The organism is Rhizobium metallidurans (assembly GCF_014196505.1).
Taxonomy (GTDB): domain Bacteria; phylum Pseudomonadota; class Alphaproteobacteria; order Rhizobiales; family Rhizobiaceae; genus Rhizobium; species Rhizobium metallidurans.
Genome location: NZ_JACIDW010000001.1, coordinates 340258 through 397928, shown reverse-complemented (window position 1 = coordinate 397928; position 57671 = coordinate 340258). Strand labels below are relative to the sequence as shown.

General features: G+C 61.9%; 51 protein-coding genes (1 of these 51 running past the window's edge). 21 read left to right on the top strand and 30 right to left on the bottom strand.

Translation table 11 applies throughout. The annotated features are described in order from the left end of the window. The 12 genes from GGQ67_RS01805 to GGQ67_RS01750 form a co-directional block, all read right to left on the bottom strand. Positions 1 to 180 carry the beginning of a GMC family oxidoreductase gene (locus tag GGQ67_RS01805; protein WP_183898463.1) on the bottom strand. The gene continues 1476 nt to the left of window position 1, outside the view, so 180 of the gene's 1656 nt are visible here — the first part of the coding sequence; the start codon lies at positions 178 to 180; its stop codon lies off the left edge, out of view. Positions 181 to 193: 13 nt separating this feature from the next. Continuing rightward, on the bottom strand, positions 194 to 973 hold the full coding sequence (locus GGQ67_RS01800) for a 3-ketoacyl-ACP reductase (RefSeq protein WP_183898461.1): 780 nt from the start codon (positions 971 to 973) through the stop codon (positions 194 to 196). Continuing rightward, positions 970 to 2475 (bottom strand): FAD-dependent oxidoreductase, encoded by a 1506-nt coding sequence (locus GGQ67_RS01795; protein WP_183898460.1) that lies wholly within the window; start codon positions 2473 to 2475, stop codon positions 970 to 972. Before GGQ67_RS01795 ends, GGQ67_RS01800 begins: the two co-directional genes overlap by 4 nt. Before the next feature lie 20 nt (positions 2476 to 2495). Continuing rightward, entirely contained in the window at positions 2496 to 3611 is a 1116-nt protein-coding gene (locus tag GGQ67_RS01790; protein WP_183898459.1) for an ABC transporter ATP-binding protein, read from the bottom strand. Positions 3612 to 3615: 4 nt separating this feature from the next. Continuing rightward, a complete protein-coding gene (locus tag GGQ67_RS01785) occupies positions 3616 to 4551 on the bottom strand; it encodes a carbohydrate ABC transporter permease (RefSeq protein WP_183898458.1) in 936 nt (311 codons plus the stop codon). Beyond that, positions 4548 to 5501, bottom strand: a complete 954-nt coding sequence (locus GGQ67_RS01780) for a carbohydrate ABC transporter permease (protein WP_183898457.1) — start codon at positions 5499 to 5501, stop codon at positions 4548 to 4550. Before GGQ67_RS01780 ends, GGQ67_RS01785 begins: the two co-directional genes overlap by 4 nt. A gap of 85 nt (positions 5502 to 5586) precedes the next feature. Next, a complete protein-coding gene (locus GGQ67_RS01775) occupies positions 5587 to 6849 on the bottom strand; it encodes an ABC transporter substrate-binding protein (RefSeq protein WP_183898456.1) in 1263 nt (420 codons plus the stop codon). 104 nt (positions 6850 to 6953) lie between these two features. Next, positions 6954 to 8468 (bottom strand): aldehyde dehydrogenase family protein, encoded by a 1515-nt coding sequence (locus GGQ67_RS01770; RefSeq protein WP_183898455.1) that lies wholly within the window; start codon positions 8466 to 8468, stop codon positions 6954 to 6956. Further along, entirely contained in the window at positions 8462 to 9241 is a 780-nt protein-coding gene (locus GGQ67_RS01765; protein ID WP_183898454.1) for an enoyl-CoA hydratase/isomerase family protein, read from the bottom strand. The genes GGQ67_RS01770 and GGQ67_RS01765 overlap by 7 nt, the downstream gene beginning before the upstream one ends. Continuing rightward, positions 9234 to 10847, bottom strand: coding sequence for an acyl CoA:acetate/3-ketoacid CoA transferase (locus GGQ67_RS01760; RefSeq protein WP_183898453.1), 1614 nt, complete (start codon positions 10845 to 10847; stop codon positions 9234 to 9236). The genes GGQ67_RS01765 and GGQ67_RS01760 overlap by 8 nt, the downstream gene beginning before the upstream one ends. Positions 10848 to 10850: 3 nt before the next feature. Further along, on the bottom strand, positions 10851 to 11855 hold the full coding sequence (locus GGQ67_RS01755; protein ID WP_183898452.1) for a Gfo/Idh/MocA family protein: 1005 nt from the start codon (positions 11853 to 11855) through the stop codon (positions 10851 to 10853). Next, positions 11852 to 12898 carry a LacI family DNA-binding transcriptional regulator gene (locus tag GGQ67_RS01750; RefSeq protein ID WP_183898451.1) on the bottom strand — a complete coding sequence of 349 codons (1047 nt, stop codon included), beginning with the start codon at positions 12896 to 12898 and terminating at the stop codon, positions 11852 to 11854. The genes GGQ67_RS01755 and GGQ67_RS01750 overlap by 4 nt, the downstream gene beginning before the upstream one ends. A gap of 272 nt (positions 12899 to 13170) precedes the next feature. Between GGQ67_RS01750 and GGQ67_RS01745 the strand changes: the two genes are divergently transcribed. Next, positions 13171 to 14337: a dihydrodipicolinate synthase family protein gene (locus GGQ67_RS01745; RefSeq protein ID WP_183898450.1), complete on the top strand. Its 1167-nt coding sequence runs from the start codon at positions 13171 to 13173 to the stop codon at positions 14335 to 14337. A gap of 78 nt (positions 14338 to 14415) precedes the next feature. Here GGQ67_RS01745 and GGQ67_RS01740 read toward each other — a convergent pair whose 3' ends face one another. Continuing rightward, positions 14416 to 15909, bottom strand: coding sequence for a DegQ family serine endoprotease (locus GGQ67_RS01740; RefSeq protein WP_183898449.1), 1494 nt, complete (start codon positions 15907 to 15909; stop codon positions 14416 to 14418). Positions 15910 to 16422: 513 nt separating this feature from the next. On the opposite strand from GGQ67_RS01740, the gene GGQ67_RS01735 reads away from it, so the two are divergent. From GGQ67_RS01735 to GGQ67_RS01725, 3 genes are all read left to right on the top strand, one after another. After that, positions 16423 to 17208, top strand: a complete 786-nt coding sequence (locus GGQ67_RS01735) for a DeoR/GlpR family DNA-binding transcription regulator (RefSeq protein WP_183898448.1) — start codon at positions 16423 to 16425, stop codon at positions 17206 to 17208. Between the two features lie 40 nt (positions 17209 to 17248). Then, positions 17249 to 17707, top strand: coding sequence for a YbaK/EbsC family protein (locus tag GGQ67_RS01730; protein WP_183898447.1), 459 nt, complete (start codon positions 17249 to 17251; stop codon positions 17705 to 17707). A gap of 108 nt (positions 17708 to 17815) precedes the next feature. Further along, positions 17816 to 18841: a Tim44 domain-containing protein gene (locus tag GGQ67_RS01725; RefSeq protein ID WP_183898446.1), complete on the top strand. Its 1026-nt coding sequence runs from the start codon at positions 17816 to 17818 to the stop codon at positions 18839 to 18841. Positions 18842 to 18865: 24 nt separating this feature from the next. Here GGQ67_RS01725 and GGQ67_RS01720 read toward each other — a convergent pair whose 3' ends face one another. Beyond that, the gene (locus tag GGQ67_RS01720) at positions 18866 to 19537 is read right to left on the bottom strand and encodes a J domain-containing protein (protein WP_183898445.1); all 672 of its coding nucleotides are present in this window, start codon (positions 19535 to 19537) and stop codon (positions 18866 to 18868) included. Positions 19538 to 19886: 349 nt separating this feature from the next. Between GGQ67_RS01720 and panC the strand changes: the two genes are divergently transcribed. From panC to GGQ67_RS01695, 5 genes are all read left to right on the top strand, one after another. Beyond that, on the top strand, positions 19887 to 20762 hold the full coding sequence (panC, locus tag GGQ67_RS01715; protein WP_183898444.1) for a pantoate--beta-alanine ligase: 876 nt from the start codon (positions 19887 to 19889) through the stop codon (positions 20760 to 20762). Next, positions 20762 to 21583: a 3-methyl-2-oxobutanoate hydroxymethyltransferase gene (panB, locus tag GGQ67_RS01710; RefSeq protein ID WP_183898858.1), complete on the top strand. Its 822-nt coding sequence runs from the start codon at positions 20762 to 20764 to the stop codon at positions 21581 to 21583. Before panC ends, panB begins: the two co-directional genes overlap by 1 nt. 306 nt (positions 21584 to 21889) lie before the next feature. Next, positions 21890 to 22963 (top strand): efflux RND transporter periplasmic adaptor subunit, encoded by a 1074-nt coding sequence (locus GGQ67_RS01705; protein WP_183898443.1) that lies wholly within the window; start codon positions 21890 to 21892, stop codon positions 22961 to 22963. Continuing rightward, positions 22963 to 24039, top strand: a complete 1077-nt coding sequence (locus tag GGQ67_RS01700; protein ID WP_183898442.1) for an efflux RND transporter periplasmic adaptor subunit — start codon at positions 22963 to 22965, stop codon at positions 24037 to 24039. The genes GGQ67_RS01705 and GGQ67_RS01700 overlap by 1 nt, the downstream gene beginning before the upstream one ends. After that, positions 24036 to 27119, top strand: coding sequence for an efflux RND transporter permease subunit (locus tag GGQ67_RS01695; RefSeq protein WP_183898441.1), 3084 nt, complete (start codon positions 24036 to 24038; stop codon positions 27117 to 27119). The genes GGQ67_RS01700 and GGQ67_RS01695 overlap by 4 nt, the downstream gene beginning before the upstream one ends. Here GGQ67_RS01695 and GGQ67_RS01690 read toward each other — a convergent pair whose 3' ends face one another. Both GGQ67_RS01690 and GGQ67_RS01685 read right to left on the bottom strand, forming a co-directional pair. Beyond that, entirely contained in the window at positions 27120 to 28328 is a 1209-nt protein-coding gene (locus GGQ67_RS01690; protein ID WP_183898440.1) for a TIGR03862 family flavoprotein, read from the bottom strand. It abuts the gene before it with no gap. Between the two features lie 139 nt (positions 28329 to 28467). Then, the gene (locus GGQ67_RS01685) at positions 28468 to 28671 is read right to left on the bottom strand and encodes a DUF2735 domain-containing protein (protein ID WP_183898439.1); all 204 of its coding nucleotides are present in this window, start codon (positions 28669 to 28671) and stop codon (positions 28468 to 28470) included. Between the two features lie 480 nt (positions 28672 to 29151). Between GGQ67_RS01685 and GGQ67_RS01680 the strand changes: the two genes are divergently transcribed. The 6 genes from GGQ67_RS01680 to GGQ67_RS01660 all read left to right on the top strand — a co-directional run bounded on the left by GGQ67_RS01680 (position 29152) and on the right by GGQ67_RS01660 (position 35002). Then, entirely contained in the window at positions 29152 to 30192 is a 1041-nt protein-coding gene (locus tag GGQ67_RS01680; protein ID WP_183898438.1) for a glutamine synthetase beta-grasp domain-containing protein, read from the top strand. A 261-nt stretch (positions 30193 to 30453) separates the two neighbouring features. After that, a complete protein-coding gene (locus tag GGQ67_RS01675) occupies positions 30454 to 32403 on the top strand; it encodes an AfsR/SARP family transcriptional regulator (protein ID WP_343056462.1) in 1950 nt (649 codons plus the stop codon). A gap of 120 nt (positions 32404 to 32523) precedes the next feature. Beyond that, on the top strand, positions 32524 to 32649 hold the full coding sequence (locus GGQ67_RS25455) for a hypothetical protein (RefSeq protein WP_280637067.1): 126 nt from the start codon (positions 32524 to 32526) through the stop codon (positions 32647 to 32649). A gap of 11 nt (positions 32650 to 32660) precedes the next feature. Then, positions 32661 to 33917 carry a YcaO-like family protein gene (locus GGQ67_RS01670; protein WP_183898437.1) on the top strand — a complete coding sequence of 419 codons (1257 nt, stop codon included), beginning with the start codon at positions 32661 to 32663 and terminating at the stop codon, positions 33915 to 33917. After that, positions 33914 to 34657: a TfuA-like protein gene (locus GGQ67_RS01665; RefSeq protein WP_183898436.1), complete on the top strand. Its 744-nt coding sequence runs from the start codon at positions 33914 to 33916 to the stop codon at positions 34655 to 34657. The genes GGQ67_RS01670 and GGQ67_RS01665 overlap by 4 nt, the downstream gene beginning before the upstream one ends. A 75-nt stretch (positions 34658 to 34732) precedes the next feature. After that, positions 34733 to 35002, top strand: coding sequence for a hypothetical protein (locus tag GGQ67_RS01660; protein ID WP_183898435.1), 270 nt, complete (start codon positions 34733 to 34735; stop codon positions 35000 to 35002). Positions 35003 to 35029: 27 nt separating this feature from the next. Here the strand turns inward: GGQ67_RS01660 and GGQ67_RS01655 are convergent, their stop codons facing one another. The 5 genes from GGQ67_RS01655 to GGQ67_RS01635 form a co-directional block, all read right to left on the bottom strand. Next, a complete protein-coding gene (locus tag GGQ67_RS01655) occupies positions 35030 to 35428 on the bottom strand; it encodes a helix-turn-helix domain-containing protein (protein ID WP_018896782.1) in 399 nt (132 codons plus the stop codon). A gap of 601 nt (positions 35429 to 36029) precedes the next feature. Beyond that, entirely contained in the window at positions 36030 to 36524 is a 495-nt protein-coding gene (locus tag GGQ67_RS01650) for a cupin domain-containing protein (RefSeq protein ID WP_183898434.1), read from the bottom strand. 47 nt (positions 36525 to 36571) lie between these two features. Next, on the bottom strand, positions 36572 to 36904 hold the full coding sequence (locus GGQ67_RS01645) for a chaperone modulator CbpM (RefSeq protein ID WP_183898433.1): 333 nt from the start codon (positions 36902 to 36904) through the stop codon (positions 36572 to 36574). 2 nt (positions 36905 to 36906) lie between these two features. Further along, positions 36907 to 37824: a DnaJ C-terminal domain-containing protein gene (locus tag GGQ67_RS01640; RefSeq protein ID WP_183898432.1), complete on the bottom strand. Its 918-nt coding sequence runs from the start codon at positions 37822 to 37824 to the stop codon at positions 36907 to 36909. Between the two features lie 123 nt (positions 37825 to 37947). Next, on the bottom strand, positions 37948 to 38748 hold the full coding sequence (locus tag GGQ67_RS01635) for an inositol monophosphatase family protein (RefSeq protein ID WP_183898431.1): 801 nt from the start codon (positions 38746 to 38748) through the stop codon (positions 37948 to 37950). 233 nt (positions 38749 to 38981) lie between these two features. Here GGQ67_RS01635 and GGQ67_RS01630 point away from each other — a divergent pair, with 233 nt between their 5' ends. The 3 genes from GGQ67_RS01630 (at position 38982) to GGQ67_RS01620 (ending at position 43374) form a co-directional block, all read left to right on the top strand. Next, a complete protein-coding gene (locus GGQ67_RS01630; RefSeq protein ID WP_183898430.1) occupies positions 38982 to 39992 on the top strand; it encodes a LacI family DNA-binding transcriptional regulator in 1011 nt (336 codons plus the stop codon). Between the two features lie 131 nt (positions 39993 to 40123). Beyond that, entirely contained in the window at positions 40124 to 41008 is an 885-nt protein-coding gene (locus GGQ67_RS01625; protein ID WP_183898429.1) for a helix-turn-helix domain-containing protein, read from the top strand. Between the two features lie 170 nt (positions 41009 to 41178). Then, a complete protein-coding gene (locus GGQ67_RS01620) occupies positions 41179 to 43374 on the top strand; it encodes a TonB-dependent siderophore receptor (protein WP_183898428.1) in 2196 nt (731 codons plus the stop codon). A 105-nt stretch (positions 43375 to 43479) separates the two neighbouring features. Here the strand turns inward: GGQ67_RS01620 and GGQ67_RS01615 are convergent, their stop codons facing one another. Further along, positions 43480 to 43626 (bottom strand): hypothetical protein, encoded by a 147-nt coding sequence (locus tag GGQ67_RS01615; RefSeq protein ID WP_183898427.1) that lies wholly within the window; start codon positions 43624 to 43626, stop codon positions 43480 to 43482. 249 nt (positions 43627 to 43875) lie between these two features. Between GGQ67_RS01615 and GGQ67_RS01610 the strand changes: the two genes are divergently transcribed. Beyond that, a complete protein-coding gene (locus GGQ67_RS01610) occupies positions 43876 to 46812 on the top strand; it encodes a hybrid sensor histidine kinase/response regulator (RefSeq protein ID WP_183898426.1) in 2937 nt (978 codons plus the stop codon). 99 nt (positions 46813 to 46911) lie between these two features. Further along, complete coding sequence (locus GGQ67_RS01605) at positions 46912 to 47526, top strand: biliverdin-producing heme oxygenase (protein ID WP_183898425.1); 615 nt, start codon at positions 46912 to 46914, stop codon at positions 47524 to 47526. A 46-nt stretch (positions 47527 to 47572) separates the two neighbouring features. On the opposite strand, the gene GGQ67_RS01600 is transcribed toward GGQ67_RS01605, so the two are convergent. Continuing rightward, positions 47573 to 47800, bottom strand: coding sequence for a hypothetical protein (locus GGQ67_RS01600; protein ID WP_183898424.1), 228 nt, complete (start codon positions 47798 to 47800; stop codon positions 47573 to 47575). Positions 47801 to 48145: 345 nt separating this feature from the next. Between GGQ67_RS01600 and GGQ67_RS01595 the strand changes: the two genes are divergently transcribed. Continuing rightward, positions 48146 to 50155, top strand: a complete 2010-nt coding sequence (locus tag GGQ67_RS01595; protein ID WP_246400062.1) for a N,N-dimethylformamidase beta subunit family domain-containing protein — start codon at positions 48146 to 48148, stop codon at positions 50153 to 50155. Here GGQ67_RS01595 and GGQ67_RS01590 read toward each other — a convergent pair. From GGQ67_RS01590 to hisD, 7 genes are all read right to left on the bottom strand, one after another. Continuing rightward, positions 50152 to 50934, bottom strand: coding sequence for an ABC transporter ATP-binding protein (locus GGQ67_RS01590; protein WP_183898423.1), 783 nt, complete (start codon positions 50932 to 50934; stop codon positions 50152 to 50154). The two genes, GGQ67_RS01595 and GGQ67_RS01590, sit on opposite strands and share 4 nt — an antisense overlap. Position 50935: 1 nt before the next feature. Beyond that, positions 50936 to 51793, bottom strand: a complete 858-nt coding sequence (locus GGQ67_RS01585; protein WP_183898422.1) for an ABC transporter permease — start codon at positions 51791 to 51793, stop codon at positions 50936 to 50938. A 24-nt stretch (positions 51794 to 51817) separates the two neighbouring features. Then, a complete protein-coding gene (locus tag GGQ67_RS01580) occupies positions 51818 to 52834 on the bottom strand; it encodes an ABC transporter substrate-binding protein (protein WP_183898421.1) in 1017 nt (338 codons plus the stop codon). Between the two features lie 276 nt (positions 52835 to 53110). After that, positions 53111 to 54403 carry a hypothetical protein gene (locus tag GGQ67_RS01575; RefSeq protein ID WP_183898420.1) on the bottom strand — a complete coding sequence of 431 codons (1293 nt, stop codon included), beginning with the start codon at positions 54401 to 54403 and terminating at the stop codon, positions 53111 to 53113. Between the two features lie 42 nt (positions 54404 to 54445). Beyond that, positions 54446 to 55183, bottom strand: a complete 738-nt coding sequence (hutC, locus tag GGQ67_RS01570; protein ID WP_183898419.1) for a histidine utilization transcriptional repressor HutC — start codon at positions 55181 to 55183, stop codon at positions 54446 to 54448. Positions 55184 to 55232: 49 nt separating this feature from the next. After that, on the bottom strand, positions 55233 to 56246 hold the full coding sequence (locus GGQ67_RS01565; RefSeq protein WP_183898418.1) for a zinc-dependent alcohol dehydrogenase: 1014 nt from the start codon (positions 56244 to 56246) through the stop codon (positions 55233 to 55235). Positions 56247 to 56250: 4 nt separating this feature from the next. Beyond that, positions 56251 to 57579 carry a histidinol dehydrogenase gene (gene hisD / locus GGQ67_RS01560; RefSeq protein ID WP_183898417.1) on the bottom strand — a complete coding sequence of 443 codons (1329 nt, stop codon included), beginning with the start codon at positions 57577 to 57579 and terminating at the stop codon, positions 56251 to 56253. Positions 57580 to 57671 lie beyond the last annotated feature (92 nt).

Sequence of the window (57671 nt, the reverse complement as noted above, 5' to 3'; positions counted from 1 at the left end):
TCCCCAGCTCGCCACGCCCTTGGTCATCTTGGCAAAGCCGGCCGGCATGTGGAACAGCGGGTTCCAGTCGCCGCCACCGGCTTCCAGAAGCAGCACGCTGACTTCTGGATCTTCGCTCAGCCGGCTGGCAAGCACGCAGCCGGCGGGACCCGCGCCCGTTATGATATAGTCAAAGCCCATTGGTTCTATCCTGTCACAAGCGGGGAATGGAAAGGCCGCCATCGGCGTCGATGACGGTGCCGGTCGCAAAGGCGAAGGCGCCGGAGGCAAGGGCCGAGCAAATCCGGCCGATATCGTCGGCCTCGCCCCAGCGCTTCATCGGCACGAGCCCGCCTTCGATCAGCGCGTCGTATTTCGAGGTCACGCCCGCCGTCATGTCGGTGCGGATGATGCCAGGCCGGAGTTCGAAAACGGAAATGCCGGATTCCGCCAGACGCAGCGCGAGCCCTTGCGAGAAGGCGGCAAGACCCGCCTTGCTGATGCAATAGTCCAGGCGCTCCGGCGAACTCGCCTCGGCCGATACCGAGGTGATGTTGATGATCGAACGCGGGTGCGGCTTGTCGCCGGAAACGAGCATCGCCTTTACCACCGCCTGCGTGAAGAACACCGTGCCGCGCAGGTTGGTGGCCATGATCACGTCGAAATTATCAGGCGTCAGGCCGAGGAAATCGCCCCTGACCACCGCAGCCATGCCGGCATTGTTGACCAGGCAATCGATGCGCCCGAAGGCCTGCAGGATCGCGTGAACCGTTTCCTCGTGCTTCTCGACGGCGGAGATATCCGCCTGCAGGTAGATCGCATCGCCACCATGTTGCTTCAACTGCGCGACGGTGTCGTCCGCGGTTTCCGCCGCGCCGACGCCTGTTATCACGACATTGAAGCCTGCTTTCGCCAGCGCGCCGGCAATCCCGAGCCCGATGCCGCGACGGCCGCCGGTGACCACGGCGACGGGCTTGTCTGAATGCGTCGTCATGCTCTCAAATCCTTTGATGCGATGTGGTCGGCGACGCGCAATGCCTGGCTCGCCACCGTCAGGGCCGGATTGACGGCCGCCGAGGTCGGCAGGAAGCTTGCATCGACGACGAAGAGGTTCTGGTGATCGAAGGCACGGCAGTAGATGTCGAGCGGAGCCGACGCCGGGTCGCGGCCGATCCTGATGGTCCCGCACTGATGCGAGGGTGTGCGCTTGTCGAATGGCCGGCTGAGCACCAGCGGAAAGCCGATCGAGCGCAGAATATCTTTGAGCTTGAAGACGAGCGACAGATGGGCATCCCAGTTGGTGCGATGCCATTTCAAGACGATGCGGTCGCCATCCACCATGACCCGGCTTTCCGGATTGGGAACGTCTTCGCTCATGGCGTAGAAATCGATCGCATGGCCGGTGATCCGATTGAGCAGCCATTCCGGGACATTCGGCAGCGAGCCCTTCAATACCTTGCCGGAGATGCGGCCGAGCAGTTGGACATTGCCGAGCGGCGGTCCACCATTGCCGTCGGAAAGGTAGAAATCGTTGAAGGCGAATGTCTTCTGGTAGATCGAGGTGTTTCGATATCGCGGCGAGACGCCGATCACGGCCGAGGAGTTGTGGTTCATGAAGTTGCGCCCGACCTGGCCCGACGAATTGGCGAGCCCCTCGGGAAACCGGTCACTTGCCGAGCGCAGCAACAGCACCGCTGACTGGACGGCGCCGGCGCTCAGGATCACGAGCTTTGGATGAAGCGTGCGGGTTTCGCCCGCTTGGCGGTAGGTAACGCCGGAGATGCGTCCGTCCGCATCCGCTTCCAGCTTGATGACGGGAGATCCCGTCTGAAGGCGGACATTGTCGTGCTGCAGGGCCTGCGAAAGTGCCGCCGTTTCCGCATCCATCTTGCCGTCATCGGAATTCGGATGCGCGTCCCAGGGGGTTGGCGCCTTGGCCAGCCATTTGTCGATGTCGACACCCAAGGGGAGCGAAAAAGGGTGCAGCCCCTTCGCCTTCAGCCGTGCCCTGACGTCGGCGATGGCGGGTTCCTCGCGCACCGGTGGATAATCGTAAGGTGTCGAGTGAGACGGCTCCGTCGGGTCATCGCCGAGCGCGCCGCGCACGCGGTACAGTTTTTCGGCACGGCCATACCACGGCTCCAGTTCCTCATAGGGGAACGGCCATGCGGGCGACACGCCTTCGCGATGATGGATTTCCTCGAAATCCTCGCGGCGGTAGCGTGAGAGCACGGCCCCGAAGAATTTCGAGTTGCCGCCGACATTGTAGTAATTGCCGGGATTGAAGCCGGTTCCGTCTGCCTCGTACCAGGTCTCCTTCGGCCGGAAATGGCCGCGCTGGAAGATCGCCCGCTGGTCGCGGTTGACCGGGTGGTCGGCGATCCGTTCGCCGGCTTCGAGAATGAGGGTCTCGGCGCCGGTGGCAGCCAGCCCGGCAGCGACGGTCGCGCCACCGATGCCCGAGCCGATGATGACGATATCAGGTGTTCTGTTCATATTGCTGTCCCGCCGTCGGATCACGCGATCCGCGCCTGGCTCTGCGGGTCGAAGAAGACCACCTTGTCGAGGTTGAATGCCAGTCTGGCGTTCTGGCCGGGCTGAATGCGGGCATCGGCACGCAGCCGCGCAACGACCTCCTTGCCGCCGAGCTTTGTCACCGCGAAGGTGTCTGACCCGGCCGGCTCGACGACGTCGATCAGGCAATCGCCCTCGGCAAGCATCCGCGCGTTGCGGTCGGCCCCGTCAGGATCGGTCAGCGCTTCCGGCCGGATGCCGAAGACGATTTGCCGACCGGCATGCGCCTGCAGCGCGTCGCGGCCCGGCGCGATCGGCAAGCGGATCGGCTCGCCGCTGGGGCGGGCGAGCGACACGGAGAGGCCCGCAGCACCCTGTTCGATGGTGCCGGACAAGAGGTTCATGGCCGGAGAGCCCATGAAGTCGGCGACGAACATGTTGGCGGGGTTGTTGTAGATCTCGGCCGGCGTGCCGAACTGCTGCACCTCGCCGTCCTTCATCACGGCGATCTTGGTCGCCAGCGTCATCGCCTCGATCTGGTCGTGCGTGACATAGACGATCGTCTTGCCGGTCGCCTGGTGCAGGCGCTTGATCTCGATGCGCATGTCGACGCGCAACTTGGCGTCGAGATTTGAGAGCGGCTCGTCGAACAGGAAGAGCTTGGGATCGCGCACCAGCGCGCGGCCCATGGCGACACGCTGTCGCTGGCCGCCGGAAAGCTGGCTCGGCTTGCGGTCCAGCAGATGGCCGATCTGCAGCACCTTGGCGACCTTGTCGATCGCGGCCTTGCGCTCGTCGGCCGGTACGCCGCGCATCTCCATGCCGAAGGAGATGTTTCCTGCAACCGTCATGTTGGGGTAGAGCGCGTAGCTCTGGAACACCATGGCGATGTCACGCTTGGATGGATGCAGGTCGGAGATGCTGCGGCCATCGACGCTGATATCGCCTTCCGTAATGGCTTCCAGCCCGGCGATGGTGTTGAGCAGCGTGGACTTGCCGCAGCCGGACGGGCCGACCAGCACCAGGAAGCCGCCCTTTTCCAGCTCAAGATCGATGCCCTTGAGGATTTCCAGTGCGCCGAAACGCTTTCTGAGGCCTGAGATTTCGAGAAAAGCCATGGGATTATCCTTTGACCGCGCCCGCCATCAGACCGCGAACGAAGTAGCGGCCGGCGAGGATGTAAACGAGAAGCGTGGGCATGGCGGCGATCATCGCGGCGGCCATGTTGACATTGTATTCGACCACACCGGTCGAGGTGTTGACGACGTTGTTCAGCGCCACCGTCATCGGCATGGACTCGCCGGTTCCCGCATAGGCGGATGCGAACAGGAAGTCGTTCCAGATGTTGGTGAACTGGTAGATGACAGTCACGACGATGATCGGCAGCGAGTTCGGCAACATGATGCGGCGGAAGATCTGGAAGAAGCTCGCGCCATCCACCTGTGCCGCGCGCACCAGTTCCGTCGGAAACGCCTCGTAGTAGTTGCGGAAGAACAGCGTGGTGAAGCCGAGACCGTAGACGACGTGGACGATGACGAGGTTGACCGTCGGATTGCCGAAGCCGAGCGACATGCCGATCTCGTTGGTGAGCGTGTTGCCGAACCGGCCGAGACTGCCGAGAATGGTCGCCATCGGCAGCAGCACAGACTGGAACGGAATGAAGCAGGCAAAGAGCATCAGCCCGAACACAAGCGTGTGGCCGGGGAAGCGCCACTTGGTGAGCACGTAGCCGTTCAGCGCGCCGAGGATGGTCGAGATCGCGACGGCGGGGACGACCATCTTGATCGAGTTCCAGAAGTAGCCCTTGATACCGGCGCAGGTGAGGCCGACACAGGCTTCGCCCCACGCCTTGAACCAGGCGTCGAACGACGGCGACTGCGGCAAGGCGAGCATGTTTCCGCCCTGGATCTCGTCCATCGTCTTGAACGAGGTGACCAGCATGACGAAGAGCGGCATCAGATAGATGATCGCGAAGATCGCCAGTATGCCGTAGATGAAGATGCGGTTGAACATCCGCATGCGTGCCATGCTGGAGGCATCCGATGTGACCGTGCTCATCGCGATTTCTCCCGCAGTTCCGAATAGAGATAGGGAATGATGATCGCGGAGATGGTCATCAGCATGATCACGGCGCTGGCCGAGCCGACGGCCATCTCGTTGCGCTTGAATGTGTATTCGTACATGAAGTTGGACGGCAGCCAGGCCGAGCCGCCGGGACCGCCCGAGGTCAGCGCGACCACGAGGTCGTAGGACTTGATCGCCATGTGCGCGAGCACGATGAAGGCGGAGAGGAAGACGGGCCTCAGAAGCGGGATGATGATGCGGCGATAGAGCTGCACCGTTGAGGCGCCATCGATCTGCGCCGCCTTCATGATCTCGCTGTCGATGCCGCGCAGCCCCGCCAGGAACATCGCCATGACGAAACCGGATGCCTGCCAGACGCCGGCGATGACCACGGTGTAGATGACGAAGTCCTTGTTCTTGATCCAGTCGAAGTGAAAGCTCGTCCAGCCGAAATTATGCAGCGTCTGTTCCAGCCCGAGGCCCGGATCGAGGAACCATTTCCAGGCGACGCCGGTCACGATGAAGGACAGCGCCATCGGATAGAGGAAGATCGGCCGCAGGATGCCCTCGCCGCGGATCTTCTGGTCGAGCAGGATGGCGAGCAGCAGCCCGAGCCCCAGGCAGATCGCGATATAGAGAAAGCCGAAGATCCCCATGTTGGTGATCGATGTGTACCAGGACGACGGCGGGTCGCTCTCGAAGGTCCAGCGCCAGAGCCGTTGATAGGCGCGAGGCCCGGTCAGCGCGTAGGACGGAAAGGTCTTGGAATTGGTGAAGGACAGATAGACCGTCCAGAGGATGAAGCCGTAGACGAAGACCAGCGTGATGGCGAAGCTCGGCGCAAGCACGATTTTCGGCAACGCGTCCTGCAGCCAGCCGCGCATGGAAAACGTCGTTCCGCGCCGCGCCGCGACTTCTGGTTTGGTGGTAGCGATAGTGCTCATAACATTCATCCCCCTCCCAAGGGTGACGTTGGCAGTCGATATCTTCCCCGCCATGTGAGGCGGGGAAGACCATGATTGGAGCCGATTACTTGGCGTCGTCGATCGCCTTCACGAGTTCCTCGACGGCCTGGTCGGAGGTCTTGATCTGGCCGTGAACGAACTTCGAGACGACGTCCTTGTAGGCGTTGGCAACGGCCGGAGGCGCGCCATAGCCCTGTGCCAGCGAGCCGAACAGCGTGCCGCCTTCGTTGGCTGCCTTCAGGTCGGCGATGCCCTTCTTGCCGCAGGCGTCGAAGTCGGTGTCCGGCACGTCCGTACGGGCGGGAACCGAACCCTTGACGACGTTGAACGCCGACTGGAAGCTCTTCGACAGCGTGGCCGTTGCAAGTGCCACTTGAGCGGCCTTGCGATCGTCGGGCACGTTGAACATGCCGAACATGTCGGAGTTGTAGATCACGCTGCCGTCGGTGCCGGGGAAGCGGTAGCAAAGGAAGTCGGTGTCGGGCTTCTTCTTGGCGGCGACGAATTCGCCCTTGGCCCAGTCACCCATGACCTGCACCAGCGCATCACCCTTGATGACCATGGCGGTCGCAAGGTTCCAGTCACGGCCGGAGAAGTTCGGATCGACATACTTGATCAGCGTGGCAAGGTTGTCGAAGGACTTCTTCATCGTGTCGGACTTCAGCGACTCCCCGTCGAGTTCGTTGAAGGCCTTCTTGTAGAACTCCGGTCCACCGGTCGACAGCACGACGCTGTCGAACATGGTGGCTTCCTGCCAGTTCTGTCCGCCGAGCGCGAGCGGTGTCACACCTGCGGCCTTTGCCTTGTCGAGCAGGGCAATCAGGTCCTCGAAGGTCTTCGGCTGCGTGCCGCCGATCTTGTCCATCACGGCCTTGTTGATCCACAGCCAGTTGACGGAGTGAACGTTCACCGGTGCCGCGACCCACTTGCCGTCATAGACGGAGAACTTCTGCAGCGCTTCCGGGACCGACTTGTCCCAGCCTTCCTTCTTCGCCGTTTCGGTGAGATCGCCCATCACACCGGCTTGCGCATAGTCGAGAACGGTGTAGCCGAGCATCTGCGAAGCCGTCGGATAGGTCCCGGCCGCCACCATCGCCTTCAGCGCGGTCATCGCGGCGTCGCCACCACCACCGGCGACGGGCACGTCTTTCCACGCGTAGCCTTCCTTCGCCAGGTCGCCCTTCAGCACGTTGAGCGCGGCGGCTTCGCCACCCGACGTCCACCAATGCAGCATCTGCACTTCCTTGACATCGGCAGCGCGCGCCAAACCGCCCACAGCACCAACCGCCAATGCGACCAAGGCGGTCGCCGTTAGAAATCTGCGCATTTGAAAACCTCCCGTTTTCAAGTTCGCGAAACGAGACCCATTCTCGTTCCGTATCCCCCGCCCTCCTCGAGCGTGGTTTCTGCAGACCGGCTCCCCGCCGGCTGTCAGGTCCTGGGCATCCACCAGTTAGTGCGGCTGCCGATATGCATGTTGAGCGTCTTCGTCTCGGTGTAATCCTCCACCGCATGGCGACCGAGTTCGCGTCCGAGGCCGGACTGCTTGTATCCCCCGAACGGCAGCTCCGATGCGCCGTCCATGAACGTGTTCATCCAGACGGTTCCCGCGCGTATTCTACGCCCGATCGTCAGGCATGTATCGAAATCCTTGCTCCAGACGCCGGCCGAGAGGCCGTAATCGATGGAGTTGGCGATCTCGATCGCTTCCTCAGCGGTGTCGAACGTGAGGACGGAAAGAACGGGTCCGAACACCTCCTCGCGCGCGACCGTCATCCCTGGCGTCACCTGGGAGAGAATGGTCGGCGCCATGAACTGACCCATACCAAGATCCAGCGCACCACCGCCATGGGCGACTTCGGCGCCGGCGCTCTTTGCCGCCGCGACGTAGCCGGCGATCTTGTCGAAATGCTGCGGCGTGATGATCGCGCCGACCTGCGTGGTCGGGTCGAGGGGGTCGCCGACCTTCACATGCTTGGCGAGCGCCGCAACGCGCGCCACCACATCGCTCGCGATGGACTTGTGCAGGATCAGCCGCGAGCCTGCATTGCAGCATTCGCCGGCGTTGAAATAGGCGCCGAACACGGCCGCGTCGATGAAGGCGTCGAGGTCCGCATCCGGGAAAACGATCTGCGGGTTCTTGCCGCCGAGCTCCAGCGAGACCTTCTTCAGTGTCTGCGCCGCATTGGTCATCGTCAGCTTACCAACGCCGGTCGAGCCGGTGAATGAAACCATGTCGACGTCGGGGTGAGCCGTCATGATCGCACCGACTTCGGCGCCCGTGCCGGTCACTATGTTGACGACGCCATCGGGAACACCGGCTTCCTGCAGAATTTCACCAAGCACGATCGTCGAGCCCGAAGTCAGTTCCGAGGGCTTGACGACGCAGGTGCAGCCCGCCGCGAGCGCGAAGGGCAGCTTCTGGCCGACGATCAGGAATGGGAAATTCCACGGCGTGATGATCGAGACGACACCGATCGCCTCGCGCAGCACGACACCGAGTGTGCCGTCGCCGAGCGTGTTGTAGCTTTCGCCATGCAGGTCGCGGGCAAGAGCGGCGGCATAGCGCCAGATATCGACCGATCCTGCGATCTCGCCCTTAACCTGGCTGATCGGCTTGCCGGCCTCGATCGCATCGAGATAGGCAAGCTCATCGGCCCTGGCGGCGATGAGATCGGCGGCCTTGAGCAGGATCGCGGAGCGCTCGGATGCCGTCATGCGCGGCCACGGCCCGGTGTCGAACGCCTTGCGGGCGGCGGCAATCGCGCGCAAGGCGTCCGCTTTGCTTCCGGCCTGGAAGCGGCTGACGACGACGCCGTGGCTCGGCGCGACACGCTCGATCGGAGCGGCATTGCCGGAGATCCACTTGCCGTCGATCAGCATCTTGAAGTCGCGAACCGTCTGATTGGCAAGCGCCTTCGGGGTGACCAGTACCGTCATTACCATTCTCCCTTGAACTGTGCCGGGCGTTTCTCGCTGAATGCGGTAACGCCTTCCTTGAGGTCGCCGGTCTTGGCGACCAGGATTGAGCCGAGCGCCTCAACCGCTGTGCCGTTGTCCTCGCCATTGGCCGACGCGATCATCAGCTTGGTGATCTCGAGTGCCGCCGGTCCACGCGTCGCGACGCGGCTGGCATAGTCTCGTGCCGCATCGACAGCGGTGCCGGTAGCCACGACCATATCGACCATGCCGAACTGGCGGGCTTCCTCGGCGGTGAAGATCTCGCCGCCCAGCGCCATGCGGCGGACGATCTGCGCGCCGAACCGCTTGACGAGACGCTGCGTGCCCGACCAGCCGGGGATCATGCCGAGGCCCGTTTCCGGAAGGCCGATCTTGATCTGCTCTTCGGCGATCCTGATATCGGCAAGGCCTGCCAGTTCCAGCCCACCGCCGAGCGCATGACCGTTCAGCGCCGCGATCAGGGGAACGCGAAGCGTGGCGAGCCGCTCGAAGACACGATGGCCGTAGCGAACCCAGGCATGCCCAAACTCCTGCGGCGCCATGTGCCCCCAGGCCTTGATGTCTCCGCCTGCCGAGAAGGCCTTGCCTTCGCCGGTAAGGATGGCGACATGCACATCCGGATTGGCTTCCACCGCGTCGGCTGCTTCCGACAGAGCCTTCAGCATGTCGAGGTCGAGCGCATTCAGCTTCTCGGGCCGCGATACGGTTATGATGGCGAGGGAGCCGTCGATATCGACGCGCACGGTTCCGCTACTCATGGAAGGTGCCCTCCAGAACGCGGGCGCTTTTCACCGGCAGCGATAATCCGATCGGCTCTTCCGCAAACAGCCTGGCGTCCATCACCTTGAGGTCCTTGGCGACCAAGAGCGGGAATTCCGATTGGTCGAGAATATGGGTCTGCAGGTCGATCCCGGGTGCGATTTCGCTGAGCAAGATCCCGTCAGGGGTGAGCTTCATCACGCAACGTTCGGTCACGTAAGTGATGTCCTGCCCCTGTTCGATCGCCCGGCGGCCGGAGAAGGTCACGTGCTCGACCTCGTTGACCAACTTCTTCAGCTTGCCTTCCTTCTCGATAACAAGCTTGCCATCGGCGATGCCGAGCTTGGCGCCGGCATTGAACATGCCGGAGAAGACAATCTTGCGGGCGCGTGCGGTGATATCGACGAAGCCGCCGGCTCCAGCCGTCACATGCGGGCGGAAGGAGAGCTTGGAGACGTTGACCGAGCCATCCCGGCCGATCTCCAGGAAGGACAACAGCGACGCATCGAAACCGCCACCCTGGAAATAGGTGAACTGGTAGGGCGATGGCATGTAGGCATCGGCGTTCGAGGCGCAGCCGAAGGCGAAGTCGAGCAGCGGCACGCCGCCGACCGCGCCCTGCTCGATCACCCAGGTAACCGCCCCATGCTGTCCCTCTTCCATCAGGATGCGCGGAACATTCGCCGAGATGCCGAAGCCGAGGTTGACGCAGCTGTTGGCCTGAAGCTCCTGCGCGACGCGACGCGCGATCACCTTCTGGATGTTGAATTCGGGCACGCGGAACGTATCGAGCGGGCGGAAGATCTCGCCCGAAATCGCTGGGTCGTAGAGCGTTTGCGTCGTCTGCTTCTGTTCGGGATCGACGATGACGTAGTCCACCAGCATGCCCGGCACGCGCACATCGTGCGGTTTCAGCGAACCCTGCTTGGTGATGCGCTTGACCTGCGCGATGACGATGCCGCCATTGTTGCGCGCCGCGAGCGCTTGGTCGAGCCCGCCCAGATAGGCTCCTTCGTGCTCATAGGTCAGGTTGCCGTGCTCGTCGGCGGTCGTCGCCCTGACGATCGTGACATCGGGCGTGATCGCCGGGAAATAGAGCCAGTCGTCGCCCTCGAAGGAGACGCGCTTGACCACGGGCGTTTCCTGAGCGGCGGCGTTCATCGCGCAGCCCTGACGCTTCGGGTCCACGAACGTATCCATCCCCACCTTCGTCAGAACGCCGGGCCGCTTGGCGGCAGCCTCGCGGTGCATGTCGAACATCACACCGGAGGGAATGTTGTAGGCCGGAATTTCGTTGCCTGATATCATCCGCCAGATCAGGGGCGGCTCGGCGGTCGACGGGCCGGAAGGGTAGGAGCCACCGATGATCCGCTTCAGGAGACCCTTGCGCGCGATGTGGTCGATGCCCTTGATACCGCTCATGTCGCCGGCGGCGATCGGGTGCAGCGTGGTGATGTCGCGCGGATGACCGGTGGCCTCGAAGCGCTCGCCGATCGCTTTCAGCATCAGATCTGGGCAGCCGAGACCACTGGACGAGGAAACCGAAACGACAGCGCCATCGGGGATCAGGTCAGCGGCTTGCGATGGGGTGATGTGCTTGCTCATCTCTCACAGTCCTGTTTTGACCGGCACCGCGGCGCCCGTGCGCGCGGCTTGTGCAACCGCGAGACCCGTCGCCAGCGACCAGATGCCATCCTTGGCCGTTGCGGATGGCTTGCCATTGCCGGCGACGGCGGCGTGAAAGGCGGTGAGCGCGGTCTCGTAGAGATTGCCGCCGCTAACCGGCAGCGACTGCTCGCCTTCGGCGGTCCGCAAGGTCACGGTGCCGTCAGGCCGCTGGGTCATGACGTTGCGGCCGATCAGCGAGCCCTCGGTGCCATGCACCTCGAAACCGGTCTCGGCGTATTTCGTGGTGAAGCCGTCGTGGAACTGCGCGATGATATCGTCCTCGAAGCGCATGACGCCCATGACGGCGTCCTCCAGGCCTTCCTTGCCCATGCCGCCGGCTTGCGAAAACGCGATGACCTCGACCGGGTTGCGTCCGAGCACGTAGCGTAGCGTGTCAGTGTCATGCACGGTGATGTCGAGAATGACACCACCGCCGGCCTGCGGCTTGTCGAGCCGCCAGCCCTGCAGACGCGGCGGCAGGTAGACGGCATGAAACACGCGCGCCGAGAGCGGTTTTCCGATCTTGCCGGCCGCGATCGCATCACGCATCGCCGTATGGGTCGAGGCATTGCGCAGGTGGTGGTTGGTGGCGAGAACGACGCCCGCCTCATCGGCGGCCTTCGCCATCGCGTGGGCATCATTGAGAGAGAGAGCCAGCGGCTTTTCGCAGAGGATGTGCTTGCCGGCGCGTGCCGCGGCGATCGCCTGGGCGCAGTGCAACTCATTGGTGGTCGAGATATAGACGGCATCGATCTGCGGATCGGAGACAAGAGCGTCGAGATCGGAGACATGCTTGCCTATGTTATTCTCGGCGGCATAGGAGCGGGCGCGCTCCGGGCTGGTGCTCATGACGGAGACGACTTCGCCGCCAGTGGCGCGAATTGCTCCGATCACCCATTCGCGCGCGATCGTGCTCGCGCCGATGAGACCCCAACGAACCGTCATGCCATTTTCCTCCCAAGCTTGTTCATCGCCGCGCCGCAGCTTTCGCGCACGATCAGGCGCACGGAACTGACAACGGATTCGGCCTCCGGCTTCCCGGCGTTGATCTGCTTCAGCAGCATCTGTGCTGCGCGTTGGCCGATGCCTTGCGGATCAACCGAGATAGTGGTCAGCGCCGGCACCGTGGTCTTCGCCTCGATCACATCGTCGAAGCCGACGACGGCGAAGTCCTTGCCGGGCTCGATGCGGCGTGCCCTCAGCCCGTCGCAAACACCGAAGGCAACAGCGTCGTTGAAGCAGACGGCCGCCGTCGGTGGCTCGGGCATCGCCATGGCGCGGGCAAGCGCACCGACGCCACCGGCGCGCGAGGGCGCGGAAGACACGACCAGCTCGTCTTGGAAGCCGGTGCCGGTTTTCGACATGGCGTCGCGGTAACCGCTCAGGCGCTCGTCGAAGACGGCGGTGTCGGGGAAGCCGCCCACGAAGGCGATACGGCTGTGGCCCAGTGCCGCAAGGTGTTCGACTGCGGCAAAGGTGCCGGCATGATTGTCGGAGACCAGCGACGAGACCTTGGCGCCGGGTATGTTGCGAACGACGAGCACGACAGGAATGCCGGCAACCACCAGCGGCTTCAGGTCTGTCGCTTCGGTGCCGCGCGCCGGTGAGATGATCAGGCCGGACACGCCGTGTTCGCGCATCGACGCTATGACTTCACGCTGGCGATCGATGCTCTCGCTGGTGTTGGACAGGAACTGCACGAAGCCGGCCGACTGCACCACCGTATCGACTCCCACGGCGAGTTCGGCGAAGAAGCTGTTCGTCAGGTCGTTGACGACGATACCGATGATCTTTGAGCGCGCATTCGCCTGGCGCAGGTTCGCCGCGCCGCGATTATACACGTAGCCCAATTCCCGCATCACGGCGTTGACCTTCGTGCGAGTGCTCTCATTCACCAGGGGCGAGGCTTGCAGCACCAGCGAGACTGTCGACTTGGAAACGCCGGCAGCCTTGGCGATGTCGATGACGGTGACCCGTCCCTTGCCCATGAAAGTCCTCCCTTGGTCTGTGCCAATTTTCACTGTTAATAATTGGAACGTTCCAACTTTGTCAAGCGGAGTCGGTCGGCGGAGGACGATGTCCGTGGACGAACTTGCCGAAAGTATTAGCTGCAGTGCAAAATAATATCGAAAAACAATGAATATCATCGTTCGCGCATCGGCAAGAGTGAGATGTTGCGGGCAGCTTTCAGGGCCAAAAACATGCTTGCAATTTGGAACGATCCAAATTATTGCATTGGCCTCGTCTTGAGGAGGACCCCATGAGCTTGACTTTGAATCTGCCTGAAGCCGACGGCGCCGTGAGTGAATACCGCATGGTCGGAACCCCGATCGAGCGCCCGTCCAAACCACCGGTATTCAATCGGATTGCCTATGCGGCGGCCCACGTCGTCTCCGATCCGCGCCGGGATCTGGATCCCTGGGGCAAGCCTGCGATCGATTGGGATACGACGATTGCCTTCAGGCGTCATCTTTGGAGCCTGGGCTTCAAGATCGCCGAAGCCATGGACACCTCGCAGCGCGGGATGGGGCTCGATTGGGCGGGCGCGCAGGAACTTATTCGCCGTTCGCTGGAAGAGGCGCGCCATGTCGAAGGTGCGGATCTCGCCTGTGGCGCCGGCACGGACCATCTCGCGGCTGCCGATGCACGCTCGCTGGATGATGTCATCAAGGCCTATGAGACGCAGATCGAATTCGTGGAAAAGCATGGTGGCCGCGCCATCATGATGGCGAGCCGCGCGCTTGCCCGCGTCGCTAAATCGCCTGACGATTACATCAAGGTCTATAGCCGCATTCTCTCGCAGGCGAAGGACAAGGTTGTGCTGCACTGGCTGGGCGACATGTTCGATCCCAACCTTGCCGGTTACTGGGGAAACGCCGAGTTCGAGCCGGCGCTGGAATGCGCATTGGCGATCATCAAGGAGAACCGGGAGAAGGTCGAGGGGATCAAGATCTCATTGCTCGACAACGCCAAGGAAGTGCAGCTTCGCGACCGACTTCCCGAGGGCGTGATGTGCTTCACCGGTGACGATTTCAACTACGCGGAATTGATAGAGGGCGATGGCAAGCGCTACAGCCATGCGCTTCTCGGCATTTTCGACGCCGTGGCGCCGTCCGCCTCGAAGGCGCTCGCGTCGCTGGCTGCGGGAGACACCACGACGTTCCGATCCGTCATCGAGCCGACGGTGCCGCTGTCGCGCAAGATCTTCGAGGCGCCGACGCAGTATTACAAGGCGGGAGTGGTCTTCCTGGCCTGGCTGAACGGTCACCAGAGCCATTTCAGCCTGCCCGCCGGCATGCAGTCGGCGCGCGGAATCAATCACTACGCGGATATCTTCCGCCTTGCCGACAAGGCAAACGTGCTCGACCGGCCGGAGCTGGCAACCGAGCGCATGAAGAACTTCGTCGGTGTCTTCGGCGTGCGGTAAGCCAGGCGGCTGGTTCGACAATATCCGCTATCAACCAATAAAAGGACCGGTGTGGGGTGACGCCGGTCCTTCCGAACACTAGGCCGCAGCGAAGGGAACGGCCACGAAGGTCTTGTTGCCGCCTCGCTGCACGAGGAGCAGTACCGACTTCTTTGCGGTCTTTGCTGCATCCGCCACAGCGTTCTTAGCTTCACTCGCGTCACGAACGGTCTTGTCGTTCACCGACAGGATGACGTCACCTGTCTGCAGGCCGGCCTTTTCGGCGGGTTTGTCCGGCGCGACATTGGCGACAACGGCGCCTTCCACCTTTTGCGACAGACCAAGCCGCGCGCGAATGTCGGGGGTGAGGTCGGCCAGGGCTACGCCGATCCTGGGTCCGCTCTGCGCCTGCTTTTCGCTGCCGCTGGCGCTAGCGAGCTGCTGTCCGTCATCGCCTCCGCCGATCGCGACCTTCAACTCGACGCTCTTGCCGTCGCGCCAGACGGTGACGGTCTGCTTGTCGCCGGGCGACAGGTCGGCCACGAGACGCGAGAGATCCTTCGGCGATGCGACGCTATCGCTTCCGACATTGATGACCACGTCGCCAGCCTTGAGGCCGGCCTTGGCCGCGGGAGAGCCTTCGGTGACATCGGCCACGAGTGCGCCTTGCGGTTTCGCAAGGCCGATCGCGTCGGCGACATCCTGGTTAACGCCCTGGATCTGGACGCCGAGATAGCCGTGCTCGATGGAGCCGTTCTTCTGCAGCTTGGCGACGATCGTCCTGGCTTGATCGGACGGGATCGCGAAGCCGACGCCAACGCTGCCGCCGTTCGGCGAGTAGATGGCGGTGTTGATGCCGACGACACGACCGTCGCGATCGACGAGCGGGCCGCCCGAATTGCCGTGGTTGATCGGCGCGTCGATCTGGATGAAATCGTCGTAGGGGCCGCTGTTCAGATCCCTTCCGCGCGCCGAGACGATGCCCGCCGTCACGGTGGTGCCGATGCCGAACGGGTTGCCGATCGCAAGAATCTGGTCGCCTAACTTGAGCTTGCCGGAATCGCCCCAGGCGATCGTCGGCAGCGTCTTGTTGGCCTCTATCTTCACCACGGCCAGATCGGCCTTGGCGTCGGCGCCGATCAGCTTGCCCGGTAATTCCGTGCCGTCGTCGAGCGTAACCTTGATGTCGGTGGCATTCGCGATGACGTGGTTGTTGGTGACGATATAGCCATCGGGGCTGACGATGAAGCCTGAGCCGAGGGCCTGCGCGCGTTCGCCGGACCGCGGTGCCTGACGCGGGGCGGGGATGCCCTGCTGTTCGAAGAACTGCTTGAATTGCTCCTGCATCTCGGAATTGTCGGTGCGGCTGTCCGCGCTGGTCGCCTGCGTCGTCGTGACGATGGTCACGACCGCCGGCTTGTCGGCGTCGACGATATCGGCGAATGAACCGCTGCCGTTGGGCGAGGTGGCGACCGCCGCCGGCGACGCAACGGCCGACGACGTTTCGAAGGCATAGGGAAGCGAAGCGGCGCCAACTATGATGGCCGCGCCGAGCAGGGCTGCTGACCGGCGGCGATTGAGGATATTCGACATGATGTCCGTCCTGTGGATGTGTTGCTCGATCGCGTGATGGCTTAACCAGAAGCAAACGCGTGAAATACATATCTTCCGGACGAGATGTATTTTCAAATTAAATATAAATTAGGAAATGGTTACGTTTAATTCATTTATTACAACAATTTAATGCTCGTAATAAAGTATAGTTGGCGGCGGATTGCGCGCGACTGCTTCGGCATCAAACGTGCCGCGCCGCGCTGTATTCGATTGGCTTTTAGGGGAGGTTTCGGCCGCGACCGGCAAGCTTGTCCTGAGGATGAAGCATAGCCGATCGCGGAAGAGCCTTGGGAGGCATTGCGTGGTCCGCCGCAGGGCTGGGACGCGGGGCTTCACTAGCCCGGTGGCATCGGCGCGTCGATACACACTAAAGTGACCCATGCGTTGGATTTTGTTATGAACGAAAGTCGCGGCGGTCATTTTGCGCGCCGGCTTCAGCTCTGTTATGGCTGTCGGGGCAGAAAACGAAACCGAAGCGAAAGCACTCGCACAATGTTCCTGAGCGACCGTCAAACCGAAATCGTCGACATGGCCAAGTCGAAAGGCCGGATTTTCGTCGAGGATCTCGCCGCGCATTTCTCCGTGACGCCGCAGACCATCCGCAAGGACCTCAACGACATCTGCGATGCCCAGATACTGACCCGCGTGCATGGCGGCGCGGTGTTCCCAAGCGGGACGGAGAACGTCAAATACGAGGCGCGGCGCCAGATCGCGTCGAGCGAGAAGCAGGCCATCGGCGTGGCCGCCGCAAGTCTCATTCCCAACAATGCATCGCTGTTCATCAACATCGGCACGACCACCGAGGCGGTCGGCGAAGCTCTCATCAATCATCATGAGCTGATGGTGATCACCAACAACATCAACGTCGCCAACCGGCTGAGGTTGCTGCCGGCCATCGAGGTGGTGATTGCCGGGGGCGTCGTTCGCAGCGCCGATGGCGGCATCGTCGGTGAGGCGGCCGTCGACTTCATCCGGCAATTCAAGGTCGATTACGCCGTGATCGGAGCCTCCGCGATCGATGAGGATGGCGCGCTTCTCGACTATGATTTCCGTGAAGTGAAGGTGGCGCAGGCGATCATCGCCAATGCGCGCCATGTCATCCTGGTGGCCGACTCCACCAAGTTCGAGCGCACCGCGCCGGTCAGAATTGCCCAGCTTTCCCAGGTTCATACCTTCATCACCGATCACTGCCCGGTTCCATCGGTGCGGCAATTCTGTCTTGAAAACGACGTGCGGCTGGTCGAAACGCAAAGGCAGTCGCAGACCGAACTGGCGTGAGACGCTTTCCGTTATTCGCCTTCAAGGATGACCGTTGCCCATGAGCCTAGAGACCGTCCGCGCATTTTTCAGCGCATCCGCTCCCGATATCGAGATCATCGAAACCGAGCTGAGTTCAGCGACCGTTGCTGAGGCGGCTGAAGCGCATGGGGTCGATCCGGCGCAAATCGCCAAGACGATCTGCCTGCGGCTCGGCGACGAACCGATCCTCGTGGTCGCGGGCGGTATGGCGCGGCTCGACAATCGCAAGTTCAAGGATACGTTCGGCACCAAGGCGCGGCTGCTGAATGCCGAGGAGGTCGTCGAGGCGACCAGCCATCCGGTCGGCGGCGTCTGCCCGTTCGGGCTTCCATCGCCGCTGCGCATCTATTGCGATGTGTCCTTGAAGCAGTTCGACGAGGTCGTTCCTGCCGCGGGATCGACGAATTCGGCCGTCAGGATCGCGACGGATCGCCTGGCGGAACTGACCAAGGCCACCTGGATCGACGTCTGCCAGTAGGTCGATGCACGAACAATTGAACGAGATTGAACGCAAGGCTTAAAACACGGAAAAAGAAACCTATATAAGGGGTCGACAATTAACTGTTGCCATGTGGGAGACTTCAGGATGCCTCGTTCCGTTTCACGTTTTGCCAAGGTCGCGGCCATCGCCGCCCTGACAGGCGTTACCGTATTTGCTTCCATCGGGGATGCGGATGCGCGGCGGGCAGGTAGCTCCGGTTTCGGCAGCCGCGGCACACGCACGTTCCAAGCACCGCCGGTCACCAGCACGGCGCCGTCTCCCGCCGCGCCCATGCAGCGTTCTATGACCCAACGTCCTGAAACCAACGCCCCCGCCGCGACGCAGCCGGCCGGCGGGTTTCAGCGTGGCGGTCTCTTCGGTGGCTTCGGCCGGTCGATGATTGGTGGTCTTGTCGCCGGCGGCCTGCTCGGCATGCTGCTCGGCCAGGGGTTCGGCGGCGGCTTCGGCTTCCTCGGCATGCTCCTGCAGGTCGCGCTGATCGGCGGCGCCATCATGCTCGCCGTCCGTTTCTTCGCCAACCGTCGCCGGCAGCCAGCTTATGGCGCAGCCGCTCCAGGCGGCGTCAGCCCGATGGCATCGAACGGCAACTCGTCCTTCCGTATCCCGACCATCGGCTCGGGCGCGGCCGGCTTTGGCCTGGGCGGCTCGCATGCCGCGCCGCAGCCGCCACGCAACAATCAGCCGAGCGATGAAATCGGTATCGAGCAGGACGACCTCGACCGGTTCGAGCAGCTCCTGACCGAGGTTCAGACGGCCTACGGCGTCGAGGATTACGGCACGTTGCGCAAGTTGACCACGCCGGAAGCCATGTCCTATCTCGCCGAGGAACTGGGCGAGAACGCCACGAACGGTGTCCGCAACCAGGTCAGCGACGTCAAGCTCCTGCAGGGCGATGTCGCCGAAGCCTGGCGTGAAGACGGTTCCGATTACGCCACGCTTGCAATGCGCTACCAGTCGATCGACGCGCTCGTCGAGCGCGATGGCGGCCGGGTGGTCAGTGGCGACATGCGTTCGCCCACGCAAAGCACCGAAGTCTGGACCTTCGTGCGCAAGTCCGGTACCGATTGGAAGCTGGCGGCCATTCAGGGCACGGAACAGCGCGCCGCCTGATATCAACTTGGTTAAAGCCCTGCCTCAGCCCTCCTGGGCTGTGGCAGGCACGACCCAGAGCGGTCGATCTTCGCGCCGCGGCGCGGAAATTGTTGGAGCGGCCTCTTCTTCGGTCAGGAGGCCGTCTTCGTTTTCGCTGACATCGACTTCGTAGGCATAGTCGTAAAGCATCTCGCAGGCGCGCTCGCTGGCCTTGATCTTGGCTTCGGTTTCGCTGATCGCCGAGGCGATCGCCTTGACCCGGGCGCGCAGCATGGAGCCGAGAATATCGGTCGAGGGGCGTTTTTCCAGCCGTTCCAGGTGATGCTCGATACGCGCGGCATGGCGCTCCAGTTCGCGCTTGGAGAAGCGTGCCTTGCGCATGTCTTCGGACAGATCGTCCCGCATTCTCGCAAGCGGGTCGAAGCTGCCGGGTTCACGCTCATCCAGCGTCAGCTCGTTGACGAGTTTCTCGATGACGATCAGCGCCTGCAGATCGACGGGATCGGCGAGTTCGACATCATAACCGGTATCGTCGAATACCTTGCGGCGAACTGGGTCCAGCAGCAGTTCGTAGGCCTTCTGCACCCGCCCGAACGCGTTCGGATCGCCACCGGAATCCGGATGCGTCGTCTTCGCGCGCCTGCGGTAGGCCGATTTGATCTGGTCGTCGCTCGCGTCCCTGCGGACACCGAGAATCTCGTATGGATTGGTCACTGTCCCTCCGCTGCTGCCGGACATCGTCATGACACCCGTGAAGGGCATTCGTCTATCAATGTCGTTCTTCTACCATCACTGGGGCGGAGTTTGGACAAAAGAATGCATAAGTTTGCGTGAATGCCCGGATTGGCTGAAGGCATCCACTGCCTATCCACAGCTTGATGACGCGCGTCTGATTGCCACGTCTTTTTCACGCGGAAATCAGTCCGATAGGAAAATCGGATGTCGCATGAATGCTTAATCGATATAATCGCGACACTTGCGTTGACGCTGTCAGTCAAATCGAGTTCTATCCGCCACCTTCTTGTGCCAGCCATTCTGGCGGGGAGCTTCGGAGGAGGGTTTCGTGCGTATTATCAAATCGATAGCGGATCTAAGGGCTTGTCTCGCGGTCTATCGGCGTGACGGCAGGAAGATCGGTTTGGTGCCGACAATGGGCTTTCTGCATGTCGGCCACATGGAACTTGTCTCGCGTGCCAAGGCGCGAAACGACGTCACCGTGGTCTCGATCTTCGTCAATCCGCTGCAGTTCGGCGCGAACGAGGATCTTGCGCGTTATCCGCGCGATCTTGAGCGGGATGCGGCGCTGCTGGAGAATGCCGGCGTCGATTTTCTTTTCGCGCCCGAGGTGACGGACATGTATCCACGCCCGATGCTGACCGTTGTCGACGTGCCCGACATCGGCCGGCAGCTGGAGGGCGAGGTGCGCCCGGGGCATTTTGCCGGGGTCGCCACAGTCGTCACCAAACTTTTCAACATCGTCCAGCCACATGCGGCCTATTTCGGCGAGAAGGACTACCAGCAGGTGGTGCTGATCAAGCGGATGGTCGAGGATCTCGCGCAACCGGTCGACGTGATCGCGGTGCCGACGGTGCGCGAGGCCGATGGCCTGGCTTGCTCCTCCCGAAATGTCTATCTGAGCGAGAAGGAGCGTGCGGCGGCGGTCATCGTACCGCGAACGCTCGACGAGGCTGCGCGGCTTTACGCCGAGGGGTGCGATGATCCCGCGCAATTGGAAGCGGCGTTGGCGCTTTTCGTGGCATCCGAACCGCTCGCCACCGCCGAGGTTGTTGCCGTCAGGCATCCGGAGACGCTCGAACCGCTCACCTCGCTGCAATCCGGGCCTGCGCTCGTGGCGCTTTTCGTGCGCATCGGCAACACGCGCCTGCTCGATAACCGCGTCATCGGCCTGAACCCGACTGCGCGGTCGAGGGCCAGATGATGAGTGCCCAGGGCAAGCAAAAGCGGCTGACCACGGCCTCGATCCGGTCGATGAAGGGCGGCGGTCGTATCGTCTGTCTCACGGCCTACACGACGCCGATCGCGCGCCTGCTCGACCCGCATTGCGATCTGCTCCTGGTCGGCGATTCCCTCGGCATGGTGCTTTACGGCATGGAGACGACGGTCGGCGTCACGCTCGACATGATGATCGCCCATGGCCGCGCGGTCATGCGCGGAACGTCGCACGCCTGCGTCATCGTCGACCTGCCATTCGGCAGCTATCAGGAATCCAAGGAGCAGGCCTACCGCAACGCCGTCCGCATCCTGCAGGAAACGGGATGCGACGGCGTCAAGCTAGAGGGTGGTGAGGAGATGGCCGAAACCATCGCCTTCCTGACATCGCGCGGCGTGCCCGTCTTTGCCCATGTCGGGCTGATGCCGCAACTGGTCAACACGGCCGGCGGCTTCCGCTCACTGGGGCATTCCGAGCAGGAGGCGGCGAAGATCCGTCGCGATGCGGCGGCGGTCGCCGATGCCGGCGCCTTCGCCGTCGTCATCGAGGGAACGGTCGAGCCGCTGGCGCGCGAGATCACCGCCTCGCTGGCGATCCCCACCGTCGGCATTGGCGCGTCTGTCGCCTGTGACGGTCAGGTGCTGGTTTCGGACGACATGCTGGGCCTGTTCAGCGATTTCAAGCCACGTTTCGTCAAGCGCTTCGCCGACCTGAGCCCTCTCGTGTCACAAGCCGTAGAGGCCTACGCTGAAGACGTGCGTGCCGGTCGCTTTCCGGGTGCCGAACACACCTTCCAGCCGCGCAAGTAAACGCCAGCGTCATTGATACGTAAGCGCGATGTTTGGTCACGCGCCTTTCGTGGAAATTGCATCTTTTTGGAAGTACGCTACAGTCAGCTGGCTTCACATCAAAGTTGCGACCGGCTGATATCGATGGTCGGCGCCTCTTCTTGAAGTGGTGACGGTACTATGTCGATCCCGACGTATTCGCGGCGGTGGAAAGATTTCTAGGAGTGATTTGATTGCTGCAACCTCCGGCCGTCGGCCGACAGGTCCGCAGCGCCGATAAGGCCTACTCAGCTTGTGTCAGTTATGGAATTCGGGGGAACTCCTAAAATGCACATCAAGACGTTCAGCCTGCTTCTCTTATGCCTCTCGTTAGCCTCCTGCCAAAAGCAGGGCGGTGAGCCCGCCGAAATCACCATTCCTGTTCGCGCCGAACCGGTCGCCCTTCAGGATTTCCGCTACAGCATCAAGCTTACCGGCGCGATCGCCGCGCATGTCGAGTCCAATCTCTCGTTCCGCGTCAGCGGCAAGGTCACCGAGTGGACCGCCGATGTCGGTGCGCATGTGACCGCCGGGCAGGTGATCGCGCGGGTCGATCCGCAGCAGCAGAAAGCCGATGTGGAGGCCGCGCAGGCCGCGCTTGTCGCCGCGCAAGCCGACGTCGAGCAGGCGACTTCGGAGTTCGAACGGCGCAAGACGCTGCTCGCCAGCGGTTCGATCTCCAAGGAATCCTATGATCAGGCGGCAACCGCGCTCGATACATCCAAGGGCTCGCTCGACAACGCCAAGGCGCAGCTCGGAACGGCACAGGATTCTCTCGGCTATACCGAGCTGAAGACGGATGCGGATGGCATCATCACCGCCCGCAATGTCGAGGTCGGGCAGGTCATGCAGGCGGCGCAGACCGCGTTTACCCTGGCGCAGGACGGGCCGCGCGACGCGGTGTTCTATATCTACGAGACGTTGCTGCAATCGAAACCCGACAGTCCCAGAATCGAGGTGGCGCTCGTCAGCGATCCCAATGTCACGGCCTTTGGCAAGGTCAGCGAGATATCGCCGACGATCGATACGTCCACCGGCACCGTGCGCGTCAAGATCACGCTGGAAGAGACGCCGCCGAGGATGACGCTGGGTGCGCCGGTGACCGGCTTCGCGCAATCGGCGCCGACGAAAATGATCATCCTGCCTTGGACGGCGTTGTTTGCCATCGACGGCAACCCCGCTGTCTGGGTGATCGATACGAAGGATGAAACCGCCAGTTTGAAGCCGGTCAAGGTCGCGACGTACGAGACCGGCCGCGTGATCATATCGGGCGGGCTCGATGTCGGCGAAATAGTCGTCACCGACGGTGGCAAGATGTTGCGACCGGGCCAGAAGGTGACGGTTGAGGGAGGGCAGAGCTGATGTGGCGGTCGTCTATCCCGAAGCTTCTTGTCATCCCCATGATTATCGCGCTTGGCGCCTGCAGCGAAGAACAGGAGACCGCTCCACCGATAAGGCCGGTCCTGTCGAGCATCATGGAGCTCACGAATTTGCCGACGCCAAGCTTTGCCGGAACGGTCGCGCCGAAGACGGAGACGCCGCTGGGCTTTCGCGTCGGTGGCTTGATGGTGGCGCGCGACGTGAATACGGGCGATGTCGTGACCAAGGGCGAGCTTCTCGCGTCACTGGAGCCGACGGCGCTGGAGCTTGCCGTCCGGTCGGCGCAGGCCGAGCTTGCCAACGCGCAGGCGCAACTCGCCAATGCGCGATCCACCGAGGAACGTGCCCGCGCGACGTTCCAGAGCGGAACGGCGACCAAATCCAGTCTCGAGAGCAGCGTCCAGGCGACCCAGACCGCGCAATCGGCCGTGGTTCAGGCGCAGACGGCGCTCGACAAGTCGAACGAGGATCTCTCGTACGCGCAGCTTCTCGCGACCTTCGACGGGATTGTGACCGCCACGTCCGTCGAGGTGGGTCAGGTGGTGTCGGCCGGCGAATCCGTGCTGACGGTCGCCATGCCGGGAGAGCGCGATGCGGTCGTCGACATTCCCGAAGGGGAGCTGATACCCGCAATGGGCGACGCCTATTCCATCCTGTTGCAGATCAATCCATCGATCACGTCGATGGGTGTCGTGCGCGAGGTGGCGCCAACGGCCGATGCTGCGACCCGTACGCGCCGTGTCAAGATCGCCCTTCAATCCCCGCCCGACGCCTTCAGGATAGGCACGACCATCACGGCTATCAGGCAGGCTCGCGATATCAAGAAGCTCTTCCTGCCGGCTTCGGCGATCCTCAATCAGGATGGCAAGACCCTGGTCTGGGTGGTGGATGAGAAACAAGAGATCGTTCGATCCCAGGAGGTGAGGCTTCGCGACAAGACGTCGGCGCATCCGGAGGTCATCTCGGGCCTGGAGCCGGGGACGCGCGTCGTCATCGCCGGCGTCCATAGCCTGAAAGAGGGGCAGAAGATCAAGGTCGAGGGTGGTGCGCGCTCATGAACAAGTTCAACCTCTCCGACTGGGCGCTCGAACACCGGTCGATGATCTGGTACTTCATGATCGTCTTCGCGCTGTTGGGCATTTTCTCCTACATGAACCTCGGGCGCGAGGAAGATCCGAACTTCACGATCAAGACGATGACGATCTCGACCCAGTGGCCCGGAGCTTCCGCCGAGGAGACCACGCGGCAGGTGACTGAACGCATCGAGCGCAAGCTTGAGGAGCTGGATTCACTCGACTACACCAACTCGCTGACGATCGCGGGCCAGACGACCGTGTTCGTCTACCTCAAGGATTCCACCAAGGCGCGCGATGTGCCGGGGATCTGGGTCGACGTTCGCAACATGATCAGCGATATCGAGGGGCAGTTTCCCTCGGGTGTGCAACCGCCGACGTTCAACGACCGCTTTGGCGACGTTTTCGGAAACATCTACGCCTTCACCGCCGATGGCTTCACGCAGCGCCAGCTGCGCGACTATGTCGAGAGCGTGCGTCGCAGTATCCTCACCGTTCCCAATGTCGGGAAGGTCGATCTCGTCGGCGCGCAGGACGAGGTGATCTTCCTCGAGTTTTCGACGCGCCAGCTCGCCGCGCTCGGCATCAGCCAGGCCGATGTGCTCAACACGTTGCAATCGCAGAACGCGATCACGCCGTCGGGCGTGCTGCAGGCGCAGGGCGAGCGTGTCAGCCTTCGTGTCAGCGGCCAGTTCACCTCGGAAGACAGCCTTCGCAGCGTCAACTTGCAGGTCAACAACCGCTTCTTCCGGCTGAGCGACATCGCGACCATCACGCGCGGCTACACCGATCCCCCGACAGCGCTCTTTCGCGTCAACGGCATGCCCGCGATCGCGCTCGCCATCGGCATGAAGCAGGGCGCCAATCTGCTGGAGTTCGGCAAGGCGCTGCAGACCGAGCTGCGCAAGGTGCACGCGACGCTGCCGATCGGCATCGAGCCGCATCTGGTCGCCGACCAGCCCGTTATCGTCAAGGAGGCGGTGTCGGGCTTCACGCGGGCTCTGGCGGAAGCGATCGTCATCGTGCTTCTGGTGAGCTTCGTCAGTCTCGGCTGGCGGGCGGGGCTGGTCGTCGCCTTCGCGATCCCGCTGACCTTGGCGATCACCTTCGTCTTCATGGAATATGACGGCATCTCGCTGCAGCGAATCTCGCTCGGCGCGCTGATCATCGCGCTTGGCTTGCTTGTCGATGACGCCATGATCGCCGTGGAAATGATGGTCGCCCGACTTGAAGCCGGAGACCCGATCACCAAGGCGGCGACTTACGTCTATTCGCATACGGCCTTCCCGATGTTGACGGGAACCCTGGTGACCGTCTCGAGCTTCATGCCCGTCGGCCTCAACAACAGCGCGGCCGGCGAGTTCACCTTCTCGCTCTTCGTGGTGATCGCGGTGTCGCTGATCGTGTCGTGGATCGTGGCGGTGGTGTTCGCGCCGCTGCTCGGGGTGACGATCCTGCCGAAGACGATGAAGCGGCACGAGGAGAAGAGCGGTTGGTTCGCCAACGGCTTCGCGCGGCTGCTCGATCTGTGCATGCGGTTCCGCTGGATCACCATCGTGTTCACCGTCATCGCCTTTGCTTGCGCGGTCTACGGCATGCGCTTCGTCCAGGAGCAGTTCTTCCCCTCGTCCGACCGACTGGAACTGATCGTCGATTTCTCGTTGCCCAACAACGCCTCGATCAACGAAACCGACCAGCAGATGGCGCAGTTCGAGAAGGAGAAGCTGCAAGGCAATCCCGACATCGAGCGCTGGTCCACCTATGTCGGGCAGGGCGCGCAGCGCTTCGTTCTGTCTTTCGACGTGCAGCCGCCGAGCCCGTCTTTCGGCCAGGTGGTGATCATCACCAAGAGCCTGGAGGTGCGCGACAAGCTGCGGGTGGATCTTCAGGAGTATCTTACCAAGACCTTCGTCGGCACCGACGCCTATGTGAAGCTGCTCGACATCGGCCCGCCCGTCGGTCGCCCTGTCGCCTACCGTCTCAGCGGTCCTGATATCGAAGGGGTCCGCCAGCGCGCGCTGGAACTCGGCGCGGTCATGAGCCAGAATCGGTCACTTGGCGATGTGGTCTACGACTGGAACGAGCCGCAGCGTGTCGTGAAGGTCGATGTTCTCCAGGACAAGGCGCGGCAGCTCGGCGTTACCTCGGAGGATATCGCGTCGGCGCTGAACGGTATTGTCGGTGGTGCGTCGGTGACGCAGGTGCGCGACGATATTTATCTAATCACCGTCCTGGCGCGCGCCCAGGCATCCGAGCGGCGGTCGATCGAGACGCTGCGCGACCTGCAGCTGCGCACCAGCAATGGCAACTCCGTTCCCTTGGCGGCGATCGCGAACTTCCGCTACGAGACCGAGCCGCCACGGATCTGGCGCCGCGACCGCCTGCCGACCGTCACCGTCAAGGCCGCCGTCATCGACAACAAGCAGCCGGCGACGGTGGTCGATCAGCTGGCCAAGGACATCAACGCCTACTCCGCCCAGCTGCCGACCGGCTTTACGCTTGAAGTGGGTGGCAGCGTGGAGCAGAGCGCCAAGAGCCAGGCGCCGATCGCCGCGGTGGTGCCGATGATGCTGTTCACGATGGCGACGATCCTGATGATCCAGCTGCAAAGCTTCTCGCGGTTGTTTCTGGTCTTCGCCGTGGCGCCTCTCGCCCTGATCGGCGTCGTGATCGCGCTTCTGTCGAGCGGCGCACCGATGGGTTTCGTGGCGATCCTTGGCATTCTAGCTCTGATCGGCATCCTGATCCGAAATTCGGTGATCCTCGTCGTGCAGGTCGAGGAACTCCGACGAGAGGGGCATCATCCCTGGGATGCGGTACGAGAGGCGACGCAACATCGCATGCGACCGATCTTGCTCACGGCGGCGGCGGCGAGCCTTGCGCTTATTCCCATCTCCCGCGAGGTGTTCTGGGGGCCGATGGCCTATGCCATGATGGGCGGCATCATCGTCGGCACGGTGCTGACGCTGCTTTTCCTGCCCGCGCTCTATCTCGCCTGGTTCCGGATCAAGCGACCGGACGGCGAACATGTTCCGGAAAAGGAAGCGACTGGAGGCGCGGGCTGATCAGGCCCGCAGCCAGTCCGTGATGCCGCGCGCGGCGGCGCGCCCGGTCGCGAAGCATGCGGTCAAAAGATAGCCGCCGGTCGGGGCTTCCCAATCGATCATCTCGCCGGCGACGAACAGGCCGGGGCGCCGCTTCAGCATGTAATGCTCGTCGATCTCGTCCCAATCAATGCCGCCTGCCGATGAAATGGCCTCGGCGATCGGGCGCGGGGCCACGACCGAGATCGGTAGCGCCTTGATAAGCCGTGCCAGCCGTGCCGGGTCGCGCAGGTCTGCATCGCCGCCGCACTCGCGAACGAGGTTCGCCTTGACGCCATCGAGGCCGGCGCCTTTGCGCAGCCGGCTTGCGAGGCTCGCCTTGGCGTCCTGCTTCGCAAGATCGCCTTCGATCCGCTCCAGCGCGCGACCGGGCATCAGGTCGACGGAAAGTGTGGTGGGCTGCCCTGACGTCAGCGCGTCTCGCAATGCCGCGGCATGGGCGTAAACCAGGCTGCCCTCGATGCCGTGTTGCGTGACCACGAACTCGCCCTGCGACGATCCCGCCGACGAGGTCGCCACCACGGACTTTATCGCGGCGCCGGCGAAGCGCTCGCGAAACACCCCGCTCCAGTTGACGTCGAAACCGCAGTTGGCCGGTTGGAAATCGTGAACGGCAATCGCTTCATTCCGCAACCAGTCGATCCAACGACCGTCCGATCCAAGGCGCGGCCAACTCTGGCCGCCAAGCGCCAGAAGGGCGGCATCGGGCCGGGCAACATGGTTGCCCTCAGGCGTTTCGAACGCATACCCGCCGTCTGAAAAGCCTTGCCAGCGGTGTCTCGTCCGTATCGTCACCCCTTGCGCGTCCAGCCGCCGTATCCACGCGCGCAACAGAGGCGATGCCTTCATCGCCACGGGAAAGACGCGTCCGGAGGTTCCGACGAAGGTCTCGGTATCCAGGGTCGCGGTCCATTGCCTGATGTCATCAGGGCGGAAAGCGTCGAGCGCGCCGCGCAGGCGACCGTTCGCGCTGCCAAAGCGTGTCGCAAAGCGCTGATAGTCTTCCGAATGGGTGATGTTGAGGCCCGATTTTCCCGCAAGCAGAAATTTGCGCGCGACCGTCGGCATGGCCTCGTAGACGGTGACCCGATGCCCGGCTGAAGACATAATCTCCGCCGCCATAAGACCCGCCGGCCCGCCGCCAATGATGGCTACCTCTTTGTCCGACATACATTCGCCCGCAATTGAACTCGCGAGCCCGTCATGACGCGTACGATGGATATGCGCAACCCCGACAAAGCGGAACCGCGTACAATCACATCAGATCTGGGTGGTGAACAGATCGAGCTTACCTGCCGGCGAAGCCGCCTCAGTCCACGAAGCGCGGGGTAAAGCGCGGCTTTGCCGACTCTTCTTCCTCTTTCATGGCGTCCTCGTGGTACCAGCAGCTGTCGTAGACACAGGGTTCCAGATCTTTTTCCAGGTCGACCTTCTGGCGAAGCGACGATGAAGCGAAGCGCTTCGCCGGGAAAGCGTGGATCGTTGCCGACTCGTGATGCACACCAGTAACCATGTCATGCCTCCAAATTGAGTCCGCCCTAAAGCGTTAAGAAAGAGAATAGCATGGATGCACAGAGAATGCGCTATTTGATTGAAAAAAGTGCAACAAATGTTTGAATCGTGGGCAATCGCGATTTGAACAGCTTTATATCAGAAATCGGCTCAATACATAAAATATGCATTTGCACAATAAGTGTGCATAATGACTGTTGTGCAGAAAAAATTGACGCCTTCGCTGTTCAGCCTTTTCGGGCGTGGCAATGGATCTCGCGGTGACGTAACCGCTTGAGTCCGCTGGCAGTTCCGGACCGTTTTCGGTCGTTGGACGCTCGGGGTGTAGCCACACAATCGAGGCGTTTCCGATCAGCCGTTTCACCCCTCGTCGCGAACTGGCACGCTACATGCATACCCCTTTGCATCCCTCCATGGGCAAGGAAGCTTCGGCTGACGCGTTCCTGGGACCTGCTGACACCTTAGTTTGAGAGACTCGCAAATGACCAAGTATAAGCTCGAGTACATCTGGCTCGATGGATACACCCCGGTACCGAACCTTCGTGGCAAGACGCAGGTCAAGGAATTTGCAGAATTCCCGACGCTCGAGCAGCTGCCGCTCTGGGGCTTCGATGGTTCCTCCACGATGCAGGCCGAAGGCCGCAGCTCCGATTGCGTGCTGAAGCCCGTCGCCGTTTATCCGGACCCGGCTCGTACCAACGGTGTCCTCGTCATGTGCGAAGTCATGATGCCCGACGGCGTCACCCCGCATCCGTCCAACAGCCGCGCGACCATCCTCGACGACGAAGATGCATGGTTCGGCTTCGAGCAGGAATACTTCTTCTACGAAAACGGCCGTCCGCTCGGCTTCCCGGAGCAGGGCTACCCGGCTCCGCAGGGTCCTTATTATTGCGGCGTCGGCTCCAGCAATGTCGGCCCGGTTGCGCGCGAAATCGTCGAAGAGCACCTCGACCTCTGCCTCGCCGCCGGCATCAACCACGAAGGCATCAACGCCGAAGTTGCCAAGGGCCAGTGGGAATTCCAGATTTTCGGCAAGGGCTCCAAGAAGGCCGCTGACCAGATCTGGATGGCACGCTACCTGCTGCAGCGCCTGACTGAAAAGTACGGCATCGACATCGAGTATCACTGCAAGCCGCTCGGCGACACCGACTGGAACGGTTCGGGCATGCACTGCAACTTCTCGACCAAGTTCATGCGCGAAGTTGGCGGCAAGGCCTACTTCGAAGCTCTGATGGCCCAGTTCGAAAAGAACCTCGATGCTCACATCGCCGTTTACGGCCCGGACAACGACAAGCGTCTGACCGGCAAGCACGAAACTGCTCCGTGGAACAAATTCTCCTACGGCGTTGCCGACCGTGGCGCTTCGATCCGCGTTCCGCACTCCTTCGTCAAGAACGACTACAAGGGTTACCTGGAAGATCGCCGCCCGAACTCGCAGGGTTGCCCTTACCAGATCGCCTCCCAGGTTCTGAAGACGATCTCGGAAGTTCCGACGGCTGGTTTCGCGTCGGCTGCCGCCTAAGCGCTATGCTTGATTGAATGTGATGGCGCTGGTCGAAAGGCCGGCGCCATTTCTTTTGGATCGCGGCTGATGTGCCTCGCATTGGCACGGCGATCGACGGTCGCAGCGTTTCCTTCCCGCCGATCCCGATTTTTCTAAACCGTGTTTGAGATCGCTATCGTCTAACGGTTGAAAAACTCAACCGAGTGGCCGCATTCCTTTTGCGTTATAGTCGCTTTTCACTATACTTGTCTTGGATCATCCAAACGCGAGTTACCCTTGGTGTCAGTGGCTAAGCACAGCCTTCTGCTTCGCTTGCTCGGAAAGCCAGCGCTTTTCGCCAATGACGGCGAAATCGTGCTTCCGGAAAAGGCCTATCCGCTCCTGGCTTTCGTGGCTGCGTCGTCGCAGTTTTCGATGGAGCGCGAGACGTTGCGGGGTATGCTATGGCAGTCCGACGTGTCGAAACAGCGCGCCGGCAGCCTTCGACAGTTGCTCGCCCGCATCGATCGCAGCGTACCGGAAGGGCTGCCGCGCCTGATTACCGCCACCAACACTCATATCACGCTCAATGCCGAGCATTGGGCGACCGATGTCCTGTTGCTGCGGGATGCGACGCATCCGTTGGCGCGGAGCGATTGGGGTCTGCTTCAGGGCGAGTTGCTTGAGGGTTTCCGCGCGCCGACGATGGAAGCCGATGAGTGGGTCACGATCGAGCGCCGCCGCATTGCCGAGTGCCGTGATGCGCATCTGATGACGCTGCTTGATTCGCCCGAAAAGCTGACGCTTGCCGATATCGTGTTGCTGGCGGGGCTGCTTGTGGCCACCGATCCGGCGAACGAGGCAGCCTGCCGCGCGCTGATGAAGGTGCATGCGACGGCGGGCGATCTCGCTTCGGCGCGCCAAGCCTATTTCCGCTGCCGAAACGAATTGAAGGCCGAGTATGGCGCGGAGCCGGATGCAACGACGCAGGCTCTCGCGTTGGAACTCGGCATCATCGCGCCGGCCGCGCCCGTTGTCGCGGAAACAGCATCCGTCCGGCCCGTGGCCGCCGATCCGCTCGGCCAACCGCGCGTGCTCATCCTTCCCCCGGAGACGATGCTGTCCGAGCCGTTGCTCCAGCGCGTCGGCCGGGCCCTACTCGAGGACGTCACGATCGGCCTCAGCCAGCAGCGTGGCTTCAAGGTGATCGCGGCGCATACCAGCGTCGAAATCCTGAACCGCAGTCTCGCCAGCGGCGAATTGCAGCCCATGCCGCCGGAATTGCGTTTCGATTACACCGTCTACGTGACCATTCACGGCCGCGAGGATGAGATTTACGCAACCTGCCGCCTGACGAAGACCTCGACCGCCGAGGTTCTGTGGGCGATCGATCTGCCACTTGCCATGCAGAAGGTCAACCAGTCCTTTGGCCAATTGGCGCGGCGCATCGTCATGACGCTCGCCGATACGATCGAGCGGCGCGAACTGACGGATATGATGCACGATGTCTCGCCCTCCGCCTATCGGCTTTATCTCGAGGGCAAGCGGCTTGTATCGAAAACCGATCTGCAGCACCTGCGGCAGGCGCGAAAGTGGTTCAAATCCGCGCTGACGAGACATGACCGGTTCTCCTCCGCTCATGCCGGCATGGCCCGGGTGCTGGGCATGGAGTGGCTCGTTCGCGGCATGAAGGACACCGCACTCCTGGAAGAGGCGGATCGCTCGGCATGGCAGGCGCGCGACAGCGATCCGAACAGCGGAAGAGCCATGCGCGAGCTTGGCTTCGTCGCGCTCTATCGCCGCCGCTTTGCCGATAGCCTCGATTTCTTCGCCGAAGCGCAGATGCTCAATCCGAATGATGCGGATATTCTGGCCGACCACGCGGATGCGCTTCTGCACGACGGGCAGAGCGATCGCGCCTTGGAGCTCAGCCACGCCGCGCTGAAACTCAATCCACTGCCGCCGGATTACTACTACTGGAACCTGGGCGGCATTCACTTTGTCCAGGAGAATTACGCCAAGGCGATCGAGGTGCTAGACCGTGTCAAGGACCGGCCGGCGACCTCCCGCCTGCTCGCCGCGGCGCACGCCAAGAATGGCGACAAGGCCACCGCAGCGCACTACGCTTCGGTTGTCCTCGAGAATTTTCCGGATTTTCGCACGGAAGATGTCTGGCGTTTCGTGCCGGATCGCAACCCTGACGATACTCGCCAGTTGATAGACGGACTCAGGATGGCCGGTCTGTCCTGAAGTGCGACACATCGCGATTTTGGCCGTTAATTAGCGAAATTTCCAGTCACACCGGAATAACGCCGGCCGTTCACAGTCTCTCCTGTTCGCAGCAAATGCTGCCACCAAAAGGAGAAAACAATGACCAACGCAATCAAGTCCACCGTTCGCCTCTCCGCTGCTGCTCAGGCTGTTCTGAAGCAGAATGCCGTTCAGCTCGACACCAACGCGACCGCGAACATCGTTCACGCTCTGAAGTTCCGTTGAGGTTATTGCGGATGTCTGTTCAGGCAGCACTCATGGATCTGGCTGGGGATCTAAGTCTTTCCGCGGCGGGCGTCAGCGCCTACCACGACCGCTCCCTGACGCCTGGACAGACATTCGCGGCGATCAAGCCGCACTTCGCCGAGCTTGGAATAACGCGCGTCGGCTTGTTGACGGCGCTCGATCTTCTGGAAATTCCAGTCGCCTTCGCGACCCGCCCGAACAGCTACACGCTGTCCGTCTTCCAGGGCAAGGGCATCGACGAGGAAGCCGCGATGACCTCGGCCGCCATGGAGGCGGTCGAAACCCGCGTTGCCGAGATGCAGCCGGATGATCTGGTCATCGCCACGCTCGCCGGCATGAAGGCCGAGCGTGCACCGCTCATCGATCTCGATTCCGTCGCCCGTTGTGTGCCGTCGGACATCGATGCCGGCCCGCTCGCCTGGAGCGAAGGCCTCGATATCATGAATGACAAGCCGGTTTTCGTGCCGTGGTCATTGGTCGGTCTCGACCACCGCGGCACGCGTCCTTCCGGCTTCGAGCAGTCCAGTGACGGCCTGGCCTCTGGCAATCGCCCTGCGGAAGCCGTGCTTCACGGCCTGTGCGAGCTGGTAGAGCGCGACGCCTGGGCGCTGACACAGCTTCGCCCCTTCGATGAACTGCGCGGATCGCGCATCGATCCGGCCGGCTTCGGCGATCCCGTCATCGACATCATCACCGACCGCATTGCCCGCGCCGGAATGGGTCTGCTGCTGCTCGACATGACAACCGACATCGGCGTGCCGAGTTTCCTTGCCGTCATCGTTCCCGGCGACCTCGGCGACCGCGTCGATGCGCGCTGGACGAATGTCTGTGGCGGCTGCGGTTGCCATCCAGATCCTATCCGCGCGGCGCTGCGCGCCATCACCGAGGCGGCGCAGAGCCGGTTGACGGCGATCGCCGGCAGCCGTGACGATTTCTCGCCGCGCGTCTATCAGCGCCTCGATGGCGATGGACCGATGCAGCAACTGATCGAGCTCTGCGACGAGACGCCGGTCGCGCCTGCTTTCGCCGAGCCTGCCAAGCGCAGCATTCAGCAGACCATCCGCCATATTCTGGATCGGTTGCGGGCGCGCGGCATCGAGCAGGTCGTGGCCGTGCCGATCCCGCATTCGCGTCTTCCGGTCTCTGTCGTCCGCGTGATCGTGCCGGGCCTCGAGGTCGATGTCAGCGGCGAATTTATCCAACTTGGATTGCGCGCGATCGGCGCCATGCAGGGAGCCCAGGCATGAGAGTTATCTTCGCAGGACCAAGCTTCGGCCGGGATCTCGACAGGCTTCAGGCCGAGCATCCGTCGGTCCAGTTTCGCGGGCCCGCTGCGAGGGGCGATATCCTGCAGGCGGTGCGCGACGGCGCCCGCGCCATCGGCATCGTCGATGGCTATTTCGGCGAGATGCCGTCCGTCTGGCACAAGGAAATCCTCTTCGCGCTCGAGCAGAACGTCGTCGTTGCCGGCGGCGCCAGCATGGGGGCTCTGCGGGCAGCCGAATGCTCGGCGTTCGGCATGGTCGGCATCGGCTCGATCTATGACGATTACGCCGATGGCCGTCTTGTCGACGACGAGGCGGTGGCGCTGGTTCACGCGCCGGTCGAGCTTGGCTGGCTGCCGCTTTCGGTTCCGTGGGTCGATTATCAGCCGACCATCGATGCGCTGAACAGGCAGGGCCTGCTTATGGCGGGCGAGTACAAGAAACTTCTCCTGGCGGGCCGCGCGATGCATTTCTCCGAGCGGACATATCCGAAGGCCGTCGAGCGTTGCGCCTTCGACAATGCCGCTCGCGCCAAGGAGATCGTGCGATTGATTCGCGCGAACAAGATCGAGCGCAAGCGCGCCGATGCCGATATGGTTCTCGCTTACCTCGGCAGCGTGAAATTTACCGCCGGAAAGCGCAACTGGGGCTTCGCCGCAACGTCGCATTGGGAGATGCTGCACGCGGAAATCAGCACCCCGGTAACGCCTGTAACGCTCTAATAACGCCACGCCTGAATGATGACAGCACTGGAGCCCCGGAAGTGGTGTTTGGGGCATCTCAGAGAGGCGGACGATATGAACATTCAGACGGTGGACGAGGGCAGCGGCAGCGAATATGCGAGGATATTCCGCTTGCTGTCCGCAGCAAAAGATGAAGCGCAGAAGCTCAAGCTGAACAATCTGACGCATCTTACGAACATGGCTCTGCTGCAGGTCGTCATCGATTGGGATGGAATCGACCCGGAGCGCGAGCTGGATGTGAACCTGGAGAAGCTGATCGGCACAAAGACGAAGCTGGCGATGAAAGACGCGCGAGAAAACCTCGTCGTCCTGGAGCGCCACTAATCGTCGATTGGATCCGCGAAAGCCGCTTTATTCGGCGGCTTCGCTTTCGATCTGCTCCATGCCGGCAATTGCCTGCACCAGCTTGACGATCTTCTTGCGGACCTGTTCGTTCTTGATCGACAGGAAAGCAGCGTTGAGCAGCACGCCATCGCGTGAGACGACGAATTCGTCGCTCGGCGTCGGATTGTCGTTGGCATTGGCCGAAATATCTTCGAAGAAGGAACGAACATCGACATCGAGCGCGCCAGCGATTTCGACCAGCATGCTTGCCGAAACGCGGTTCGAGCCCTTTTCATACTTCTGAATCTGCTGGAACGTGACGCCGACGCGGTCGCCGAGTTCGGTCTGCGAAACCTTGCGCATCAGGCGCTTGATGCGGATCGTCTTGCCGACGTGTACGTCAACGGTATGCGGAGCTTCTTTCATGGCCTTATCCTTCTAACGCCAGTTGCGGCGTGCTTATTATTCCCTGCGGCAACCTTACCAAGATATTTGAACGGATCAATTGTGCCGTTCATTTTTATTCCCGCCAACTCATCTGCCTGAATAGCCTGACTTTCAACTGAAAAAGCCTTTAGATCAGCAAATTTGCGTGACGTCGAATGCAATCATAAGTAAGTATTTCGGTTCGTTTCGGTCAAACGAGGCTCATATACATCTTCCGGTAGATAAATCGCCGGATTTTGAGATTTGCATCGAAGGCCGTGATATCCACCTGGAGCGGCTTTTCGATTGGCTGTCCAGGCGATAACAAAGCGGTGTACGCTGCGGATCAAAGATTGGATTAGTGCCATCCGAACTTATTGTTGTGGCCTGGATTTATTCGCGCGTACCTGCGGGAGCCCCTGCTAGTCAACGATTCTGACGTAAAGTGTCAACAGAATGTCGTGAAGCCGGCTATCTTTTTTTCGGAAACTTAGCGCGCGAGCCGCGATGTTCCGATGCATGCGCGGTCAAGGGGACATTCGTCGAAAATTTCGGACGCGATCAACGATCAATTCTTCATTAGCGCACTACCGAGAGTGGATTATTTGTGTATCGGATCGACCCACCGGACGTGTTCCGGCTTTTCAACCGGTTCGATATCGAGATTGACGACGACAGGGTCCTGCCCGGAGCGAACGAGGACGCATTCCAGCGTCTCGTTTTGGCTCGCATTGATCTCCTGATGCGGCACGTAAGGCGGCACGAAAATGAAGTCGCCTGGCCCAGCCTCGGCGGTAAATTCGAGATTGTCGCCCCAGCGCATGCGCGCCTTACCCTTCACGACATAGATGATGCTCTCGAGATCTCCGTGATGGTGCGCGCCGGTCTTCGCGTTGGCGTGAATGGTAACCGTGCCGGCCCAGATCTTCTCAGCGCCGGCGCGGGCGTGGTTGATCGCGGTCGCGCGGTTCATTCCCGGTGTCTGCGCGGTGTTTGGGTCGAGCGCATCGCCGGGGATGACTTTGACGCCGTTCTCGCGCCAGTCGATGTGGGTATGAGAATGATCAGCGTCATGAGGGCCGTGATCGTCGCTCAAGTCGGGTCTCCTTCCCTTGTCCGATCGCGGGCTCCGCCCGCAGATGCCTAACCGACGTGCGCCGACGAAAGCGTGTCGAGCTTGCGGCGCAGCCGGCGGCGAACGTCGTCGTCTTGCTGCTCCATGGCGCCGAGCATGTCGCGCAGTGTGCCGCGCAGACCGTGTATCTGATCGACGAGATCCATGATGAGATCGACGCCGGCGTCGTTGACGCCCATATCGCGGGTGAGGTCGAGGATCAGTCGCGCCCGCGCCACATCGTCGTCGCGAAACTCACGATCGCCGTCGTGAGCTTCGGGGATCAGCCAGCCCTGCGCGACCCACACGTCCACCACGGTGACGTCGATCTTCAGGGTTCGGCGGAATTCAAGATCATTCATGGCTACTCCTCCATGCCCTTTCTCGGATTCTGCGGATTGGCCGGCACCCACGTGCTCATGAACTCTGCAAGCTTCGGCTCCGGTCCATCCGGCAAGACGACTTTCAGTGACACATAGATATCGCCGGCGCCGCCGCCGCGCTTCGGCGCGCCCTTGCCCTTCAAGCGCAATATCTTCCCGGTGCTGGAATTGGCGGGCAGCGTGAGATTGACCGCGCCGGATGGCGTCGGCACGCGCACCTTGCCGCCGAGCACCGCCTCGGGCAGCGATATCGGCAGATCGAGGCGGATATCGTCGCCGTCGCGCACATAGAACTTGTGCGGGCGAACGCGGATTTCGACCAGCGCGTCACCCGGCGGACCGCCACCGATCCCGGGCTCGCCCTTGCCCTTCAGGCGCAGCGTCTGGCCGTCGCGGGTTCCTGCCGGGATCTGCAAATCGAGCGCGGGGCCGTCCGGCAGGCGTATCTGCGTCTTGGTGCCATTGATGGCGTCGAGAAAGTCGACCTCCATGGAATATTGCCGGTTCTGCCCCTGCGAGCGGAATTGCCCGCCGCCGCGTCCTCGGCCGGAGAAGAAGCTCGAAAATATGTCGTCGCGGTCGCCGAAGTCGGCGAAGCCGGCATTGTTCTGGTAGCGGCCGCCGGCGCCGGCCTGCGACGCGTAGTCGCGATAATAGTTGCGCTGCGCCTGTTCCGCGCCCGTCATGTCGATCTCGCCTCTGTCGAAGCGCTTGCGCTTGTCCTCGTCGCCGACGATCTCATAAGCCGCCGAGATCTCCTTGAACCGGTCTTCGGCCTTCTTGTCGCCGGGGTTCAGGTCGGGGTGCAGCTTCTTGGCGAGCTTGCGGAACGCGCTCTGGATCTCTTTTTGCGTAGCGTCCTTCTTGACGCCCAGAAGCTCGTACGGATCTCGGCTCATACATGTCTCCGTTCAGCCGGTACTGATCACCGACATCTCCGCATGTATATAGGTTGCAAAGCCGCGCGGGACGAGAGGCGCGATGTCGCGCCCTGAACTTGAGCCGGTAGCGGGAGGGGCGTGTTACACGCCTGCTATCCTGCGAAGATCGTCAATGGCGCCGGGCCCCGTGGCAAGCACCTTCGCCCCCTTGGTCAGCCCCTCGCCATTGGTCGGGAAGGGGTGGAACCAGCCGCCTGCCTCCCTGACCAGGCAGTATCCGGCCAGGCAATCCCATGCGTGCATATAGGGTTCGTAATATCCGACGAGACGGCCGGCCGCGACATAGGCGAGCATGAGCGCGCCGGATCCGTTGCGGATGAAATTACCACCCGCTTCCAGCAGTTCCTCGACCATCCTGGCGACCGTGGCGGGCGAGACGTGGCTGTTCGCGCCGATGCCGGTCACGGCGTTGCGGATGTTGCGCTCGGGGCTGAGCTCGAGCCGCTTGCCGTTCAGGGTGGCTCCCATGCCGAGCGCGGCGGCGTAGAGCTCGTCGTGGCAAGGCGAGGCGATGACGCCGACAACAGGCACGTCGTCGTGCAGCAGGGCGATGGATACGCACCAGTTCGGCATGCCGTTGACGAAAGGGCTTGTTCCGTCGATCGGGTCGATGACCCATGTGAAGCCCGAGGTGCCCGGGGTCAGGCCATATTCCTCGCCGAGAACGCCATCGCCGGGATAGACTTCCGCGAACCGCGCGCGGATCAGGTTTTCAACCTCCCGGTCGGCAATCGACACGACGTCCTGCGGATCGCGCTTCGTTTCGATAATGAGCGTTTCCCGGCGCTTGAAATAGTCGAGCGCCACGGCGCCCGCATCGCGGGCAACGGCTTCGGCAAGGGCGAGACGTGCTTCGAGCCCCGGAATAACGCGCAATGTCATCGCAACATGTCCTTTGTCGGAAACGATGGCTGGAAACAGCCGCTGAAACTCGCGATCGCAAGGTGCTGCAGCCGGGAAGGCCGCCGCAGGCATATTTGCAAGCGCGTGCAAAACGAACACTTCGCCAAGCCGGATGTCAATAATCGTCATGAAAACTTCATATTGGCCGAGGTCATTGCGGATTGCACGCAAGTGCAAGTCGATGCAAAAGTGCGTGCAACAAAAGGATCGTCATGCCGTCTAAATTATTCGTGAGCGCACAGGAAGTTGCCGAGAGGGCAGGTGTATCGCGTTCGGCGGTATCGCGAACCTTCACGCCGGGCGCCAGCGTTTCGGCCGACACCCGCAGGCGAGTGCTGGAAGCGGCCGAAGCGCTCGGCTATCACGTCAATCATCTGGCCCGCGGTCTGATGCGCAACGAGAGCGGCATCGTCTGCCTGATCGTCTCCGACGTTGCGACGCCGTATCGCTCGGCGCTTTTGCGGGAACTGACCATCCAACTGCAGAATGCCGGCAAGGTCGCGATGTTCGTCAACACCGACCGCTCGGATGGCAGTGTCGATCGCGCGTTGCAGCAGGCCATTCGCTATCGGGCGGACGCCTCGATCATTCTCTCCGGCCTGCCGGATAAATCCATCACCCAGCTTTGCCTTCGCAGCGGCCAGCGTCTGGTGCTGATTAATCGCGATGACGATCAGCCGGGCACGTTGAAGATCAATCTCGACGACTACGAGTCCGGCGGTCGGATCGCCACCGCATTCGTCCGCGCCGGGTGCCGGACGCTCGCATTCGCCAATTCCGAAGCGAGGACGCCGAGCCTGATGGGGCGCGAGCGTGGCTTCATCGCCGCCGCGGAAACGCTCGGTCTCGAGGTCGTCGTCGAACGCTACGGATCGACGGGGTACGAGGCGGGAAGGGTGCTTGCACAACGCATGCTGACGCGCGCCGAACGGCCCGATGGCGTGTTCTGCGCCACCGATCTGCTCGCCTGCGGTTTCATGGATGCGGCACGCCATCAGTTCGGGCTGTCCATCCCGGACCAACTCTGCGTCGCGGGCTTCGACGACATCGAACAGGCGTCGTGGTCATCCTTCGACCTCACGACATTCGCGCAGCCGGTCACGGCGATTGCCTCACAGGCCGTGAAATGGCTTGCCGGCGGCCGTGAGGACGAACCGGAAGAGGCCCACTCGATCACGTTGAAGGCAGAACTGATCTGGCGTGGTTCCATCCGCAAGGGATGAACCAACCCGCACGGCCCTTTAAACCACAACTGTCCTTGAAACATGGCGTGCTTTTTTAGCGCAGGATTGCCTTATCGCAGCGCTTGCCTTAAACATGACTTTCATAAGAAGGTATAGTGCGTATCCTATCCATGACATTTCAGCCTCGCATGCAGAACAAGATCGAAGGTTTCTCCGTTGTCGGCGGCCTTCACAGGCGATCATGGAACGGCATCGTCGCGGACGTCTGGGATGTCGAATGCGCGCCCTATGCCGGTGGTTACTATGTCTCGAACGACCCCCGGCTTTTCGTTCTGCTCGATATGAACGGAGCCGGCCGTTCGACGATGAAGCTGACCTCGAAGGGCGCCGACGCCGCGGAGGATGGCGAAAACCAGCCGATCTCCTATGTGCCGGCGGGCATGGAGCTCTGGGCCGATCTGAAGAATGTCCAGTTTCTTCGTCATCTGGATCTGCATTTCGACGCCGAGATCGTGGCGCGCCGGTTGATGGAGGAGCTTGATCAGGAGCGGTTGACGAGCGCACGGTTGCTGTTTTCCGATGATCGCGTGCTGACGCTGTCGCGCATGATCGCCACCGAATGCATGAACCCGGCGCCGTTGCACGATCTCTATGGCGATGGTCTCGCGCTGGCGCTGATCATCGATGTCATGAAGCTTGGGAAGGCCGAGCCCCGCAAGCGCAGCAAGCTTGCCGCCTGGCAACTACGCAAGGCAACGGAGTTCATAACCGAAAACTGCATGCGCAATATCCGGCTTGAAGAACTTGCAACACTGGCGGGGCTCTCGCAATCCCACTTCAGCCATGCCTTCAAGGCCTCCACAGGCCTGGCGCCGCACCAATGGCAGATGAACGCCCGGCTGGAACGCGCAAAGCAGCTTCTGCTTCATGGCGACCAGTCGCTGATGGTCATCGCGGCGGAAACCGGCTTCTCCGATCAGGCGCATTTCACACGCGTGTTCCGAAAGAATGTCGGAACGACACCTGCCACGTGGAAGAAGGCCCGCGTTGCCTGAACGACACACCATTTGAGCGTTTGGCCGCACCGCGAAAAATTGCCCAAAAACATTCAATTCGTCCGCGATCGGGACAAGCTGAACCGTTAAAACTGAGTTAATCACTCAGCTTATTCTTTGAGTTGGCCGGTCGTTGGGATGGCGGTGGCGTGAGTAGGGTGACAGTAAACATGGGTGTGAGAGCAGACCGCGTGATCTTCAGGGCAAAGCTTTTGGCGGGCGTCGCCATCTTCGGTGCGAGCGCCACGTTCGCTATCGCGCAGGACGCGACCGAGCTGAAACCGGTCGTCATTCAGGGCTCCGGCAATTCGGCCGATGGCTCCAGCGAAGCAACCGGCACGGGCCCCGTCAAGGGCTATGTCGCCAAGAAGACGACGGCTGGTTCGAAGACCGATACGCCGCTGAAGGAAATTCCGCAGGCTGTCTCCGTTATCGGCCGCCAGGAGCTCGACGATCGTGGCGTTGTCAACAAGGTCGACGAGGCACTGCGTTATACGGCAGGCGTCGCCACGCAGACCTTCGGCACCGATCCGGATACCGATTGGTTCTACGTCCGTGGCTTCGATGCCGGACAGAGCGGCGTCTATCTCGACAATCTCAACCTGTTTTCCTACGGGTTCGGCAATTTCCAGATCGATCCCTTCATGCTCGAGCGTGTCGATGTCCTGAAGGGGCCGGCCTCGGTTCTCTACGGCGGCGCCAATGCCGGTGGCATTATCGACATGGTCCGCAAGCGCCCGACCGACGATCCGCTCTACTATACCGAGATCGGCATCAACTCGAACGGCAACGCTTTCACGGGTTTCGACTTCTCCGACAAGGTCGGATCGAGCGACAGCATGACCTATCGGCTGACCGGCAAGATCGCCGGAGGCGATGGCTACACCGATTACACCCGTGATCTGCGCGGCTTCGTCATGCCGCAGCTCACCATTTCGCCGGATGACACCACGAGCCTGACCGTTTGGGCCTATGCCGGCGGTCTGGATCAGACCCATACGGGCAACGGCTTCCTGCCTTATGAAGGCACGGTCGTCGACCGGCCGGGTATCGGCAAGATCTCGCGCCGCTTCTTCCCTGGTGAACCGGATCTGGACACCGGCCGCTACGATCAGCAGATGATTGGCTATGAGTTCGAGCGCGAGTTCGAAGGCGGCTGGAAATACTCGTCGAATGCCCGCTACGGTCGTCTCGACAAATACGAGTTCCTTGTCTATCCCTCGCTCTATGCCAGCCAGACCGAGCTCCAGCGCCTGAACTTCGAGGGCGACACCTCGGTTGGCACATTGGCCTGGGACAATCGCATCGAAAACACGTTCGACCTTGGCGCTACCGAGCATAAGGTGATGTTTGGTGTCGATTACCGGCTGTACAGCATCGACAACGTGCAGAACTCCGTCTTCGGCGCCGGCTATCCGGTCCAGCCCTACAACGGCAATCTTGACGTACTGAACCCGATTTATGGCCAGACACAGCCGACACCCGGAGCGCTTTACAGCGAAGACGTCAGAATGAATCAGCTGGGCGTCTATGCTCAGGATCAGGTCCGTTTCGGCAACGGATGGCTGGCAACGCTCAACGGCCGCTACGATTATGTCAACACCGACTTCAAGGATCGGCTGGATTCATCCAACAGCTTCGACGAATCCGACGGTGCCTGGAGCGGCCGCGCCGGCCTCGCCTACGAGTTCGACAACGGCCTGACGCCTTATGCCAGCGCATCGACCTTCTTCAACCCGATGGTCGGCCGTGGTGGACATGGTCCGCTCAAGCCGGAAGAGGGCGAACAGTATGAAGCCGGCATCAAGTACGAGCCCACCTTCATGGATGCGTCCTTCACCGCCTCCGTCTTCCGCATCAACAAGCGCAACAACTCGGTTTCGATCCCGGTCGCTCCGTGGACGGACCAGCTTGGTGAAGTGGAATCGAAGGGCTTCGAACTGGAGGCCAAGGTCAACATCGACGATAACTGGAAGCTGCTCGGCGCCTTCGCCGCGACCGATGTCACCGTTGTCCAGAATGACCCGAACCCCGGCCTGATCGGCAAGACGCCTTATGTCGTTCCCGATTACACGGCGTCCATGTGGGTCGATTACACGGTGACGAACGGCGCGCTTGAAGGGCTGAGCCTCGGAGCCGGCCTTCGCCACAAGGGCCGTTCCTGGGCGGACGAAGCCAACACGCTTCGCGTGCCTGAATCGACCGTGTTCGACGCGGCCATCCGCTACGAAAAGGAAAACTGGATGGCATCGCTCAACGTCACCAACCTGTTCGACAAGCAGTATGTCGAGGCTTGCCGTACGGCCGGCGCTTGCGGCTACGGCGATGCCCGCACCTTCACCTTCAAGCTTGCCAAGAAGTGGTAAGTCTACTTTGATCGTGAAAACGGCCGGAGAACGGGTTGTCCCGTTCTCCGGCCGTTGTCGTTTCCATGTGGCCGCTTCACGCATGCGACGCGCGCAATAGCCAGATCAGCCAGCGACCGTGAAGTAGATCCAGGCCGCGATAAAGGCCGCGATCACCGCGACGATCGAGATCAGTTTGCGCAGCCATGGGCGTGGCGGCTTCGGGGTCTTTTGCGGCGCGGGCTTGCGGAACTGGATGACGTTATCGCTCATCTCGCCTGTTTCCTCGTTCTAACGGACGACATCATGCTCCCATAGCAGCGTCAACTTAAATGAAAAAGCGGGTGATCGCGTCGCGTGTCTTTTTTCTGCGCGCGACAACCGAATTGCAACGCCGGCGGCCGTTGTCTTGCCTTCTTCGTATCGATGCCTGTCCGGCCACTTGTTCTGGCTTCCCGCCATGGACAGGACCAATCCTGTCGCCTATGAAACAGGAGAATTTCTGGTTCACTTGGTGGCTTTATGACATATCAGTTCACGTCCGGCCATTGGCCCATCGGCGGCGGCGAAACCGGCGAACTTGTTCGCGGTTTCGATTGGGCGGCAACCTCGCTTGGCCCGATCAGCGAGTGGCCGCAGAACCTGAGAATCAAGGTCAATTCGATCGTCAATTCGCCGATCCCGCAGGTGCTGATGTGGGGCGACGATCATGTGATGATCTATAATGACGGCTACGTGGAGATTGCCGGCAGCTACCATCCGCGCGCGCTCGGCGCGACCGTCCCCGGCATCTGGCCGGAGATCTGGGACTGGAACAGCAAGATTCTCGAGGCCGGCTTTCGCGGCGAGGTCCAGTCCTACCGCGACCAGACGATGGTGTTGCATCGCCACGGGGTGCCGGAAGAAGTCGTCTTCGACCTGTTCTACACGCCGATCTATGACGACGACGGCAAGGTCAACGGTGTCCTCTGCACGGTGCTTGAAAACACCGACAAGGTGAAGGCGGTGGCCGAGCTCGCGGACAGCCGCGAGGAGCTGAAGCGGCTGACGGATGCGCTTCCCATCCTCGTGGGCTTCATCGATCGCGGCCATGTCTACCGTTTCGCCAATCAGGGCTACATGGAGTGGTTCGGCCTCGACGCAGCCGACGTCGTCGGCAAGCACGTGTCCGAGGTGATCGGTCAGACGAGCTACCAGGCACGTCTTTCCCTGGTCGAGCAGGCGATGGCGGGCGACCGCATCATCACCGACACGTCGATCGTCCGGCCGGATGGGGCACATCGCAATGTCGAGATACGCTACGTGCCCCGGCGCACATCGACCGGCGAGATCGACGGCATCTACGTGGTGATGATCGATATCGAGGATCGCAAGCGATCCGAAGTCGCCTTGCAGCGGAGCAATGGCCGCTTCCGCGCGGCGGTGAACGCCGTCCACGGCGTGATCTGGACGAACGCCGCCGACGGACGCATGCTGGGTGAGCAGCCGGCATGGTCCGCGCTGACCGGGCAGCCCTTCGAGAGCTATCAGGATTATGGCTGGGCGGAGGCCGTTCATCCGGACGACAAGGACGGCTCGGTCGAGAGCTGGAAGGCCGCGGTCGCCGCGAAGGCGACCTATGTCCACGAACACAGGGTTCGGCGCGCCGATGGCGTCTATCGAACCTTCGCCATTCGCGGCGTGCCGATCTTCGACGCTTCCGGTGAGATCGAGGAATGGGTCGGCGTTCACACAGACATCACCGAGCAGCGCGAGGCGGAGGCCAGTCTGCAGGACCACGCCACCAGCCTTGAGCGGCAGGTTCGCCACCGCGTGCGGGCCGAGGAGCAGTTGCGACAGCTGAACGAAAGCCTCGAGGCGAGGGTCGAGGCCGAGATCGCCGAGCGCCACCAGACCGAGCGCGCCCTGCAGCAGGCGCAGAAGATGGAAGCGATCGGCCAGCTGACGGGCGGCGTGGCGCATGATTTCAACAATCTGCTGCAGGTCGTCTCCGGCAACCTGCAACTCCTGTCGAAGGATCTGATGGGCAACGAGCGGGCGGAGCGGCGTCTGGCCAATGCGCTGGCCGGCGTCAATCGCGGCGCGAAGCTTGCCAGCCAGCTGCTCGCCTTCGGCCGCCGACAGGCGCTGGAGCCCCGGGTTATCAATATCGCGCGCTTCATCGGCGGAATGGACGACCTGCTGCGGCGTTCGCTTGGAGAAGCGGTCGAAATCGAGGTGATCACCAGCGGCGGGCTGTGGAACACCTATGCCGATCCCACGCAGGTGGAAAACGCGCTGCTCAACCTTGCCATCAACGCGCGCGACGCGATGAACGGTTCCGGTAAGCTGACGATCGAGATGGGCAACGCGGCGCTAGACCAGGAATATGCGCGCGCCCATCAGGAGGTCATGCCTGGCCAGTATGTCATGCTCGCGGTCACCGATACCGGAACGGGCATGTCGCCGGACATATTGAACAAGGTGTTCGAGCCGTTCTTCTCGACGAAGCCCGAAGGCAAGGGAACCGGGCTTGGGCTTTCCATGGTCTACGGCTTCGTCAAGCAATCGGGCGGACATGTGAAGATCTACAGCGAAATCGATCAGGGAACGACGGTACGCATCTACCTGCCGCGTTCTGTCGCTGACGAGGACCGCGAGGTGACCGTGCATGGCGGGCCGGTAGTCGGCGGTACGGAAACGGTGCTGGTGGTCGAGGATGACGAGGAAGTGCGTTCGATCGTCGTCGAGACGCTGTCCGATCTCGGCTACAGCGTTCTGACCGCCAAGGATGCGCAGGCCGGATTGAACGTCATCGAAAGCGGCATGCAGATCGACGTGATCTTCACCGACGTCGTCATGCCCGGACCGCTGAAAAGCAGCGAGATGGCGCGGCGCGCCAAGGAGCGGCTGCCCGGCGTGGCCGTGCTCTTCACCTCGGGCTACACAGAGAACTCGATCGTTCACGGCGGAAGGCTGGACCCCGGCGTCGAGTTGCTATCGAAGCCCTATACGAGGGAGGCGCTGGCGCGCCGGCTTCGTCACGTCATCGCGAACCAGAAGCAGATCAGCCAGGTGTCCTCGCCGCGAAGCGCGGCGCCGATCGACCAGCCCGTGGCGGCAGTCGGCGTGCGTATTCTGCTCGTCGAGGACGACTTCCTGATCCGCTCGAACACGGCCGAAATGCTGCTCGACATGGCGCATCAGGTGACGGAAGCGGCGGATGGAGCGGAGGCGCTCGAGTTCCTGCGGGCCAACGAGATCGACGTGCTGATGGCGGATATCGGGTTGCCCGATGTCAACGGCGTCGATCTTGCCGCGGCCGTGCTCCGCGAGCATCCTGACATCGCCGTCGTGTTCGCGACAGGGGAGCACAGTCTGCCGGCCGGCGCGCCGCCCAAGGCGGTTCTGTTGCGGAAACCCTATTCCGAAATGGATTTGAAGTCGGCCGTCGAGCGCGCCGTGGCCACGAGGCGCTAGGCGCGACCGGCCAGCATTGTCGTTATCATCGCCTTTTCGCCGAAGCGTGAATGCTGGACCGGACCGAAGATCAGGATTTGAGTGAAGGGACTGAATTGAATGTCGATTGCGACTGAAATCTTGCCGGTGACCGAGGAAACGCGCACCCAGCGACTGAAGGCCGCAACACATGCAGCGCATGAGCGTCTGGACAAGCGTATCATGCAGATCAATCCCTTCGCCGACAGGCAGAGCTATGCTCGCCTCCTGCAGATGCAATACCTGTTTCACCGGGATCTCGATGCCTTGTTCTTCAACGAGCAACTCGATGCCCTGCTTCCGGATCTGGCCGGCCGCCGGAGACTGGCACTCATCGAGCAGGACTTTGCCGATCTCGGCATAGACACGCCGCAAACTGAGAGTGTTCCGACATTCGCCAGCGGAGACAAGGTCGCGATTGCGGAGGCCTTGGGATGGCTCTACGTGATCGAAGGCTCCAATCTCGGCGCGGCCTTTCTTCTGAAATACGCGGCCAAGCTCGGTCTCGACGAGAATATGGGAGCGCGCCATCTCGCCGGGGCGCCCGAAGGGCGTGGCCTGCATTGGCGTACATTCACCGCGGCGCTCGATGGAGTCGATCTGAGCGCTGAGGAGGAACGGGCGCTCATCGCCGGGGCGGATGCCGCATTCGCGCGCGTCTACGATTTCGCGGAGCTTGCCTTCTCCAGGCAATAAGATCGTCGGGTTTCACTGGTCCTGCCGGCGTGGCAACGTAGACCGATCAGGTCAATATCAGGAAATTGGCGCAACTCGCATCGACGCTGCCGATGCGGATTCGGTGTTCGGTCGCGGCGGCAAGCGGTCGGAAAGTAACGCGCTTGGCGGACTTCGCCCGCTGCAGCAATTCTTCGCCGGCAAACAAGAGACCGTCTTTCTCGGTCATTTCGTAGGCAACATGGCCGTTATGCCCGTCGTCGACGATCGTGATCGTCCCCAAGCCTGAACGCATTATGTGAGTCTCCCTCGCATTGTGCATATCGTGCATTAGGGAGATAAAAAGTTCAATGCGCTGAACGGGTTGTCCCCCTCTTGGCGAGTGAACAACGGACAAAGAAAAAGCCCCGCGGAGTGCGAGGCTGAAGTTTCGGTCGCATCGGGGAAAGCGAATACGACCAAGGCGCTCATAGCCTATTGCGCGTCGTTAACAGGCCAGAATCTGTCGGTTTGGTACGCATCGCGAGAATATCTCGGCTGCCACCGCGCTTGACCGCGCCAAGATGTATAGACAAAACTCCGCCTGAGAACTGGGTTGCCATCGGATCGCTGCCCCGATTCAGGAACATGGGGTATCGGCATGCGAAATCGATTGAACCACGACGCAATGGCTGCCGTGGGGTTCATCGAACCCTGGAGCGTGAAGGCCGGTTCCGCCACGGGCGCTTTTCTTTCCTGCACCGATCCGAATGCGAGCGTCAGGGTCGTCACGCTTGATCGCGACGAAGCGGTCGAGGTCGATTGGGAGATTGAGAGGCATCCGGACGCATTCTTCATCCGCGAATATGATCTCGGCTCCTGGGCCGAGATTCCGGCCGCGGCTCGTCGGTCTGACGTCTACGAGCTGTCCCTGGAAATTCTCTTCACCAGGAACGAGAGCACGAAGCCGGTCGTCGCGATCGGTCCGCTGCTCTTGAATCTGGTGCCCGATGGTGGTCTGGTTGCCGTTGTTGACGGTGAAAGCCATCCCGTCGCCGATGTCCGTAACGAGCGGTGGTATCAGCTCGACATCTCTTTTTCGCTGAGCGCGATGGGTTTCAAGGTCAGGCGTGCCGGCCAGCCGGTCGTAGCGGAACGCACGATCCCGCTTGGCCCGGCGGATATCTCCGGACCGATTTGCATCGGCGGCGTCTCGGATCGTTCGCGCCGGACCTTGAATGCCAGACTCGGCCGCATCCGGCTAACCAGCGCCGACCACGAGACGGAATGGCGCTTTCCCACGCGTGGCCCGGTAGGCAGCATTTCACCCGTGCAGCAAGGCGGCCCGGCGATCATCGTTCACAATGCGCCGATATTTTCAGTCGCCTCGCCGCGCTTTACCGGCGAGGTCCACGATCCCCGTCTGGCCGCCGATCAATTCGATGCCATTCATCTGCACGACGACGATTTCGGCGGCTTCGACTGGGCGGCGGATCTGACCGTCAATATCCCTGAGGATGCACGGTCCGGCGTCTATGCGCTCGAGATCGGGACGGATCGCGGAGTGGAGAGGCTGCCATTCTTCGTGCGCCCACGCGAGCCGCGGTCGAACGTGGCGGTGCTGCTGCCGACCGCCACCTATCTCGCCTACGCCGACGAGCAGCTACCGCCGCATCGCTACCCCTGGCATGGCAGCGATCGCGCGCATCTATTCGCGATCGACAACAATTTCCTCAGCCTCTACGACACGCACAGCGATCTCAGTGGCGTCAGCCTGACCTCGAGCCGGCGACCGCGCGCGACGCTGAGGGAAGACTATCATTACCCGCTCTCGAACTCGCCGCATCTGCTCCCGGTCGATCTGCAGCTGCTGAAATTCTACGCGAGAAATGGCATCGCGGTCGACGTATTGACCGATCGCGATCTTCACGACGAAGGCTTGGAGAGCCTGTCGCCCTATAGCCTGGTGTTGACGGGCAGTCATCCGGAATACTGGTCGTCGGCGATGATGAACGGCCTGGATCGCTATCTCGGTTCCGGCGGTAGTCTCGGTTATCTTGGCGGTAACGGATTTTACTGGGTGGTCGCCTTCGACGGCGACAAGATGGAACTGCGGCGCGGCAAGAACGATATCTGGAGCGGCCGACCGGGTGAGGTGCATCTGTCGATGACGGGCGAACCCGGTGGAAACTGGGAAGATCGCGGCAACCACCATCCCCAGGCGCTGGTTGGCGTAACCTATGTGATCATGAGCTTCGGCGCATCGAGGCCCTATCGCCGCTTGGAGGGCAGCTACGCCGCCGAATATGCGTGGCTGTTCGATGGTGTCGGTGAGACCTTCGGCGATAGCGGCACCGTGCTTGGCGGTGCTGCGGGATATGAGGTGGATGCGGTACTGCGCTCGGAAGAAACGCCCGCTAATCTGGTCCGGCTGGCGGTCGCCGATGGCTTCGACGACAGCTTTCAGGTGCGCCCGGACCTTTGGCTCGCCGATGGCGAAGCGGAGCGGGCCGCGATGCGGCGATCGGATATGACGATCTACCGGCACGAGGCTGGCGGATTGGTGTTTTCCGCCAGTTCCGTCGCCTGGATCGGTGCTCTACCGGCACCCGGAGAAGACAATGATGTCGGCCGCATCATGCTCAATCTTGTCGGCCGGTTTACGGACTAAAGCGCATCGTCCTGCTGCGAACCCGCTCGGATCGCCGCGAGCACTTCCTTCTGGATGGAGATGAAGTCCGAGGTCGAGATCATGTCCTGATGTCTCGGTCGCGCCAGCCCGACATGGAAGGTGGCGTTGATACGGCCGGGATTGATGCTCATCGAAATGATGCGGTCGGAAAGGTAGACGGCCTCTTCGACGTCATGGGTGACGAACAGCACGGTCAGGCGATGCTCTTCCCAGATCTGCGTGAGCAACTCCTGCATCTGATGGCGCGTCAGCGCATCCAGCGCGCCGAAGGGCTCGTCCATCAGGAGCATCTTCGGTCGATAAGACAGCGCGCGCGCGATGGCAACGCGCTGCTTCATGCCGCCTGAAAGCTGCGAGGGGAAGGCATCGGCGAAACGGTCGAGCTTCACCAGGTTGATATGGTGTCGCGCGACTTCCCTGCGCTCGGCAGCCGACAAGCCCGCCGCCTGAAGGGCGAACTCGACGTTCTGCTGCGCGGTCAGCCAGGGGAGCAGCGTGTAGGACTGAAAGACGACGCCACGGTCGAGACCGGGGCCGACGATCGGCGCGCCATCGGTCAGCAACACGCCGTCATTGAACTTCTGCAGGCCGGCGACGATCGAAAGCAGCGTGCTCTTGCCGCAACCGGAGGCGCCGACCAGCGACACGAACTCGTTGTCCGCCAGTTCCAGATCGATATCGCTGAGGGCGTGAACGCTTCGCTTGCCCGATCCGTACCACTTGTTGAGCGATTGGATCTTCAGTTTCGGTTCATTCATATCAATGTCTCGACGTATAACGGAAGAAAACACGCTCGAGAGCCTTCATGCTCTGATCGGTGATCAGGCCAAGTATGCCAAGAAGCAGGATGTAGCCGATGATCGTCTGCGTCTGGAAATAGCGCTGGGACACCACGATGCGGTAACCAAGCCCCGAGGTGGCCGCGACAAGCTCGGCCAGAACAAGCCAAGTCCAGGCCCAGCCCATGCTGATCCTCAGCGTGTCCCAGATGCCGGGCAGCGACGATGGCAGAACGATGCGCCAGAGGATCTTTGGTTCCGACAGGCCGAGCGTTCGTCCAAGCCCGACGAAGTCCGGCGGCACGCGCTTGACGCTGTCCATCACCATCAGCACCTGCTGGAAGAACGTGCCGATCCAGATGATCACGAATTTCTGGATGTCGCTCGTTCCTGCCCACAGGATCGTCAGCGGCACGAAGGCGACGACAGGCATGTAGCGCACGAAGTCGATGAACGGTTCGATCGCAGCTTCCCATGTGCGGTAACAGCCGATCATGATGCCGATCGGGATCGCCATCAAGGACGCCAGCGCGAAGCCGACGAGCATTCTGTAGATACTGATGCCGGCATCGTTCAGCAACGTCCCATCGAACGTCAGTTCCACCATCTTGGTCCAGACAGCGCCCGGGCTCGGAAGGAAGATGGGCTTGACCCAGCCGGTCGCGGTCGCCGCCCACCAAAAGGCAAACAGCAGCGCGAACACGCACACGGCGATGAGGAGGAACGTTTTTGCGCCGAGCGGATCACCGATGCGGAATGCGCTGGGCGGTCGCCCGACACCCGCGCGCGAGGACGCGCGGGTGTCGGTGCTGGCAGACGAGGATTGTGATGCCGACATGGATGATCCGTCTTGAGTAGCGCGTTACTTGTTGGCCGCGTCGACGAAGGACGAATCGATCATCTGTTCGGCGGTCACGTCCTGGGTCAGGATCTTGGCAAGCTTGGCTGCCTTCAGCACATCGACGAAGGTCTTGGTCTTGAATTCGCCGGCGAAAGCCTTGGATGCCTCGGCGGTCGTGTAATATTGCACGCCGTCGAATGCGGTTGCGAGATCCTCAGGCGATGCGCCCACGGCCTTGGCGATAATCGCGCGGTCTTCGGCGGTGTTGGCCTTGTAGTCGGCGAGCGCCGCGTCCCAGGCCTTCAGCATGGCCAGAACCTGACCCGGCTTGGACTTCAGAACGTCTTCGCGAACAACCAGCACGTCGGATACGAGGCCCGGATCCTTGCCGGCTTCGAAGAGAAGCTTGATGGCCTTGTCCTGCGCACGTGCGGTGGAGATGTATGGCTCATAGGTCACGGCCACGGGAACCCGGCCGGCGATTAGAGCCGAGCCCGCATCGGCGGCCGGCATCGGAACACGGGTGATGTCGTCGATGGTCATGCCGTTGGCGGCGAGCGCGTAATTGAGCAGGATGTCGCTTGTCGTGCCTTCTTCATAGGCGACGCTCTTGCCCTTCAGGTCGGCGACGCTGTTGATGTCGCTGCCGGCGAGGATGGCGTCGGCCGTCAGGCTGAAATCGAGAAGCGAGACGATCTTCACCGGCAGGCCGGCGGCGACCATGCCCATCGCGGTGTGGGTCGCGATGTTGGCTGCGTCCAGCTGGCCACTGGCAAGCGCTGCGTTCAGATCCTTGTCTTCGGTGAAGTTGACGAGTTCAACCTCTTCGAGGCCGGCCTTCTTGAAAAGACCCTTGCTGGCCGCGACGTGCCACTGGCCGTAGCCGAGCCAAGGCTCGATGCCGAGCTTGAAGGTGCCGGCTTCCGGCTTGGCGGGAATGTCGGCTGCTGCAGCCGGGACGGCCTGCGTGAGAGCGCCGATAACGCCGGCGACGATGGCCAGGCGCGACATGTGAGACTTGATCGATGCGTATGTCATGGTAACCCCTCTTTTCTACGATGATGTGTTCGCTAAGCTCGAAGCCAGGACGTCATTCGTGTGTTTGTATGTTCAGCCTATATTTTGGGCAGTCGGCTGAACAGCATTATGTATAGTCATTTGTTTGCCCGAACTTGTAAATCTGAATCTGCGCGGTATCGCCGATCGAGGCCCCGAAACCCCGTCGGCGTCGCTCCCTCTATGAATGCGCATGACGATTTCGGCAATCGCCGATGTCGCGTCCTGGCGAATTCGTGATGTCTGAAAGCTCTCATCTCACGCATGCTCCGGATCGATCGCGTCGAGGAACCGGGTCACGATATCCGAGCCTTCCCCTGGCTCGCTGCCCACCATCACGGCCGTTGAAAAGCCGATCAGCGAGGAGGTCGGATTATGCGTGGCCACGCCGGCGCGAAGGTTCATGACCAGCGTCGGGCAGAGGAAGAGCCCGAGCCGGATCACCGTTCGCCAATCCTGTGGAAGCAGCGCTCGGCTCTTTAGCTCCGTAAGCAACGGCTTCCACAGCGCTGTCGCCTTGGCGTCGAGAAGGGCCTGGCGGATCGGGCTTGGCTGCCAATCGAAATCGGCATGCAGCGTGCCATTTTCATAGCGCGCACGTGCTTTGAACTTTTGCTCGGCCAACGCCGGCTCGTAGAGCCAGAGCGGGTGGGCGAAGATGTTGTGGAAGGTGGTTTTGACTTCGGCAAGCAGCGTCGGAATGTTCTCGCCGGCGAAAGCGGGGTCGAAGAAGGAGAGTGCGGCGCCGTTGTCGCTCTTGCGGTACCAGACGTTCGCGTTGTGGGCATCGCCATGGGCGGTGACGCCGCCGGCATCGGCAAGGCGAAGCGGCGCGAGCCGCTTGTGCGCTTCGTCAAACAGCTCGCCGACCGTCTTCTCATAAGCAACGCCGTTGATGACGAAATGCGCCGCCGCGAATTCGTTCCAATCGAGCGAAGCACCGGGAAAGGCGAAGCGCTTGCCGATGTAGAAGCTCTCGTATCGGCCACCCGGGAATGTCGCGCCGGGTTCGCTGACGAGACGGGCGGAAAACAGCCGGTGCACGGGCTCCTCAGCCACCTGTCCCGGCGTCACTGGATGCAGCGTCTCCAGGTAGACCTTCAGCACGGCCTCGCTGAGCTTGCGTTCGGCATCCACCGCCTCAGCGGCTGCGGCGGCATCCGGCTCGAGATCGATGGCGCGCAGCACGTCTGAGAACCTGGGGTCGAAGCGGCGTTTATAGACGAGGATCTGTTCGCCCGGCAGGGTCGACATCATCACGGGCTGATCGACGGGAAGGCCCGCGCGTGTCAGGATATCCGCGCGGTAATACTCGCCGCCCATCTTCTCCTCGCCTTCCTCCTGGTGGAATTTGAAGAAGTATTTCTCCTCGCCGCTTTCGAAGAAACCGTTCAGCGAGTTCAGGCTGTACTGGTCGAAATTGATCGCGAGGTTCTGCGCATCGAGCTCGAACAGATCGAAAAGCAACTCGGCGAGAAGTGTCTCGGCCACGCCATCGCGCTTCTTGGCGTGATCGCGAATAATGGCGGTTCGGCTGTTGGTCTGGCTCATGGAATGCGCTTCTCGAATAAACTAGGGTGTTGATGCGTGTTGTCAGGCAGGCTTGTGGGTTGGGCGATACCGGCTGCCGAGAGAGTAGCGGCTGCCGACATGGGTGAAGGTGTTGACGGTCGCGACCGTGGCGCCGGTCCAGGTTTTGCGGTGCAGAACGAGGCAGCTGTCGCGCTCGGGCATCTGCAGCAGCCGCGCCTGTTCCGGCCCCGCCGGAAGCGCGCTGATCAAGTGTTCGACCTCGGTCAGCGGCGTGCAGCGCTGCAGATATTCCAGCGTTGCGATCGAGGTGAAATCCTGGTCGAGATAGTGCGGAACGAGCGCGGGGTTCACATACCGCTCCTCCAGCTGCACCGGAATGTCATTTTCGAAATGCACGACGAGCGAGTGATCGACGGGCTTGACCCGATCGAACTCGAATGCGCGGACAATGGCGGGCGCGGGATGCTCGATGCGCTCGAGCAGGATGACACCAGCGCGATGCTTGCCGCCGCGATCCCGGATCTCGTTGATGATGTTGCTGACTTCGATCAGCGTCGACTGCGCCTTGGGCGGCGCGACAAAGGTGCCGACGCCCTGGACCCTGCGAAGATGGCCCTCCGAGGTGAGTTCGCGCAGCGCACGATGCACCGTCATGCGGGAGACGCCCAGCGAATTCACGAGGTCGTTTTCGGAGGGTAGCCGGGCATTCTGTACCCACTTGCCGCTGCCGATGTTTGCGAGCACGAAGTCCTTGACCTTCTCGTAGAGCGGCGATGCCGAATCCGAAAGTGCACTCAATGACAAACTCTCCAGTTCGTTCTCGTGAACGGTTATCGCGTGGCGAACCTCAATCCGCGATCTCGACGATAGTCTTCAATTTCTGGCTCTGGCCTTTGAGCAGCCGCTGATAGGCATCCGGGACATCGTCGAGCGATGCCAGAACCTCGCTGAATTCGATGAGCGCGGGCTCCAGCTCGGGCAGCAGGGCGATCGCGTCCGGCAGCTCGGATGCGAAAGCGTGGCAGCCGACCAGCGATATTTCCCGTTCCACCAGGATGTTCGGGTCGAGATCCAGCTTGCCATGGCTGATGCCGACAAGCGCCAAGGCGCCGCCACCGACAAGCAGATCGAGACCGGCGGCAATCGCATGGATATTGCCCGTGGCATCGATAGCATAGCGCAGCCGTTCGCCATTCAGCGCGGCATCGATCGCGGCCTTGTCCAGACCGACCGCCGTCCCGCCGCAGATGCGCGCGACCAGCGCCGCGCGCTCGGCATTGGTATCGGCGAACAGCAGCTTGCCTTTGTGAAACCTCGAGAGCAGCAGACCGCTCAAGCCGCCGATGGTGCCGCAACCAATGACGAGAACCGCTTCACCCTGTGCCGCGTTGAGGCGTCTCACGGCGTGCAGCGCCACGGCGAGCGGCTCGGCCATCGTCGCGACCTTGGGTGCGAGCGATGGTTCATGCTTGAAGAGCAGCTTCGCCGGGAGTTGCACATGCTCGGCAAAACCGCCGTCGCATGCTTCGCCGACGAAGCCCAGCGCCTCGCATATGTTGCTGCGGCCCGACATGCAGGCCGGGCAGGTGCCACAGTAGACGCGCGAGTCGGCCGCCACATAGTCGCCGACCGCGAGATTTTCGACGTCTTCGCCGATGTGAGTTACCCGACCGCAGAACTCGTGACCTGCCGTCGAGGGGCGCCTGCTGATCCACTGGCCGGTGCGGAAGTTGTGCAGATCGGAGCCGCAGATGCCGGCGGCGCGGACCTCCACATTGACGAAGCCACTGGGTGGGGCCGATGGCGGATCGATCGCTTCGACCCGCAAATCCCCAGCATCGTGGAGGCGCACCGCTTTCAAGGGCTCAGCCTTTCGTCTTCAGGTAGGCGTCGCGGACGTCGGATACGGCGTTGGCGTGCGATGAGAAGCCTTCGTAGAGCGCAAGCTTGCGGGCGTGCGCGGCGAACTCGGGATAGGCTGGCGCCGTGACGTAGCCGATCGAGCTGCGCTTGACGAAGTCGGTCACCGAAAGCGGGCCATAGGTGCGCGCCCACCGGCTGGTCGGCAGAACGGCGTTCGGGCCCAGGCAGAAATTGCCGATGCTGACCGGCGTGTGCGGTCCAAGCAGGATTTCGGCGGCTTCGGTGATATGGCCGAGATGCGCGAAGGCGTCCGTGGAGAGAATTTCGAGGTGTTCGGGGGCGTAGGCGTTCACGAAGGCGTAGCTCTCCTCGATCGAGGAGGTCAGCACGACGCCGCCGCATTTTCCTGTGAGCACGGTCTTGGAGAAGCCGACGCGCTGTTCCGTCATCCGGCCCCAATGCTCCGGAAGGGCGGCGATGGCTTGTTCGGCGACACGGCGGCTGTGGGTGACGAGGTAGGCGGACGAATCCGGGCCGTGTTCCGCTTCGATCAGGAGATCGAGTGCCGCAAGACCGCCATGCACGGTGTCGTCGGCGAAGATCATCGCCTCGGATGGGCCGGCCGGCAGGCCGGTGTCGATCACGCCGGAGAGCAGGCGTTTCGCGGCGACGACCCACGGGCTGCCCGGTCCGACGATCTTCAGCGCTGGCTTGATCGTTTCAGTGCCGTAGGCGACGGCCGCAACGGCCTGTGCGCCGCCAACCTTGTAGACGGTGTCGACACCGGCAAGACGGGCCGCAACCAGCGTCGCGGCGTCCACGGTTCCATCGGGTGCCGGCGGTGTGACGATCGCAAGGTTAGGCACACCGGCAACAACGGCCGGAACAGAGGTCATCATCGTGACCGAGGGGAAGGAGCCCTTTCCGCGCGGCACGTAGAGCGCGACGGACTGGATCGGCGTGAAGCGGTCGCCGGCAAAGGCGCCCGGGCGAATTTCCTTCAGCCACATCGCCTCGGGCTTCTGCTCCTCGTGGAAGGTGCGGATGTTGGATATGCCGAACTTGATCGCTTCGATGACGTCGTCCTCGACAAGCTTGAAGGCGGCGTCGAACTCGGCCTCGGTCACCTTGATCGAGCTCTCAGCCAGATCCGCCTTGTCAAGCTCGCGTCCGAAGCGTGCGACGGCCCGGTCGCCTTCCGTGCGAACGGCCTCGAGGATCGGGCCTACCTTTTCGATAAAGCCGGAGATGTCGGTCTCCGACCGACGAAGCAAAGCCGATTTCTCGTCTGCAGAAAGCTTCGAATATTCGTAAAAGGAGACTTCAGTCATTGTGCACGTAACCTTGTTGGCGTCTTGGGCAAGCGCCGGCGAGAACCCAGCAATGGGCACAGCTTCGCCGCCGATGTCCGTTCGATCGGCTG

Coding starts and splice junctions, on each gene's coding strand:
- GGQ67_RS01740 (WP_183898449.1), bottom strand. CDS start 15,909: ATGTCGAATATCCTCAATCGCCGCCGGTCAGCAGCCCTGCTCGGCGCG.
- GGQ67_RS01795 (WP_183898460.1), bottom strand. CDS start 2,475: ATGAACAGAACACCTGATATCGTCATCATCGGCTCGGGCATCGGTGGC.
- GGQ67_RS01660 (WP_183898435.1), top strand. CDS start 34,733: ATGAACATTCAGACGGTGGACGAGGGCAGCGGCAGCGAATATGCGAGG.
- GGQ67_RS01575 (WP_183898420.1), bottom strand. CDS start 54,403: ATGAGCCAGACCAACAGCCGAACCGCCATTATTCGCGATCACGCCAAG.
- GGQ67_RS01800 (WP_183898461.1), bottom strand. CDS start 973: ATGACGACGCATTCAGACAAGCCCGTCGCCGTGGTCACCGGCGGCCGT.
- GGQ67_RS01670 (WP_183898437.1), top strand. CDS start 32,661: ATGTCTGTTCAGGCAGCACTCATGGATCTGGCTGGGGATCTAAGTCTT.
- GGQ67_RS01755 (WP_183898452.1), bottom strand. CDS start 11,855: ATGACGGTTCGTTGGGGTCTCATCGGCGCGAGCACGATCGCGCGCGAA.
- GGQ67_RS01790 (WP_183898459.1), bottom strand. CDS start 3,611: ATGGCTTTTCTCGAAATCTCAGGCCTCAGAAAGCGTTTCGGCGCACTG.
- GGQ67_RS01760 (WP_183898453.1), bottom strand. CDS start 10,847: ATGAGCAAGCACATCACCCCATCGCAAGCCGCTGACCTGATCCCCGAT.
- GGQ67_RS01595 (WP_246400062.1), top strand. CDS start 48,146: ATGCGAAATCGATTGAACCACGACGCAATGGCTGCCGTGGGGTTCATC.
- GGQ67_RS01785 (WP_183898458.1), bottom strand. CDS start 4,551: ATGAGCACGGTCACATCGGATGCCTCCAGCATGGCACGCATGCGGATG.
- GGQ67_RS01735 (WP_183898448.1), top strand. CDS start 16,423: ATGTTCCTGAGCGACCGTCAAACCGAAATCGTCGACATGGCCAAGTCG.
- GGQ67_RS01730 (WP_183898447.1), top strand. CDS start 17,249: ATGAGCCTAGAGACCGTCCGCGCATTTTTCAGCGCATCCGCTCCCGAT.
- GGQ67_RS01635 (WP_183898431.1), bottom strand. CDS start 38,748: ATGACATTGCGCGTTATTCCGGGGCTCGAAGCACGTCTCGCCCTTGCC.
- GGQ67_RS01695 (WP_183898441.1), top strand. CDS start 24,036: ATGAACAAGTTCAACCTCTCCGACTGGGCGCTCGAACACCGGTCGATG.
- GGQ67_RS01700 (WP_183898442.1), top strand. CDS start 22,963: ATGTGGCGGTCGTCTATCCCGAAGCTTCTTGTCATCCCCATGATTATC.
- GGQ67_RS01725 (WP_183898446.1), top strand. CDS start 17,816: ATGCCTCGTTCCGTTTCACGTTTTGCCAAGGTCGCGGCCATCGCCGCC.
- GGQ67_RS01655 (WP_018896782.1), bottom strand. CDS start 35,428: ATGAAAGAAGCTCCGCATACCGTTGACGTACACGTCGGCAAGACGATC.
- GGQ67_RS01590 (WP_183898423.1), bottom strand. CDS start 50,934: ATGAATGAACCGAAACTGAAGATCCAATCGCTCAACAAGTGGTACGGA.
- hisD (WP_183898417.1), bottom strand. CDS start 57,579: ATGACTGAAGTCTCCTTTTACGAATATTCGAAGCTTTCTGCAGACGAG.
- GGQ67_RS01765 (WP_183898454.1), bottom strand. CDS start 9,241: ATGAGTAGCGGAACCGTGCGCGTCGATATCGACGGCTCCCTCGCCATC.
- GGQ67_RS01605 (WP_183898425.1), top strand. CDS start 46,912: ATGTCGATTGCGACTGAAATCTTGCCGGTGACCGAGGAAACGCGCACC.
- GGQ67_RS01645 (WP_183898433.1), bottom strand. CDS start 36,904: ATGAATGATCTTGAATTCCGCCGAACCCTGAAGATCGACGTCACCGTG.
- GGQ67_RS01745 (WP_183898450.1), top strand. CDS start 13,171: ATGAGCTTGACTTTGAATCTGCCTGAAGCCGACGGCGCCGTGAGTGAA.
- GGQ67_RS01625 (WP_183898429.1), top strand. CDS start 40,124: ATGACATTTCAGCCTCGCATGCAGAACAAGATCGAAGGTTTCTCCGTT.
- GGQ67_RS01580 (WP_183898421.1), bottom strand. CDS start 52,834: ATGACATACGCATCGATCAAGTCTCACATGTCGCGCCTGGCCATCGTC.
- GGQ67_RS01690 (WP_183898440.1), bottom strand. CDS start 28,328: ATGTCGGACAAAGAGGTAGCCATCATTGGCGGCGGGCCGGCGGGTCTT.
- GGQ67_RS01680 (WP_183898438.1), top strand. CDS start 29,152: ATGACCAAGTATAAGCTCGAGTACATCTGGCTCGATGGATACACCCCG.
- panB (WP_183898858.1), top strand. CDS start 20,762: ATGAGTGCCCAGGGCAAGCAAAAGCGGCTGACCACGGCCTCGATCCGG.
- GGQ67_RS01615 (WP_183898427.1), bottom strand. CDS start 43,626: ATGAGCGATAACGTCATCCAGTTCCGCAAGCCCGCGCCGCAAAAGACC.
- GGQ67_RS01585 (WP_183898422.1), bottom strand. CDS start 51,793: ATGTCGGCATCACAATCCTCGTCTGCCAGCACCGACACCCGCGCGTCC.
- GGQ67_RS25455 (WP_280637067.1), top strand. CDS start 32,524: ATGACCAACGCAATCAAGTCCACCGTTCGCCTCTCCGCTGCTGCTCAG.
- GGQ67_RS01750 (WP_183898451.1), bottom strand. CDS start 12,898: ATGGGCAAGGGACGGGTCACCGTCATCGACATCGCCAAGGCTGCCGGC.
- GGQ67_RS01640 (WP_183898432.1), bottom strand. CDS start 37,824: ATGAGCCGAGATCCGTACGAGCTTCTGGGCGTCAAGAAGGACGCTACG.
- GGQ67_RS01685 (WP_183898439.1), bottom strand. CDS start 28,671: ATGGTTACTGGTGTGCATCACGAGTCGGCAACGATCCACGCTTTCCCG.
- GGQ67_RS01780 (WP_183898457.1), bottom strand. CDS start 5,501: ATGAGCACTATCGCTACCACCAAACCAGAAGTCGCGGCGCGGCGCGGA.
- GGQ67_RS01775 (WP_183898456.1), bottom strand. CDS start 6,849: ATGCGCAGATTTCTAACGGCGACCGCCTTGGTCGCATTGGCGGTTGGT.
- GGQ67_RS01620 (WP_183898428.1), top strand. CDS start 41,179: ATGGGTGTGAGAGCAGACCGCGTGATCTTCAGGGCAAAGCTTTTGGCG.
- GGQ67_RS01705 (WP_183898443.1), top strand. CDS start 21,890: ATGCACATCAAGACGTTCAGCCTGCTTCTCTTATGCCTCTCGTTAGCC.
- GGQ67_RS01610 (WP_183898426.1), top strand. CDS start 43,876: ATGACATATCAGTTCACGTCCGGCCATTGGCCCATCGGCGGCGGCGAA.
- GGQ67_RS01630 (WP_183898430.1), top strand. CDS start 38,982: ATGCCGTCTAAATTATTCGTGAGCGCACAGGAAGTTGCCGAGAGGGCA.
- GGQ67_RS01770 (WP_183898455.1), bottom strand. CDS start 8,468: ATGGTAATGACGGTACTGGTCACCCCGAAGGCGCTTGCCAATCAGACG.
- GGQ67_RS01665 (WP_183898436.1), top strand. CDS start 33,914: ATGAGAGTTATCTTCGCAGGACCAAGCTTCGGCCGGGATCTCGACAGG.
- GGQ67_RS01600 (WP_183898424.1), bottom strand. CDS start 47,800: ATGCGTTCAGGCTTGGGGACGATCACGATCGTCGACGACGGGCATAAC.